At 44.2% G+C, this 57671-nt stretch carries 55 protein-coding genes and 2 tRNA genes (2 of these 57 cut by a window edge); 51 read left to right on the top strand and 6 right to left on the bottom strand.

Annotated features, from left to right (window positions below; translation table 11 throughout):
* The 6 genes from rfaE1 to V3V99_00775 all read left to right on the top strand — a co-directional run.
* A protein-coding gene (rfaE1, locus tag V3V99_00800) for a D-glycero-beta-D-manno-heptose-7-phosphate kinase (protein ID MEE9441193.1) crosses the window boundary here: on the top strand, positions 1–610 show its 3' portion. 380 nt of this gene lie to the left of the window's left edge; the window shows 610 of its 990 coding nt (coding positions 381–990); its start codon lies beyond the left edge, outside the window; its stop codon occupies positions 608–610.
* A 6-nt stretch (positions 611–616) separates the two neighbouring features.
* Positions 617–1099 carry a D-glycero-beta-D-manno-heptose 1-phosphate adenylyltransferase gene (gene rfaE2, locus V3V99_00795; GenBank protein ID MEE9441192.1) on the top strand — a complete coding sequence of 161 codons (483 nt, stop codon included), beginning with the start codon at positions 617–619 and terminating at the stop codon, positions 1097–1099.
* A gap of 134 nt (positions 1100–1233) precedes the next feature.
* Positions 1234–2775 carry a metallopeptidase TldD-related protein gene (locus tag V3V99_00790; protein MEE9441191.1) on the top strand — a complete coding sequence of 514 codons (1542 nt, stop codon included), beginning with the start codon at positions 1234–1236 and terminating at the stop codon, positions 2773–2775.
* Positions 2776–2810: 35 nt separating this feature from the next.
* A complete protein-coding gene (locus V3V99_00785; protein MEE9441190.1) occupies positions 2811–4139 on the top strand; it encodes a TldD/PmbA family protein in 1329 nt (442 codons plus the stop codon).
* Positions 4140–4274: 135 nt separating this feature from the next.
* Positions 4275–6188 carry a S9 family peptidase gene (locus V3V99_00780; protein MEE9441189.1) on the top strand — a complete coding sequence of 638 codons (1914 nt, stop codon included), beginning with the start codon at positions 4275–4277 and terminating at the stop codon, positions 6186–6188.
* Between the two features lie 38 nt (positions 6189–6226).
* Entirely contained in the window at positions 6227–7105 is an 879-nt protein-coding gene (locus tag V3V99_00775) for a YihY/virulence factor BrkB family protein (GenBank protein MEE9441188.1), read from the top strand.
* Positions 7106–7142: 37 nt separating this feature from the next.
* On the opposite strand, the gene V3V99_00770 is transcribed toward V3V99_00775, so the two are convergent.
* Positions 7143–7916 (bottom strand): TIGR01458 family HAD-type hydrolase, encoded by a 774-nt coding sequence (locus tag V3V99_00770; protein MEE9441187.1) that lies wholly within the window; start codon positions 7914–7916, stop codon positions 7143–7145.
* A 125-nt stretch (positions 7917–8041) separates the two neighbouring features.
* On the opposite strand from V3V99_00770, the gene V3V99_00765 reads away from it, so the two are divergent.
* Both V3V99_00765 and V3V99_00760 read left to right on the top strand, forming a co-directional pair.
* Positions 8042–8992: a Gfo/Idh/MocA family oxidoreductase gene (locus V3V99_00765; protein MEE9441186.1), complete on the top strand. Its 951-nt coding sequence runs from the start codon at positions 8042–8044 to the stop codon at positions 8990–8992.
* Between the two features lie 7 nt (positions 8993–8999).
* Entirely contained in the window at positions 9000–10487 is a 1488-nt protein-coding gene (locus V3V99_00760) for a hypothetical protein (GenBank protein MEE9441185.1), read from the top strand.
* Between the two features lie 192 nt (positions 10488–10679).
* On the opposite strand, the gene V3V99_00755 is transcribed toward V3V99_00760, so the two are convergent.
* Complete coding sequence (locus V3V99_00755; protein MEE9441184.1) at positions 10680–12368, bottom strand: radical SAM protein; 1689 nt, start codon at positions 12366–12368, stop codon at positions 10680–10682.
* Positions 12369–12734: 366 nt separating this feature from the next.
* On the opposite strand from V3V99_00755, the gene V3V99_00750 reads away from it, so the two are divergent.
* The 14 genes from V3V99_00750 (at position 12735) to nrdR (ending at position 25250) form a co-directional block, all read left to right on the top strand.
* Positions 12735–12808 (top strand) — tRNA-His (locus tag V3V99_00750).
* A gap of 24 nt (positions 12809–12832) precedes the next feature.
* Complete coding sequence (gene hisS, locus V3V99_00745) at positions 12833–14407, top strand: histidine--tRNA ligase (protein ID MEE9441183.1); 1575 nt, start codon at positions 12833–12835, stop codon at positions 14405–14407.
* 110 nt (positions 14408–14517) lie between these two features.
* Positions 14518–15639, top strand: a complete 1122-nt coding sequence (locus V3V99_00740) for a 4Fe-4S binding protein (protein MEE9441182.1) — start codon at positions 14518–14520, stop codon at positions 15637–15639.
* Positions 15640–15641: 2 nt separating this feature from the next.
* A complete protein-coding gene (locus V3V99_00735; protein ID MEE9441181.1) occupies positions 15642–16382 on the top strand; it encodes a class I SAM-dependent methyltransferase in 741 nt (246 codons plus the stop codon).
* 112 nt (positions 16383–16494) lie between these two features.
* Positions 16495–17214: a 5'-methylthioadenosine/adenosylhomocysteine nucleosidase gene (locus V3V99_00730; GenBank protein MEE9441180.1), complete on the top strand. Its 720-nt coding sequence runs from the start codon at positions 16495–16497 to the stop codon at positions 17212–17214.
* A 146-nt stretch (positions 17215–17360) separates the two neighbouring features.
* Complete coding sequence (locus V3V99_00725; GenBank protein MEE9441179.1) at positions 17361–19940, top strand: M6 family metalloprotease domain-containing protein; 2580 nt, start codon at positions 17361–17363, stop codon at positions 19938–19940.
* A 139-nt stretch (positions 19941–20079) separates the two neighbouring features.
* Positions 20080–21030 (top strand): branched-chain amino acid transaminase, encoded by a 951-nt coding sequence (locus V3V99_00720; GenBank protein ID MEE9441178.1) that lies wholly within the window; start codon positions 20080–20082, stop codon positions 21028–21030.
* A 2-nt stretch (positions 21031–21032) separates the two neighbouring features.
* The gene (gene rpiB, locus V3V99_00715) at positions 21033–21491 is read left to right on the top strand and encodes a ribose 5-phosphate isomerase B (protein MEE9441177.1); all 459 of its coding nucleotides are present in this window, start codon (positions 21033–21035) and stop codon (positions 21489–21491) included.
* 3 nt (positions 21492–21494) lie between these two features.
* Complete coding sequence (glyA, locus tag V3V99_00710) at positions 21495–22760, top strand: serine hydroxymethyltransferase (GenBank protein ID MEE9441176.1); 1266 nt, start codon at positions 21495–21497, stop codon at positions 22758–22760.
* A gap of 56 nt (positions 22761–22816) precedes the next feature.
* Positions 22817–23122, top strand: coding sequence for an MTH1187 family thiamine-binding protein (locus V3V99_00705; protein MEE9441175.1), 306 nt, complete (start codon positions 22817–22819; stop codon positions 23120–23122).
* Positions 23119–23562 carry a divalent-cation tolerance protein CutA gene (gene cutA, locus V3V99_00700; GenBank protein ID MEE9441174.1) on the top strand — a complete coding sequence of 148 codons (444 nt, stop codon included), beginning with the start codon at positions 23119–23121 and terminating at the stop codon, positions 23560–23562. The genes V3V99_00705 and cutA overlap by 4 nt, the downstream gene beginning before the upstream one ends.
* Entirely contained in the window at positions 23563–23982 is a 420-nt protein-coding gene (locus V3V99_00695; protein ID MEE9441173.1) for a PPC domain-containing DNA-binding protein, read from the top strand.
* On the top strand, positions 23970–24740 hold the full coding sequence (locus tag V3V99_00690) for an SAM-dependent chlorinase/fluorinase (GenBank protein ID MEE9441172.1): 771 nt from the start codon (positions 23970–23972) through the stop codon (positions 24738–24740). Before V3V99_00695 ends, V3V99_00690 begins: the two co-directional genes overlap by 13 nt.
* A 60-nt stretch (positions 24741–24800) precedes the next feature.
* Positions 24801–25250 carry a transcriptional regulator NrdR gene (gene nrdR / locus V3V99_00685; GenBank protein ID MEE9441171.1) on the top strand — a complete coding sequence of 150 codons (450 nt, stop codon included), beginning with the start codon at positions 24801–24803 and terminating at the stop codon, positions 25248–25250.
* A gap of 196 nt (positions 25251–25446) precedes the next feature.
* Here the strand turns inward: nrdR and V3V99_00680 are convergent, their stop codons facing one another.
* The 3 genes from V3V99_00680 to V3V99_00670 form a co-directional block, all read right to left on the bottom strand.
* On the bottom strand, positions 25447–25614 hold the full coding sequence (locus V3V99_00680) for a hypothetical protein (GenBank protein MEE9441170.1): 168 nt from the start codon (positions 25612–25614) through the stop codon (positions 25447–25449).
* 396 nt (positions 25615–26010) lie between these two features.
* Complete coding sequence (locus V3V99_00675; protein ID MEE9441169.1) at positions 26011–28668, bottom strand: M20/M25/M40 family metallo-hydrolase; 2658 nt, start codon at positions 28666–28668, stop codon at positions 26011–26013.
* Between the two features lie 266 nt (positions 28669–28934).
* Positions 28935–29669, bottom strand: coding sequence for a head GIN domain-containing protein (locus V3V99_00670; GenBank protein ID MEE9441168.1), 735 nt, complete (start codon positions 29667–29669; stop codon positions 28935–28937).
* A 165-nt stretch (positions 29670–29834) separates the two neighbouring features.
* Between V3V99_00670 and tatC the strand changes: the two genes are divergently transcribed.
* The 27 genes from tatC to fliJ all read left to right on the top strand — a co-directional run bounded on the left by tatC (position 29835) and on the right by fliJ (position 54857).
* Entirely contained in the window at positions 29835–30560 is a 726-nt protein-coding gene (gene tatC / locus V3V99_00665) for a twin-arginine translocase subunit TatC (GenBank protein MEE9441167.1), read from the top strand.
* Between the two features lie 134 nt (positions 30561–30694).
* Positions 30695–30766, top strand: a tRNA-Gly gene (locus V3V99_00660).
* 13 nt (positions 30767–30779) lie between these two features.
* Positions 30780–32072 (top strand): DUF512 domain-containing protein, encoded by a 1293-nt coding sequence (locus V3V99_00655; GenBank protein ID MEE9441166.1) that lies wholly within the window; start codon positions 30780–30782, stop codon positions 32070–32072.
* Positions 32072–33391, top strand: a complete 1320-nt coding sequence (der, locus tag V3V99_00650; protein ID MEE9441165.1) for a ribosome biogenesis GTPase Der — start codon at positions 32072–32074, stop codon at positions 33389–33391. The genes V3V99_00655 and der overlap by 1 nt, the downstream gene beginning before the upstream one ends.
* 119 nt (positions 33392–33510) lie before the next feature.
* On the top strand, positions 33511–35244 hold the full coding sequence (locus V3V99_00645) for a SpoIIE family protein phosphatase (GenBank protein MEE9441164.1): 1734 nt from the start codon (positions 33511–33513) through the stop codon (positions 35242–35244).
* A gap of 21 nt (positions 35245–35265) precedes the next feature.
* On the top strand, positions 35266–35625 hold the full coding sequence (locus tag V3V99_00640) for an STAS domain-containing protein (protein MEE9441163.1): 360 nt from the start codon (positions 35266–35268) through the stop codon (positions 35623–35625).
* An 18-nt stretch (positions 35626–35643) separates the two neighbouring features.
* Entirely contained in the window at positions 35644–37548 is a 1905-nt protein-coding gene (locus V3V99_00635) for a HEAT repeat domain-containing protein (protein MEE9441162.1), read from the top strand.
* A 4-nt stretch (positions 37549–37552) separates the two neighbouring features.
* Positions 37553–37948: a response regulator gene (locus V3V99_00630; protein ID MEE9441161.1), complete on the top strand. Its 396-nt coding sequence runs from the start codon at positions 37553–37555 to the stop codon at positions 37946–37948.
* A gap of 136 nt (positions 37949–38084) precedes the next feature.
* Entirely contained in the window at positions 38085–39086 is a 1002-nt protein-coding gene (locus V3V99_00625) for a protein-glutamate O-methyltransferase CheR (GenBank protein ID MEE9441160.1), read from the top strand.
* Between the two features lie 16 nt (positions 39087–39102).
* Positions 39103–39474: a response regulator gene (locus V3V99_00620; protein ID MEE9441159.1), complete on the top strand. Its 372-nt coding sequence runs from the start codon at positions 39103–39105 to the stop codon at positions 39472–39474.
* A 33-nt stretch (positions 39475–39507) separates the two neighbouring features.
* Positions 39508–39885 carry a response regulator gene (locus tag V3V99_00615; GenBank protein ID MEE9441158.1) on the top strand — a complete coding sequence of 126 codons (378 nt, stop codon included), beginning with the start codon at positions 39508–39510 and terminating at the stop codon, positions 39883–39885.
* A 10-nt stretch (positions 39886–39895) separates the two neighbouring features.
* Complete coding sequence (locus tag V3V99_00610; GenBank protein MEE9441157.1) at positions 39896–40522, top strand: protein phosphatase CheZ; 627 nt, start codon at positions 39896–39898, stop codon at positions 40520–40522.
* Positions 40523–40536: 14 nt separating this feature from the next.
* Positions 40537–42285, top strand: coding sequence for a chemotaxis protein CheA (locus tag V3V99_00605; protein ID MEE9441156.1), 1749 nt, complete (start codon positions 40537–40539; stop codon positions 42283–42285).
* A 28-nt stretch (positions 42286–42313) separates the two neighbouring features.
* Entirely contained in the window at positions 42314–43405 is a 1092-nt protein-coding gene (locus tag V3V99_00600) for a chemotaxis response regulator protein-glutamate methylesterase (GenBank protein MEE9441155.1), read from the top strand.
* A gap of 57 nt (positions 43406–43462) precedes the next feature.
* Positions 43463–44761: an ATP-binding protein gene (locus tag V3V99_00595; GenBank protein MEE9441154.1), complete on the top strand. Its 1299-nt coding sequence runs from the start codon at positions 43463–43465 to the stop codon at positions 44759–44761.
* A gap of 31 nt (positions 44762–44792) precedes the next feature.
* On the top strand, positions 44793–46151 hold the full coding sequence (locus V3V99_00590) for a sigma-54 dependent transcriptional regulator (protein MEE9441153.1): 1359 nt from the start codon (positions 44793–44795) through the stop codon (positions 46149–46151).
* Between the two features lie 151 nt (positions 46152–46302).
* Positions 46303–47196 carry a motility protein A gene (locus tag V3V99_00585; protein MEE9441152.1) on the top strand — a complete coding sequence of 298 codons (894 nt, stop codon included), beginning with the start codon at positions 46303–46305 and terminating at the stop codon, positions 47194–47196.
* Positions 47196–48017: a flagellar motor protein MotB gene (locus V3V99_00580; GenBank protein MEE9441151.1), complete on the top strand. Its 822-nt coding sequence runs from the start codon at positions 47196–47198 to the stop codon at positions 48015–48017. Before V3V99_00585 ends, V3V99_00580 begins: the two co-directional genes overlap by 1 nt.
* Positions 48018–48131: 114 nt before the next feature.
* Positions 48132–48545 (top strand): flagellar basal body rod protein FlgB, encoded by a 414-nt coding sequence (gene flgB / locus V3V99_00575; GenBank protein MEE9441150.1) that lies wholly within the window; start codon positions 48132–48134, stop codon positions 48543–48545.
* 14 nt (positions 48546–48559) lie between these two features.
* Positions 48560–49054 (top strand): flagellar basal body rod protein FlgC, encoded by a 495-nt coding sequence (flgC, locus tag V3V99_00570; GenBank protein MEE9441149.1) that lies wholly within the window; start codon positions 48560–48562, stop codon positions 49052–49054.
* A 30-nt stretch (positions 49055–49084) separates the two neighbouring features.
* The gene (locus V3V99_00565) at positions 49085–49423 is read left to right on the top strand and encodes a hypothetical protein (GenBank protein ID MEE9441148.1); all 339 of its coding nucleotides are present in this window, start codon (positions 49085–49087) and stop codon (positions 49421–49423) included.
* Positions 49420–49722 carry a flagellar hook-basal body complex protein FliE gene (fliE, locus tag V3V99_00560; protein ID MEE9441147.1) on the top strand — a complete coding sequence of 101 codons (303 nt, stop codon included), beginning with the start codon at positions 49420–49422 and terminating at the stop codon, positions 49720–49722. Before V3V99_00565 ends, fliE begins: the two co-directional genes overlap by 4 nt.
* A 45-nt stretch (positions 49723–49767) precedes the next feature.
* Positions 49768–51348 carry a flagellar basal-body MS-ring/collar protein FliF gene (fliF, locus tag V3V99_00555; GenBank protein ID MEE9441146.1) on the top strand — a complete coding sequence of 527 codons (1581 nt, stop codon included), beginning with the start codon at positions 49768–49770 and terminating at the stop codon, positions 51346–51348.
* A 7-nt stretch (positions 51349–51355) separates the two neighbouring features.
* Positions 51356–52372, top strand: a complete 1017-nt coding sequence (fliG, locus tag V3V99_00550; GenBank protein MEE9441145.1) for a flagellar motor switch protein FliG — start codon at positions 51356–51358, stop codon at positions 52370–52372.
* Positions 52365–53081, top strand: a complete 717-nt coding sequence (locus tag V3V99_00545; GenBank protein ID MEE9441144.1) for a FliH/SctL family protein — start codon at positions 52365–52367, stop codon at positions 53079–53081. Before fliG ends, V3V99_00545 begins: the two co-directional genes overlap by 8 nt.
* On the top strand, positions 53078–54427 hold the full coding sequence (locus V3V99_00540) for a FliI/YscN family ATPase (GenBank protein ID MEE9441143.1): 1350 nt from the start codon (positions 53078–53080) through the stop codon (positions 54425–54427). Before V3V99_00545 ends, V3V99_00540 begins: the two co-directional genes overlap by 4 nt.
* Positions 54414–54857, top strand: a complete 444-nt coding sequence (gene fliJ, locus V3V99_00535; protein MEE9441142.1) for a flagellar export protein FliJ — start codon at positions 54414–54416, stop codon at positions 54855–54857. Before V3V99_00540 ends, fliJ begins: the two co-directional genes overlap by 14 nt.
* Before the next feature lie 61 nt (positions 54858–54918).
* Here the strand turns inward: fliJ and V3V99_00530 are convergent, their stop codons facing one another.
* On the bottom strand, positions 54919–56193 hold the full coding sequence (locus V3V99_00530) for a T9SS type A sorting domain-containing protein (protein ID MEE9441141.1): 1275 nt from the start codon (positions 56191–56193) through the stop codon (positions 54919–54921).
* Positions 56194–56905: 712 nt separating this feature from the next.
* Between V3V99_00530 and flgF the strand changes: the two genes are divergently transcribed.
* On the top strand, positions 56906–57643 hold the full coding sequence (gene flgF / locus V3V99_00525; GenBank protein MEE9441140.1) for a flagellar basal-body rod protein FlgF: 738 nt from the start codon (positions 56906–56908) through the stop codon (positions 57641–57643).
* Positions 57644–57661: 18 nt separating this feature from the next.
* Positions 57662–57671 carry the 5' portion of a flagellar basal-body rod protein FlgG gene (flgG, locus tag V3V99_00520; protein ID MEE9441139.1) on the top strand. The gene runs 779 nt beyond the window's last position, so 10 of the gene's 789 nt are visible here — the first part of the coding sequence; it begins with the start codon at positions 57662–57664; its stop codon lies off the right edge, out of view.

The following is a 57671-nucleotide window of genomic DNA, read 5'->3' as shown; positions in this document are numbered from 1 at the left end:
GGATAAAGAGGTTCGGTCGGATATTTCGGAAGAAATGGAATCCCGGGTGATGTCGCTTCTTGACGCTCGAAAGGATGGATTGAAAGCGATCATTATTTCCGATTATGGCAAAGGTATGATAACCAAATCGCTCTTGAAAGAGTTAATAGATTTCAGTCTCAAAGAAGACATTTTTATCGCCGTCGACCCCAAGGATGGAAATTTTCCGCTTTACGGAAAAGTATCTTTGATAACTCCCAATCATCATGAGGCGGGACGCGCTTTTGGGCTTAAAATAACCGATGAGGAGTCATTAAAAACCGTCGGTGAAGGGTTGATGAAAAAACTCGATCCTCTCTCAATATTGGTCACTCTCGGCCTGAAGGGGATGGCTCTTTTTCAAAGGGGCAGTGACCTACAGATTATTCCTACAATGGCTAGAAAAGTATATGATGTTACCGGCGCCGGAGACACGGTAATCGCCTCTTTTGTTTCAGCAATCGCTGCCGGAGCTTCGTTGGAAGAGGCGACCGTTATTTCCAATCAGGCGGCCGGAGTTGTGGTTGGGGAAGTCGGGACGGCCTTTATCACAAAGAGTAAGCTGACGAACTCATTTGCGGAAAGTATATAGCTGTTCATGAGTGATATTATAGGCAAATTAGCGGCGCGAAAAAATATCGGAAAATTATGCACGCGTTTGCGAGCACGCAGACAAAAAATCGTATTCACCAACGGTGTATTTGATATTTTGCATATCGGTCATGTCCGTTATTTGCGGAAGGCAAAAGCACTCGGTGACGTTTTGATTATCGGGTTGAATACCGATAAATCGGTCAAAAAATTTAAGGGGTCAGGCAGGCCCTTAAATCGTCAATCGGATCGCGCCGGAGTGTTATCTGCTCTGGAATGTGTTGATTATATCGTTTATTTTTCCGAACCGACGCCGCTAAAACTAATTCAGCTAATTCGACCGGATTTCCTCGTCAAAGGAGCTGACTATAAAATTAAAGATATAGTGGGAGCGGATTTTGTAAAATCCAGTGGCGGGAAAGTTATACGGATAAAATTATCTGTCGGTCGCTCCACCACAAATCTTATAAAAAAGATAAAAAGTCTGTGACAAGAGATTTTTATTTCAGGCTTATGAAAGCGGAATATAGCTCACTTTGATTGTATAAACAGGAAAAAGGGCGCCCTCAAGGTTTTTCGTAAGTTTTTTGGAGAATTACCACAAAGAGAAGATCGGAGTTAGATATGACGGAAATTACACGCAGGAAGTTCCTTAAAACGGGGGCTAAAGGAGCCGTTTTAATCAGCGTACCATATTTCTTCAGGCTAAATCCAATGGCGGTGTTAGCAGCCCCGGAAGATGATTTGATGTCGGTATCCGATTATTTTCAGCATTTTGGCGTTAATGGAGCCATTATTAGGGAAGTTATGGAAACGGCTCTGTCGCGCGGTGGAAACTATTGTGACCTTTTCTTTCAACACAGTATTAATACTTACATCGGTTTGGAAGATGATGTTGTTAGCCGAGCTTCAACCTCGGTGGATTTTGGAGTTGGTATACGAGTGTTGAAAGATGATCAAACCGGTTATTCATTTACCGAGGAAATAACCCCCGAAGCGATGAAATTGGCGGCCCGAACCGCGGCCAATATTGCCTCCGGTCCCGCAGGTACGACGGCGACTCAGTTCTCGGCCAGAATACCGGCCGATTATTATCCGATTCGAACATCCTGGGAGTCGGTTGAGATTGACAAGCGTATTCCCTTGATACAAAAGGCGGGAGAATTGGCTCAATCCAAAGACTCTCGGATAGTTAAAACCAGGGCATATTTGAGCGACGGGGTATCTTATATGTTGTTGGCCACCTCGGAAGGTGTCGTTTCCTATGATTATCAGCCAATGATGAGGATAAGCATCTCATGCACTGCCGAACAAAACGGTAAACGTGAAAACGGCTCCCATAATCTCAGCGGGAGAAGGGGAATTGAATTTATCACCGATGATAAAATCGAGTATATGACCCAAAAAGCGGTGGATCAAACGGTCGGTCTATTCGATGCGGTTAAACCGGAAGCCGGGGAGATGCCGGTTGTTTTAGCGGCGGGGAGTTCCGGAATATTGTTGCACGAGGCGATTGGCCATGGGATGGAAGCCGATTTCAATCGCAAGGGAACTTCGATTTTTGCGGATAAGATGGGCAAAAAGGTCGCGGAGAATTTTGTATCAATAGTGGATGACGGTACAAATCAACATATGAGAGGTTCCATAAATATCGATGACGAAGGAAACGAGAGCCAAAAAACGGTTCTGGTAGAAAACGGTATCCTCAGAAGTTACCTTCATGATCAAATTAGCTCCAGGTATTATAAAGTTAAGCCGACCGGTAACGGTCGCCGCCAGTCGTTCCGCCATCAGCCCCTGCCCAGAATGAGAAATACTTATATGCTGCCGGGGCCTTATAAAAAAGAAGAAATTATTGCCAGCGTGAAAAAGGGCATTTTCGCCGAAACATTTGCCGGTGGACAGGTGAATATTGGACCCGGCGATTTCTCGTTTTACGTTAAAACCGGTTTTCTAATCGAGGAAGGCAAAGTTACCCGGCCGGTAAAAGATATTAATATCATAGGAAATGGGCCAGAAGTTCTGGGCCGGATATCAATGGTCGCCGATGATTTTAAATTTGCCGAAGGCGGCTGGACTTGCGGTAAATCCGGTCAGAGAGTACCTGTTTCAGTAGGATTGCCTTCCGTTTTAGTCTCATCAATCACAGTCGGCGGAGTAAATTAACCCAATGCGTTTAGATATAGAAAGGAATTTTAAATATGAGAATTACTTTGCTTGACGAGCTGGATCTGGCGCATTGGGTTACCGTTAACGCCAAAAGGGAAGGTGTCAAAGATGTTGCCGTCGATATTTCAAAATCTCGGGAGGTGAGCGTCAGTTTTCGCGACGGCAAGATGGATGAACTTAAAGAATCTACGCGGAAATCGATGACCCTCGGTATTTATGTCGATAACAAATATTCCAGCCATACTACCAACGATATGAGGCGTGATTCAGTGATTGAGTTTATTAAAAAGGCGGTAGCTATGACAAAATATCTCGGGGAAGATAAATATCGGCAATTACCCGACCCGAAATATTTCCAGGATATGGAATATCAGGACCTGCAAATTCGAGACGTGTCTTATGAGACTATTCAATCCAATCAAAGAGTTGAATTGGCACGGACTTTGGAAGAAGGAGGTCGTCAAAGAAGTGACAAAGTGATTTCCTGCACCGGAGAGTACGGTGATAATTTTACCGAATCTCTTAAGGTGACAACCAATGGATTTGTCGGTGAGAAAATCTCGACTTCGTTTTATGCTTATTGTGATGCGTCTATCAAAGATGATCAGGGTAATATTGTTGAGGGATCCGATAACACAAATATGCGGCATTTTGAGGATCTGGATAATTCTGGAAAAATCAGCCATACCGCGGTCGATCGAGCCCTGAGGAAAATCGGGCAAAAGAAAATCGCTTCCGGCGTTTATGATATGATTGTGATCAATCGCCGTGCGAGTCGGATATTGGGGACTGTCCTGAGGTCGCTGTCGGGTCGTTCGCTCCAGCAGAAAAATTCTTTTCTTATTGACATGTTGGATAATAAAATAGCATCGGATATTCTTACCATAGTTGATGACCCTTTTATACCCAGAGGCATCGGTTCGCGCCTGTATGACCGGGAAGGGATGGCGGCTCACAAAAGATCCATAATTGAGAATGGGGTATTAAAATCATATCTTATTGATTCATATTATGGCCGGAAACTGGGAATGGAGCCTACCGGGGGAGGGACATCTAATCTTATTCTAAATTATGGAGAAAAATCCCTGGATGAAATGGTAGCCGAAATGAAACGAGGCATTTTGGTAACCGGTTTTCTTGGGGGAAGTTCCAACGAAACAACGGGAGATTTTTCATACGGCGTCAACGGATTTTTGATTGAGGATGGAAAAGCTATTCAGCCAATCAATGAGATGAATATTTCGGGGAATTTCAAAGACCTGTTGAATCGATTAACGGAAATCGGGAATGATCCCCACCTCATTTCGTCTCAAAGATTTGCCAGCCTTAAATTCGAGGATGTTCAATTCAGCGGACTTTAGACAAGTGATAATAGATTCTTACTCGGAGGCGGATTAAGACCCGTCTCTTTTTATTTGATATGCATAACAAAGTCTCATATAATTAATTATGCAAAGCAAGCCAGAATCCGGAATTTATGTTAAAGGGAATGATTCATGCGAAAAGTATATATAATGATTTTTGTCCTTGCGATTTTAGGTATTTTCTTAGTGCTTAATGCCTGTGAGTCGGAAAAAATATCCCGGGAGATTCCTTTAGAAGTATTATTTAGTGTTAGTGAAATCGCAAATCCGCTGTTATCACCAAATGGGGATAAAGTCGCCTATTTGGGTTTAATCGGAAATTTATACAATATTTTTATTTTCGATATTGCCACATCAGAGAAAACGCAAATTACGCATGATGCTCAGCAAGGAATAAAAAGTCATATCTGGTCAGGGGATGGTTCCAGGGTTCTCTATTTGCGTGACGTTGAGAGTAAGGGTTATAACAAATTATTCGATTACGATTTGGCTACTGGGGAAGTCCGCGAGTTGACACCGATGGATGGAATCAATGTACAGATATTAAAAGTAAGTCAGGATTGCCCCAATTCGGTTATTATTAGTTTCGGAAGCATAAATGATTATGCACCGCATGTTTATAAGGTTGATTTGGTAAGCGGGAACTTCGAGCTTATAGCCGAAAACTCGGGCACAGTTTTAGGTTGGTTAATTGATCATGATTTGAATGCTCGCGGAAGTCTTGAGGCAGGTCAGGACGGCCAGTATAATTTCATGGTCACCGATACGGTGGCGGGTAAATGGCGAAAGATTATAACCTGGAATCCCGAGGATATGCTAACCAGCAGCCCGGTTGGATTTTCTGCCGACGGTCAATACGCTTTTATTCTCAATTCGCAGGAGGGGAACACGAGTCGTCTTCAACAAATAAACATAGCTTCAGGAAAGGTAGAGACCATCGCCGAGGATAATATCTTTAACGTTTTTGGCGCTATTTTTCATCCCCGGACCGGCAAAGTTCAGGGTGTTATATTTGAAAAAGAGCGTGAAGAAACGATAATCCTGGATGATGCTATCCGAGATGATATTGAAGCGATAAAAAATTTGCATCATGGGGATTTCTTTATCAGCAGTCGCGATAAAAACGATGAAAACTGGCTGATTGGATTCAAAACCGATAATGGTCCCGTGCCGTTTTATTTGTATAAGCGGAGCAATAAAAAGGCGATTCATTTCTTTAATAATAACACCAATATGGAAAATTATGAGTTCGCGTCAATGGAGTCAATTTCATTTTCCGCCCGTGACGGTTCGACGATATATGGATATATTACTTTTCCCGTTGGTCTGGAAAAAAAGAACCTGCCTTTAGTTGTTTGCGTTCATGAAGGACCCTGGAATCGCGACCGTTGGGTATATGATTCAGAAACCCAATGGCTGGCGAATCGGGGGTATATATGCCTGCAAATTAATTACCGGGGATCGACCGGCTTCGGTAAGAAATTTTATAATGCCGGCAATAAACAGTGGGGAATGGCCATGGTCGATGATCTGGTTGACGGTGTATTATGGGCTGTCGAGAAAGGCTATGCCGATCCAAATCGAGTCGCGATTTGGGGATGGCGATACGGGGGCCATGCGGCGCTGATGGCGGCCATTCGGTATCCTGATGTTTTTTCCTGCGTGGTCGATGTTTGCGGATATTTGAATTTGGAAACTCTCATCAAGGCGATCCCGGCATCGTACAGCAGCCAGATTTTAATGTTCCGCAATCGGGTCGGCGACCCAACATTTGAACTTGATATATTACAAAAGGCATCCCCGATTAATTATGCTGATAGTATTATCACACCGTTATTAATCGTACAAGGAGGCCGTGACAGGTTAGTATTACCGCGGGAGGCTGACTCAGTAATAGAATCTTTAGTCAGGCGCGGAATTGATAACGAGTATTTGCTATTTGATAATGAAGGACATGGTTTGTCGATGTCCTCTAATCGATTGCTCTTTTATCAGACCTCCGAAGAGTTCCTGAGAAAGCATCTTGGCTCACGTAAACAAAACTAGTTAGTATTTGGTGTATATACGGCAATTAATAGATAATTATGTGGTCGTTCAAAAAAATAAAAAATTGCTTAAGCTTCATATGGAATACAATAGAATATTATTCCAAAGGTATCTATAACCGAACGGGCGAACATCATATTTTTCTATTGGCCAGCGGGCTGTCGTTTTCGATTTTTATCTGTATCATACCGCTGGCGCTTATTGTTTTCGCCGTATTGGGTTCTCTATTCGAACAACCGTCAATCGTTAATGAAATCAATGGATTTATCGATCGGGTTATTCCTTACAAAGATTATGCCGAAGACGTCAAATTATTCGTCTTTGCCCGTCTCGAAGAATTTAAGATATACCGCGGTGTCGCGGGTATTATTGGTTCGGTTGGACTATTATTCGCATCTTCCGGGCTGTTCAGCAGCATGCGGACTATCCTGAATATGGTATTTCGGGCCCGTCGTTCTCAATCGGTGTTGATTGGCAAATTGCATGATTTGGGGCTGGTTATCCTCGTCCTGGTTTTCTTTTTATTATCCGTCATGATTATTCCCGCCTTTGGAATCGCCAAGAGATTCGCCGATAAAGTTGAGCTTCTCAGCAGTTTCCGCACTGATTTTATTGAGGGTGCCGTTCTTTTGGCTATTTCATTTGTCATTATTGCGGGAGCCTTTTACTTAATATATTTTCTGGTTCCGAATTTCAGATTAGGCAGTAAAATTATTTGTGTGGGGGCTCTTTCTGCGGCCTTGCTCTGGCATATCGCCGAACGGTTATTCGGTTACTATATTTCGAATTTCATTACTCTGAAGCTCATATATGGAACGTACGCTTTTTTGATAGTTTTGGCATTCTGGATATTCTACACTTCTTTGGTATTCATTTTGGGAGCGGAGATTGGACAACTGTATAGAGAAAGGCATTAGTCGTCGAAGTATCAAGAATTATAACGCAATTTGTGCCCTATATCAATTTGGATAATTGCGCGACCGAGTCAATAATCGCATCGGGAACGATTTTTGATTTACTAACTAAGTCTTCACGATATTTTCCTGTCTTCACTAATACGCCGCGAAGCCCTGCGTTTTGCGCGCCACCTACGTCGGATTCGATATCATCGCCGATCATGATCACTTCGGCGGGCGCCAAATTCATGTCTTCAACGGCAGCGGTGAAAAACTCCGGGCTGGGCTTGCCGATAACGATTGCCTTTTTACCCGAGGCGTATTCCAAACCGGTAATAAAGACGCCTATATCGATATGCAGCCCGTCCGGTTCCCGCCAATAACGTCCCTTGTGAAGCGCGATTAATTCGGCCCCTTCAATCAAAAATCGGAAAATCCGATTCATGATTTCATAATTCCATTTATCCCAGATGTCTCCAATGATGACATAATCCGGATTTGTATCGGTTTGAGCAAATTCAGAAAAATCATCTTTCAAATCGTCATTCAGGCATAGATAGCATTTAGGCTGCCCGATTTTTCTTAAATATCTGATAGCCGCCTGTGGGGCGGATATTATTTCTTCCTGTTTAATTGGCAAGCCCAAGGATGTTATTTTCCGGAAAAGCACCCCCCTGGATTTAGTCGTCGTATTAGTTGAAAAACGGCAGGGAATCTGTTTCTGGCGCAGATATTCTATTGCTTCGACGGCGCCGGGGATGATTTGATTGCCAATATATAAAACGCCGTCAAGATCAAACAGGACGCCTTTGATATCCTCAAATTTCCTCATAAAAATTATCTCTTAGTTGAGTCTAAATAGTTACGAACAAGTATAAAAAAACTGGAGCATATAGCCATCAATTTTATTATTATTGGGAATTAAAAATGCGTGGTAATCTTAAGTGGGAGTAAAAAATGGCCAGGAATTTTGCCATAATCGGAGTTGGCGGATTCGTCGCACCCCGACATTTGAAGGCAATAAAAGATACCGGAAATAATCTTGTCGCCGCCGTCGATCCCAGCGATTCGGTCGGTATCATTGATAAATATTTTGATAACGTCAGTTTTTTCGTTGAGTTTGAGCGTTTCGATCGCCACATAGAAAAACTGCGCCGGTTGGGGAAAGACATGCGGGTCAATTACGTCAGCATCTGTTCGCCCAATTATCTCCATGACGCGCATGTCCGTTTTGCCCTGAGAGTCAACGCCGACGCCATCTGTGAAAAACCGCTGGTTTTGAATCCCTGGAATATAGACGCTCTCTCGGAGCTTGAACAGGAAAGCGGCCGCCGGGTTTACACGGTCCTGCAATTGCGCCTGCATCCGTCGTTGATTGAATTGCGGGAAAAGTTGCTTAAGAAAGGCGGCGATAAAATTCATAATGTCGAACTGACCTATATAACCTCACGAGGACGCTGGTATGATGTTTCATGGAAAGGCCAGATTGAACGCTCGGGTGGAATCGCGACTAATATTGGCATTCATTTCTTTGACCTGTTGATATGGTTGTTTGGCGATGTTAAATATAATGAGGTTCACATTGCGGAAAAAACAAAATCGGCCGGTTATCTGGAACTGGAACGGGCCCGCATAAAATGGATGTTATCGACTGACCGCTCGGATCTGCCGGAAAACGCCGTTAAGAACGAACCGCCGACGTATCGCTCGATTACCATTGACGGCAATGAAATCGAGTTTTCGGGAGGGTTTACCGATTTGCATACGGCCGTGTATCAGGATATTCTTAATGGCGGCGGATTCGGCCTTGACGAGGTTCGTCCCTCGATAACTCTGGCGCATGATATCCGCGAGGCGGAATCTATCGGGCTGAATGAAAACACGCATCCACTCCTGAAGGTCAGATGACTTGACTATGAAGTCGGCCAATATGCATATGGTTATTGCTCTCATATTTATCTTAGGGACGATTATATGGGCGGCTGACGATCCTCAAAATCCTCGTGTAACTATAAGTTTGGGAAACGTCGAAGTTTCCTCAAACGATTCCGTCATTGTGTTGCCCGTTTATTTTTCCAATCCTTATGATACTGTTTCCGGCGTTGAGCTTCATGTGCGCATTGAAGAAAACCGTCATGTCGTTTTCGCCATAGATGATATCGGTGAAGACGGTTTGGTCGAAGCGATTGATACGTCGGGGACGCTGATATCCGGCTGGGAATGGGTCGGTGTGAATTCAGGAGAAGAAAATCAATACGATTTTATGCTGGCGACCATGGCCGATTGGCCGGACGGAACCGTGACACAGCCTCTCTATCCTCAGGAGAGGGGAGTGCTGGTCAAACTTGTTTTTCGACAGGATGATTTGTTTCCGTTTACGATGGATACCCATATAAAAGCGGTTATAGAAACCGAACGGACGGGGATTTCGGATTATTCGGGCAATTCTATCGGTGTCGTGACGACGATAGAAAAGCAATGCGAAAGGTACGTCGGCGATTCGTGCCTGTCCTGGAAAAAGGTTCGCGTCGGCAAACTTGACACGACGGTCGTGAAGTTTCGTCATGGTTCGATAAGTATTGTTGATGAGCTATTATCCACTAAATTGAATCCGGATTTTTTGGCTCTGGAAGGTGCCTATCTGGGTCAGACTCCTCCCGATTCTATTCCCGAGATTTTCGCTCCGGGAATCGTCTCCAAGCAAGGAAGTTATGAATATGGCCTGGCGATTTCGCCAGATGGCGATGAAATATTTTTTACGACTTCGAAACCAGGTGATGGATTGATGGTAACTCAGCAGATTGATAGTGTATGGACCAATCCGGTAATGGCCAATCTCAAGGGCGACGGCATCTGGGAATTTGAGGCTTTTTATACAGTCGATGGACAAAAATTGTATTTCTCATCGCATCCCGGTGACTGGAAATCAAGAATATGGGTTAGCGAAAAAATATCATCCGGATGGTCAAAGGCGAAAATTCTGGAATCGCCGGTAAATTCCGCCGATGTTTTTTGGGCGACTTTTACTGCCGACAGAACGATGTACTTTACCAATATTAATGAATCGATGATATACAGATCTAAGCTGGATGATGGTTATTATAAAGAGATTGAAAAAGTTAATATATCTTATGGGGCGCATCCGTTTATCGCACCCGATGAAAGCTTTGTGTTATTCAATGGCGAGGGAGATCTATTTATCAGTTATCGATTAGATGATAATACCTGGACGGAACCGCAAAAACTGAATGACAATATTAATACTGCATTTATGGAAACATGCCCGTCGCTTTCGCCTGATGGCCGGTATTTGTTTTTCAGCCGCTATGATGAACCGGAGAAGAAATCGAATATATATTGGGTGAAGGCCGATTTTATCGAGCGTTTCAGGCCTGGACAATAGATTATTAACATAGTCTGCCGAGGACCTCACAGCTTCGTTTCGGGAAAAAGAAAAAATCAGCAGGTAATTCTCAAAATCCTCATCCAATGGGTGGTGTAAGAATATATTGCCAGTCGGTTAAATAAGACATGAAACCCTTATGAGAATCTACCGGAATAAGTATTCCAGTAGGGCGGGATCCCGGCCTACTCGCTACCTGACGCTTTGATCGGATATTCGCAAAGCTCTGAGATTATCGGTTAGCAACCGCCACATAGTTTTTTCGGTGTTGGCGCGGATTGAGAGAAAACATCCTCTGCATTGATTGGATTTGGAGAATTTCTCCACGAGTTCTTTACGGCTGTTGTAGCGCGTGTCGATAAGCATGGCGCAGGGCGTCAGACGCCCGTCGGGATTTACCACCAACGACCGCCAGCCGGCCTGGCACCGGGGCATTTGCTTGCCGTTTTCAAAAAATTGGCAGTATTTATGAAGAACGCGCCGTGATGTCATTACCGATCGATAAGATTTACCCGGATTATAGATATCGTCAATAATCGCCCGGAGTTTGATAGTGTCTTCCGGATGTTTAAGGCAGAAAGACATTTCATTTGTTCGTAACGGAGTATAAACTGAAAAATTCAGTTTGGCTCCCCAGCTTTCGACCAGGTGGGCGATTTCCTTGATGTGAGGGTAATTTTTGCGCGTAATGCAGGTATTAATGGCAACATCGTTTTTCCCGTATGACAGCAATTTCGGAACCAGTTTGCTGACATGATTAAACAGGCCGGGAATACGACGGTTTTCATCATGACGCGTGTCGGGATAATCAAGCGAAATCGAATAATGCCTGATCCCGGCTTCATTAAGTTTATGATATTTTTCAACTGTCAGCAGATGAGCATTGGTGATTAGTACCAGGAATGGCGGTTTGTTGGGTCGGTGCAACGCCCGCACGATCTCCGGCAAGTCTTTTCGTATGAGGGGTTCGCCTCCGGCGATCTGAATCATGCTGGGGTCCAGCTCATCGCATATCCTACCGTATTCTGATGCCCCGACGGCATTGTCCACCTGGCTTGCTCCCTTATCGCAATGCTGGCAATTGGCGTTGCAATTGTGCGTTACTTCAACGGCAATGCAAAGCGGCCTTTTCAGTATAATATTTTTGAGAGAATGGGCCGCCATTCTAACTGCCAGCGAGGTCGGAATTTTTTCCGGAATTTTTTCATCCATGAGTGATATTTTATTTTTGACCATATGAGATAATAAGGAAAAAGGGCGCTTAATCCAACTAATTATAACCCTGTGATAGATGATAATTATCATACACGCAAATGACCCGAATATAATCCAGTCGGGAACCTGTATCGTAAAGCCAATTAAAGCGAGCAGGCAATATCGGGGAAAACGGCCGAGGGCCAGCGCCATCAGGTATTTCATTAGCGGATATTTGGACGCACAAACCATGAATTTGAATGGGAAAAAGGGCACAGGAGTTAAGCCAGCTAATGCCAGTGAGATAAAAGGGGCTTTATAAAACCAATAGTCTGCTCTCCGGTAAGTTTTACTCGATTTATATTTGGATGAATATGGCAGATTGAGGACCGGCATAAAAAATTTGTAGTCGAGATAGCCCGCTATCAGGGTGCCGATCACGGCCGCCGTCGATAAGTATAAAATATTTACCGTTTTGCCATACCAGATTAGAACCGGTTCGTGGGGAAAGATTGAAATGGCGCAATTGGAAGGAATAGAATATAAAAGAATAGTCCAGTAAGGATAAACATCGGGTTTGACTGAAATCATATATATCCCGACCGCGCCAATTGCCAGCAGGATTATGCCAAAAGCATATGTTGTTGGGGTCATTTGCGTAAATTTTTGTTCTGTTTCTAATCGCATCCCATCACCCAATAATTCGCCTGCCTATAGGCATTCACTTTAGCAGAAATGTTCTTTAAAGCACATACCAGGCAGCAGCCTGCCCCTGGGATGGATTCCCGCCTTTGCCGGAATGATAATTTTAATAAATCCTGAATATGATAAATTAATATTGCCGTGACAGGATAAGTTAAATACATAATTGTTGTCAAGGGCCAATTATATTAATCCTCTAATATGTTGCCTTAATTGCCATCAACTACGGAGAATTGCAGGGAAATTATCAAACGTCAGGAATTTCAGAATAATTTGAGTAATCAGGAGATACCCTCCCGCTAAATTCGCTTGACTTAGGGGCGATAAAAAGTAATATATAAGCCTTGTGATGCTGGGGTAGCTCAGGTGGTCAGAGCGCCTGACTGTGGATCAGGAGGCCGGCGGTTCGATCCCGCCCCCCAGTATTTTTTTATTTATATCAACGCACAATGAGTAAAAAAAAGAACAAACCAAAAAAGATAAAGCCGGAAGTCCTCAAGGGTTTCAAAGACTATCCGCCTTCCGAAGAGATTGCGCGACAAAAACTTGTGGCGGTGTTTCGGGAGGTGTTCGAATCTTTCGGATTTTCCCCGCTGCAAACTCCGGCTCTGGAACGGGTCGAAGTTCTCAAAGGTTCTGATTACGGGCAGGAAAATCTGGAGACGATTTTCAGCTTTGTCGGGCCGGAAAAAACCGACATGGCTCTGCGGTTTGAAATGACGGCTTCGCTGGCGCGGTATGTCGCCGGAAATCCGGATTTGCCGTTGCCGTTTCGTAGATATCAAATCGGTCCGGTCTGGCGCGTTGATAAACCGGGACCCGGACGGTTCCGTGAATTTACCCAGTTCGATATTGATTCGGTGGGGACGTCGAGCATGCTGGCCGATGCCGAGATCATGGCGGCGATTTGCAAATCGTTTGAGAAGCTCGGCCTGCCTAATTATAAAGTCAAATACTCCAATCGCAAAATATTAAATGGTATCTGGAAATATGTTGGTATTCCAGATGAAAAAGCCCAAGATGTATTTCGAGTACTTGATAAGCGTGAAAAGCAGGGAATGGAAGCGGTCAAACTCGAACTTGGCTCCGGGCGCACAGATAAATCAGGCGATAAAATTCAGGGATTAAATCTACCTGAATTTCAAATACGAATGATAATGTGGTTTTTACTTCTTAAACCAACAAAATCTACAGATGTATTAACAATGGCTGAGAGATTATTGAAATTTGCCCAATTTTCGAAAGATATGAAAGAGGTTGAAAGCGAATTTGGTTGGACAGAAGCCATTTCGCAAATGAAATTGGGCGAAATTTCCATGCAAGAAATTGAAGGGCGTCAACCTGAAGCAGGCATTAGGGAAGCGCAAGAGGGGATTGAAGAGTTAAGACTGATTGCATCCTATCTCAAAAATCTGGGTGTCCCGGAAGAAAAAGCTGAGGTTGATTTAACTATTGTTCGTGGACTCGGATATTATACCGGGCCGGTGTTTGAAACGGTTCTGGAAGATATTCCCGAGGTTGGGTCGGTCTTTGCGGGGGGACGTTATGACGGCTTGGTCGAGCGGTTTCTCGGGCGCAAGATTCCGGCAACGGGAGCATCGGCCGGAATTGACCGGCTTCTGGCAGCGCTGATGCTCAAGGGTGTTATTAAAACCGAGCCGACGATATCGGAAGTTTTGGTGACGGCGATGGATAAAGAACGAATGCCCGATTATCTCCAAATTCTTAACGAAATCAGAGGCGCGGGTATAAAGGCTGAGATATTTTTGGGGGAAACCAGGAATTTCACCAAGCAGGTCAAATACGCCGACCGGGTCGGTATTCCTGTAGCCGTTATTCTCGGTTCAGACGAATTTGAAAATAGTCAGGTGACGGTGAAAAATCTTGTGGCGGGCAGAGTCCAGGCCGAAGAGGTGGCCGACCGCGAAGAATGGCTCAAGGCGGAAAATATCCAGGTGACTATTCCGAGAGACAAGATGTTGGATTATCTAAAAAAACTACTGGGTGAAATTAAAAAATCATAGTTAACGTTCAATTTATATCTCTAAAAAAATATTTATTTGTTTTTTGACCTTAATCAATTCCCAAAAAACGTATGATTATTAATTTATGGATAAGATTATGAGGTGGTTTAATGGAAGCTGTACAACAAGAAACGACAACAATAAAAAGCGGCAATAAACGCAAGGATTTTTCGACCCGTAAATTTAGGTTCTGGGCGCAGATATTTTCTCTGGGGGTAAGTATCTGGATCGGCCTGGAGTTTTATTTGTTCGTCCGGTATTTGGAAGCCGGAAGAATTACGGCGATGGCCCCGACTCGCCCGCCGGGAGTGGAAGGTTATCTGCCGATTTCGGGTCTGATATCTCTCCGGGATTGGTTTATCACCGGAGTATTGAACAATATCCATCCGGCCTCGTTGGTTATACTTCTCACCATAATCCTGATTTCATTTGTATTCAAGAAAAGCTTTTGCAGTTGGGTTTGTCCGGTGGGGTTTATATCGGAAATGATCGGCAATATTGGCGATTACCTCGTTAATAGAAAATATTCGCCTTTCAAGTTTTTGAAAGGAAATAAGGATGATAAAAAAGAAACCCCTGTCCGGTTGAAGTTTCACCCTTTTCTTGATTATCCTTTGCGCTCGCTGAAATATCTGCTTCTGGCGTTTTTTGTTTATGCGGTCTTTTTCCAAATGTCGGCTTTGGATATCAGGCAATTTGTGGAATCGCCTTATAATAAAGTCGCCGATATTAAAATGATGAAGTTTTTCATCGACATTGACACTTTTGGTCTCTGGACAATAATAATTCTATTCGGTCTTTCGATATTTCTGAGGGGATTTTGGTGCCGGTATCTTTGCCCGTACGGAGCCTTGGTTGGCCTGTTCTCATTGGTCGGCTCGGCCAAAATCAGGCGCGATGAAAATGTCTGTATTTCCTGCGGGAAATGCGCGCAGGCCTGCCCGTCATTTATAAAAGTGGATACAGTCAGGCAGGTTATTTCGGATGAATGCTCAGGTTGCCTTGACTGTGTTGATGTCTGTCCGGCCATAAGATCGTTAAGCCTCGGTATGGCCGGATCGAAGAAAGGGATTTCGAAACGGGTATGGGCTTTTTCCCTCATTGTAATATTTTGGAGCATTTTGGCCGGTTTTAAATTGTTTGGGCCATGGCAAAACTCAATTTCCACTGAAGAATATATGTATCATACCGAAAGGATGGAAGGGGGAGAGTATAATCATCCCGGCAGGTGAAAATGACTGATTTTACGGATATCGCACCGTTCTATGATAAAATGACCGGGTACGCCGATCGATTGATCGGTGATTTCGGAACTATCAAACATCTCGTTAAGAAATTTAATTTTAAGAATGCGCTCGATGCCGGTTGCGGCACCGGCGTGCATAGCATTATCCTATCCAAAATCGGTGTCGATACAATCGGATTGGATTCATCGGAACAGATGCTCGAAATGGCCCGAGCCAACGCTCTGAAAGAAGGCGTCGAAATCCAATTTGAAAAAGAGTTTTTTGAATCAATGCCGAATGAATGGACTGATAAATTCGACTCAGTATTCTGCCTGGCAAATTCCTTGGTCGGTGTTGAAACCGGCGAGCGATTATCTCTGGCGATGAAATCTTTTAACCGGGTTTTATGTCCCGGTGGCACGGCCATATTACAATTGGTTAATTTTATCAAATACCGCAAGGAAAACAAACGGATTATCAAAGTATCGTCTGATGAAAATCTTACCTTTGTTCGGTTTTTTGATTTTGAAAAAGAAGTGACTCGCCTTAATGTCCTTGTAATCGAATATGATATGGGACAGGTCAAGCATAAATTTATTTCGCAACCGATCCTCCCGATAAATACCGAAGTAATTGCGGTCGCGGCGAAAATTGGCGGTTTTTCATCGATTGAATTTTTCTCCGACTTATCATTAACCGATCCATTTTCGAATGATGCCGACAATATGATCGTTGTCCTGACAAAATAGTCTTATCTTGGCTATATACTTTTTCCCGATTTAATCCGATAAAATTAATGATACAACTGGTCAAAAAGACATTATGATCCGTCTTGAGTTATAGAGCTGAAAGGCTGTTGTTATGATAGGATTAATGGGAGCTCTTGAGGAAGAGATTGATCTTTTCCGGAGTTACGCCGAGATTGAAAAAGAGTATAGATTTGCCGGTATGGATTTCTATCGCGGCACGATTGACGAGGAGCCGGTAGTCATTGTTCAATGTGGTGTCGGGAAAGTGAATGCCGCCATCTCAACTCAGATTCTCATAGATAGGTTTGACGTAGACAGCGTCTTATTAACCGGCCTGGCCGGTTCACTAGTACCGTATTTGCAACAGGGCGATATCGTGGCGGCCAATTATCTGGTCCAGCATGACGTTGATCTGACCGCCTTTGGTCGACGGCCGGGTGAGCTTCCTTCGGTGGGGCGTATGATTGAGACCGATCCGGGTATGCTAAAACGAATGAATGATGCCTATGATGCCGTATATGGAGAACAGCCTAACCGACCACAGTTGGTTGTTGGGACTATAATTTCCGGAGATAAATTCGTATCCGAAAAGAAAATGATTGCCTCGCTTCAAAGAGAATTCGGCGCCGTGGGGACGGAAATGGAAGGGGCAGCGGTAGCTCATGTGTGTCAGTTAAACACTGTTCCTTTTTTGGTGATTTGCACGATTTCAGATGATTCATCCAGTCATGCCACGGGGCAGTTTAAGGTATCACTTGAGAACGCGCCTATAAATGTTTTCGCGATGATAAGACATTTTATAGGCATCGAAAATCTACAGACGGTTGGCTGAGAAAAATGCCGCCCAAAAATATTCTAAATTTTATTTTTACTTTCGGAAACAATCCCGGCAATTTCGTGTTGACACAATCGAAACCAAAATTATATTAAGGTGTCATATAACAATGAATCAAGCACGCGCAATCTTCGGGAGTCAATATGTTTAAGAAATTGCTTGTTGCCCCCCTCACTGTGGCAACACTAATACTATTCTCCGCCCAAATATCAGCCGTACCGCCTTCACCGGAAGTTATTCAAAAACTTAAAGATGAAGGCAAATACGAACAATTTTTGAATACCATGGCTTCCGCCCACGCCAAGGGTGTTGACGCACCGACTGTCGGCAATGACGGCAAGTTACGTACTCCTTTGGCTTCACTATCAACAGTCAAAGCGTTAGTAATCCTGATTGACTTTGATGATAAGCCGTATACCGCCGGTTATACGGCGGGTACACCCCAGGATTTTCATGACTTGTTATTTTCGGAGGGAGTTATACCCACCGGTTCCATGCGGGAATACTATATTGAAAATTCTTACGGCGAAGTATATATGGAAGGCGATATTGCCGGGTGGTACCGGGCGCCCGAGTTTTCGGATTATTATGTGAATTTTTGTGACGGTTCGCATGGATTTGGCGACTATCCCAATAATGCCCAAAGACTGGTTGAGGACGCCATTGAACTGGCCGATCCCGATGTTGATTTTTCGCAATATGACAATGACGGCGACGGCTGGGTTGACGCCCTGTTTATCGTTCATTCCGGAACCGGTTATGAGAATACCGGAAACCACTGTGAAATACACTCTCATGCCTGGGTTATCAATCAGACATTAAGAGATGGTGTGCAAATCTGGGGGTATTCAATGGAGCCGGAAGAAAGTCCCATTAGCGGTGGGCTAATTCCTATTGGCGTCTATTGTCACGAATTGGGTCATGTTTTCGGACTGCCCGATTTATATGACTATGACTATTCATCACCTGGTGTTGGTCGTTGGTGCGTCATGGCCGGCGGAAGCTATAATGGCAATTCCCGAACACCTTCGCATTTTAGCGTCTGGTGCAAGGCTCAACTAGGATGGGTAAATCCCGTTATCGTCAATGATAACATGACCGACGTTGATATACCGATAGCTGCCTGGAATCCGGTATCATATAGACTCTGGGGTGGTGGCATGATTGGCTCCGAATATTTTCTTGTCGAGAATCGGCAAAAACAGGGATTTGATGCGGCTCTGCCCGGAAGTGGTATCTTAATCTGGCACATTGATGAAACGGTCACAACCGGCAATGATAATGAATGGCATAAATTGGTGGCGTTGGAGCAGGCTGACGGAAATTTTGATCTTGAGAATAATAATAATTCGGGAGATAGGTATGATCCTTATCCCAGTCCGGCGGGAGTAACTGAATTTGGCGTAGAAACGATCCCCAATTCTAACGATTATGACGATCAGGATACCCAGGTCGGGGTATGGAATATTTCTTCGTCCGACTCAATTATGGCAGCCAATTTTGATATCATGTGGAATCGGCCCAATCTCTTGTTTCTCCAGGCTAATTTCACTGACGGTGGCTATGGAGACGGAGACGGCGTAATGGAGCCGGGCGAAACAATATTGCTTTTTGTTGAGGTTGAAAATATCTGGGCTGATGCCGAAGGAGTTGATTTAACGGTTTCGGTCAATGATCCGGCGGTAATAATCAACACCCCCTTCGCGACTCTGGGTGATATCCCTCATGGCGCGACGGCAGGGAATGTCGGATTTCCCATTTCGTTTACGATACCGGAAAACTATCAGCCTCGAATTGATACTTTCTTTTTTGAGTTTACCGGAAATAGCGGCGAATATAATCAAATTACGCCAATGCAGAAGAATGTCGGTTCCAACGGAGTGCTGATTATCGATGATGATAACGACGATGATTATGATGAGTATTATATCGAGCACTTAACGGCCGAATTGCTGCCGCATATTAATCTTGATAAATCGACTACTCCCATAACTGGAACGGATTTGACCAAACATAATACCGTGATATGGCTTACCGGGGAGTATCAGACCAGTCCCTTATCATTAAGCGATATTTCCGCCTTAAAATATTTTATGGAAAACGGCGGCAGCCTATTTTTGACGGGACAGGGGATTGCCGCCCAGCTCGCTACTCTCGATAATGACTTCTTGAATAATTATCTGCGGGCAGAATACGTTTCAACCTCGATGATTCCACCGGTGATACCGAATATTGAGGGTCAGGTTCTCAACGAACTGGACACGCTGAATATTCAGGGATATATGGGCGCCAGTAATCAATCTAACCCGGATCATCTTAATGCAGTCAACGACGGCGTAGTCGAGGCCAATTATGTTATCACTGAGCAAGCGGCGGCTGTTTCATATTCCGGCGATTATAAATTGGTATTTTTTGGTTTCGGCTTTGAAGCCATCGGCGAGGATGAAACTCGTTTCGCCAAACGCTCTGATGTGTTTTTAAAAGTTCTGGAATTCCTGGGCGAGATTAATAATTATGTTCCGGGGGATGCCAATGGAGACGGCGATGCTAATGTCGGTGATGCCGTTTATATAATTAATTACGCATTTAAGAGCGGTCCGACACCCATACCGATTGAGGCCGGTGATGCCAATGGAGATTGTGGCACCAATGTCGGCGATGCCGTTTATTTGATAAGTTATATCTTTAAGGGCGGCCCGGATCCGTTACCAGGGTGCAATTAGTCTAATTAAGGCGGATGATTGGTCCGCCTTTTTTTATCCTTCCAATTCAATTTCCTTTTGTTCTTGAAAACGATAGCTGTATTTGTTATAATCGCTTACGCAATGACTTAGTGGAACATTATAATCCGGGAGATAGTATATGCCTTTCAATAAAGTAGATAAAATCTGGATGAACGGAAAATTGGTCGATTGGGATGATGCCAAAATTCATATTTTGTCCCATGTTGTCCATTATGGTTCGTCGATTTTTGAGGGAGAGCGGGTCTATGAGACTTCTAAAGGACCGGCCTGTTTCCGTATGTATGATCATACCGATCGGTTATTTAATTCCGCCAAAATCTATCGAATGGAAATCCCCTATACCAAAGACGAAATTAATAAGGCACGAATTGACCTCATTAACGTCAATAATCTCAAATCTTGTTACGTCCGGCCGTTGGTTTATCGCGGATATGAAAACCTGGGTGTTGATCCCGGTTCATGCCCGGTTGATGTCGCCATCGCCGTCTGGCCCTGGGGCAAATATCTCGGGGAAGAGGCTCTCGAAAAAGGCGTTTCCGTTTGCGTCTCATCCTGGACTCGCCCGGCCGGGAACACCTTTCCCATGATGGCAAAATCGGGAGCTAATTATGCCAATTCTCAGCTCATCAAGCAGGAAGCCATGATGCGAGGATACGCCGAGGGCGTAGCTTTGGACGTAAACGGCATGGTTTCCGAAGGCTCGGCTCAGAATATATTTCTTTACTGGCGAGATATTTTATATACGCCGTCATTATGCAATTCGATATTGCCCGGTATAACTCGAGACACAGTCATTACGCTGGCAAAAGATATGGGTATCAAAGTTGTCGAAACTTCGATTCCCCGCGAAATGCTTTATATAGCCGATGAGGTTTTCTTTACCGGTTCCGCCGTTGAGGTCACTCCGATTTCCAAAATAGACGATATCGAAATCGGTTCCGGGCGCGCCGGTAAATTGACGAAGGCTTTGCAAAAGAAATATTTCGATATTGTCGAGGGCAGGATCGAAGATAAATATAATTGGCTGACCTATGTCAATCAGCCGGAATCAATTAGATCTCAGGTGTGACTATGAAATTAGCAATCGGGTCAGACCATGCGGGCTTTGAATTAAAGGAAAAGGTTAAAAGGATACTTGAAGAGTGGGGTCATGAAATAATCGACTTTGGCACCGACTCAATAGATTCAGTTGACTATTCCGACTTTGCTATTAAAGTAGCCCGGGCTGTGGCGTCAAATGAAGTTGAACGCGGCATAGCTATTTGCTGGACGGGGAATGGCGTTACTATAGCATCCAATAAAATAGACGGCATACGCGCAGCAATGGGATTAAGCCCCGATATGGCTATGCTGTCGCGGTCACATAATAATTCCAACGTGTTGACACTCGCCTCAAAGTATGTGTCAAAAAATGAATTACGAGAAATACTTAAAATTTGGCTTGAAACAGAATTTGAGGGCGGCCGGCATGCTCGACGGTTGTCGAAAATTCCAAACTCGGGTATGACGGAAAACCAAACGGAGAAATAATTAATGTCTCATATAAAACAAACTGACCCGGAACTTTATGAGGCGCTGACGTCAGAGGCCAAAAGACAGGCTTTTAAGCTGGAACTGATCGCCAGTGAAAATTTTGTTTCCGAGGCGGTTCTTGAAGCCGCCGGCGGTGTGATGACCAATAAATACGCCGAAGGTTACCCTGGGAAAAGATATTATGGCGGATGCGAGCATGTCGATGTGGCTGAAAACCTGGCCCGCGACCGGGCTAAAGAATTGTTCGGCGCGGAGCATGTCAACGTTCAGCCTCATTCCGGCTCTCAGGCAAATATGGCCGTTTATTTTTCCGTCTTGAATCCGGGCGATACCGTCATGGGGCTGGATCTTTCCCATGGAGGACACCTAACTCACGGTCATCCGATTAATTTTACTGGTCGATTTTATAACATCGTTCCATATCAGGTTGATCCCGAAACCGAAGTTATTGACTACGACGCGTTGAAAAAGCAGGTTGAGGAAGTAAAACCCAGGATAATTGTTGCGGGTGCGTCAGCTTATCCTCGAACGCTTGATTTTGAGAAATTCCGCGAAGCCGCCGATTCCGTCGGTGCTTACCTGATGGTTGATATCGCTCATATCGCCGGTTTGATTGTTGCCGGGTTGCATCCTTCGCCGGTTCCGTCTGCCGATTTTGTCACGACCACGACTCATAAGACCCTCCGAGGTCCGCGGGGCGGGATGATTATGTGCAAAGCGAAATACGCCGAAGAATTGGATAAAACGGTCATGCCGGGCATTCAGGGCGGACCTTTGATGCATATTATTGCCGCCAAAGCGGTCGCTTTCAAAGAAGCGATGACCGATGATTTCAAATCTTATCAAAAGCAGATAGTTGCCAATGCCGCTCAGTTGGCTCAATCTTTGATTGATAAAGGTATCAAACTGGTATCCGGCGGAACCGATACCCATTTAATGCTAATGTCGTTTATTGGTCAGAAACGGGGCGACGGCAAAAAGATTACCGGCAAAATGGTTGAGAGGGCGCTGGATAAGGCCAATATCACGGCCAATAAAAATATGGTGCCGTTTGATCCGGCCAAGCCGTTTGTGACTTCGGGAATCCGGCTGGGGACTCCGGCCGTGACAACGCGAGGAATGAAAGAACCCGAGATGGATCAGATAGCCGGGTTTATCGCCCGAGTTGTTGAAAATCTCGGAGAAAAAGAAGTATATGCCGTGGTGGCCGAAGAAGTCCGGCAATTTTGCGCGAAATTTCCGCTATATGTTGAAAGACAGCAATAACGGATTGGAGATTGCTGCGTATCTATGGGGAGTCGCATAAAAAGGAGAATTGAGAAATGATCGCGCAGTTTACCATATTTCCGGTCGGAGCCAGGGAATCTTTATCAAAAGATGTTGCGAAAATACTTGACATTATCGATAAATCTGGCCTTACTTACCGCTTCACTTCGATGTCAACTCAGGTCGAAGGAAGCTGGGACGAGGTGATAGCTCTAATTAAGAAATGCCGTGACAGCATGCGGAGAGCGCATAATCGGGTTTATCTCTCGATTACGATTGATGACCGCAAAGGCGCCCGTAAAAGGCTGGACGGAAAAATTGAAAGTGTTGAGAACGTCTTAAATAGAAAGCTGCAAAAATGAGCGAATACCGCATTGGTTATATTACCGCGCCGGGGGAAGTCGCCGAGCAGATTGCTCAAACTCTGGTTAAAGAAGAGTTGGCGGCCTGCGTTAACATTATCGATCAAATGCTGTCACTTTACCGCTGGGAAGGCCAGGTCGAAAAGGCGCATGAATCTTTGCTGATCGTGAAATTCATGTCCGAAAAGACCGACGAGCTAATCCAGCGAGTTCGTGAAATTCATCCATACGAGGTTCCCGAGTTTATTGCCTATGATATAACCACCGGAAATCCAGACTATCTCGATTGGCTGGCCGGAAAAGAAATCAATGTCGACGATCTTGAAATAGATGATGAAGATCTCGATCTTGATGAGGACGAAGAGGGCGAAGACGTATCGGGCGACGAAGATAAGTCAGTTGCTAAAGAGGAGGAAGTCGAGGAAGAAGAAGATAAATAAATGAAATTTCGCAAAGTCACCGGTGGTTTTCTTGTCCGTCTCGACAAGGGTGAAGAGGTAATCGAAAGTCTTCAGGCTTTTATTGCCAAACAGAAAATCCCCGCCGGTGTTTTGCAGGGCATTGGAGCCGTCAGAAATATTCAAATCGGATATTTCGATACCCGCCGTAATAAGTATCAAACCAAACAAATTAATAAAACGATCGAAGTCGTCAGCCTGATCGGCAATATCAGTTATATTAACAAAAGGCCATTCGTGCACGCCCATATTACCGTAGCTGATTCCAATTACAAACTCACCGGAGGGCATTTTTTCAAAGGCGAGGTCGCGGTTACGCTCGAAGTTTTTATCCGCGTATTAAATAAAAAGCTCAATCGTAAAAAAGATCCAAAGACGGGGTTCAATTTTTGGGATCTGTAATTACTCTCACGACCGATTTTGGAAGTTGTGACGGCTATCAGGGCGTTCTTGAAGGCGTTATATACGGCATTAATCCGAATGCCAGGGTTGTCACGATCAGCCATGAAATTCCTCCGCAGGATATTGCCGGGGGATGGTATCTGATCAAAACTCATCACCGGTATTTTCCTCCGGGAACGGTGCACGTCGCGGTTGTCGATCCGGGCGTAGGGAGCAAACGGAAAATCATTGCTGTAACCACATGCAAATATAAATTTATCGCTCCCGATAACGGGTTGCTGTCGTTTATTCCAAATAAGGAAATTATTTCTATTCATTCGGTAACCAATCGCAAATATGCCCTCGCGGAAATATCGCCGGTGTTTCATGGACGAGATATTATGGCCCCGGCGGCGGCTTATCTGTCTTTAGGGATTAATCCGTCATGCCTTGGTCGTGCCAGTAAGACCATATCAGAATTGCCGAATATTAAGCCCATCCGGAAGAAAAATAAAATCTTTGGGCGGGTTATCTGGGTTGACCGGTTTGGGAATATGATTACCAATATCGAATCGACGCGGAATTTGGATAAGAAAAGTGTCAGCGTTAACGGGGAAGAGGTCGGTCCAATCCAAAAATGTTTTTCGGATGTCAAATCGGGGAAACTTGTGGCCTATATCGGTTCGGGCGGGCATCTCGAGATCGCCGTACGCAACGGCTCGGCGTTTGATTATTTTTCCCTCAAAAAAATATCCGATTTTGAGATTGTGGTTGCGTAATCTATTTTTATCATATACAATTGGATTCGCGAATATTATTGATAAGGTGACGAAAACCGCATGAAATGCCCCTTTTGCAGCCATGAAGAAAACAAGGTCGTCGATTCGCGGCCGGTGCAGGACGGCCGGGCGGTGCGCCGCCGCCGGGAATGCCTCAAATGCTCCGAGCGGTTTACGACTTATGAATATATCGAAGCGGTAACGCTGACTGTCGTCAAGACCGACGATACCCGCGAAGCGTTCGACCGCAATAAAATCATTCACGGCATCAAACTCGCTTGCAACAAACGGCCGGTAAGCTCCAAGAAAATCGAGGAGATAGTGGCCGAGATTGAAACGTCGCTTCAGGAATTGTCACGTAACGAAGTAACCTCAAAATATGTCGGTGAGATGATAATGGACAAGCTCAAAGAGGTTGACGAGATCGCTTATGTCCGTTTCGCGTCGGTCTATCGTAAATTCGCCGACACCACCGAATTTCTCGAAGAGATTAAAAAGCTTTTGAAATAAATATCGGTGGCTGGTTTGCGGGGACGGACTCCAATCACCGGAATTGGCGAAGTTATCCACATTATTTTTTACGAAAAATCCTTGCAGTATCATACCTCTATTTTAGTTACAGCAAATTGGGTTCGTTTTGTCCTTTTTCAGGCAAGGGCCTGTTTTTGGCTGTCGGGGATATCATCCCTTTTTGGTGTCGGGGATATCATCCCTTTTTGGCTGTCGGGGATATCATCCCTTTTTGGCTGTCGCGTAGATGACCCGGATTTTTGGCCAAAGATTTGATGACCGGCATGTGTCCACATTTGCTGGAAAAATGGGTTTGTTTCCTCAGATTAACGTTTTGGGTCATATCAACTCGGTGGTGATTCATAACACACCCCGCCCTTCGGGCACCCCTCTCAAGAGGGGAAAAATTAACGAAGGCCTGTTTTTCTGTGGGTGCCGGGTTTCCCGGCCCGCAAAAAACATAGTCAATATATCCGCGCGAGCGCAGAAACCGCGCCCCTGCGGGCAATTGCTTAATTGTAATATGTTTCATCTACATATAAGGATGAATTCCGGAATAATGGGGATTATGTGGAATAAATGTTGATGCGTCGAGTGGGAAGACACCCGAGGGATTTAGTTCCTTCGGATGGGCCACCGGTCCTCGAAGAAATCAAAAAGCTCTTGAAGTAGCTGAAATTATTCCGGAATGTGGGTGCCGAAATCTCTGGGTATTTTTATATAGCCAAGTCCTTCATGGGTTTGCGGGTCAGATATTGATTTATAGGCAATCCTCGCAAGGAATATTGCCGCCTTTGAAAACGTGATTGATTAAATATACGGCATCACCGACATTACAAGCGCCATCGCAATTTACATTGCATGATTGAATTGGATCGGGCGCCGGGCCATTTTTGAAAATGTGATTTATTATATAGACGGCATCCCCGATATTTATACTTTCGTCAGAATTGGCATCACCGCAGAAGTAATCAAAATTGATATTCAAAGTGAATTGACATTCACCGGTCAAACCTTCCAAATCTTCAACAACTGCTGTAAAATTAATGGGAGCTGAAACGGTTGGTATTCCGGCGAGCAATCCATCTGATGATAAGCTTAAACCGGTACCGGCAAGATCACCATTTTTGTCCGCCCAGATAAATGGTTCAGCGCATCCCACAGCTTCCATCTCATGAATATAGGCAGAGTCAAGCGTGGCTTCGGGCAATGAGTCCGTTATTATTTTCGGAGAATAAGAATAGCAGGTTACGGTAACTGCATCTACTGCCGCCTCAACCCACGAAAATAATCCATAGTCTGAAGCCACAAATCGGATGCCTATTGGCTCTGTTGGAGTCAGTTTATCATTAACCCGGAGCGTATATGCAAGCCATTCGCCGTCTGCGCCTTCAATCGGGCCAAGGGTTTTTACAAGATACAGTCGTTCACCATGGATAAGGGATATTTTAAAAATATCATCTTGATTTATTTTGCTGGAAGACCAGTTTCTATACCATACGGCATAATCAATAACAACATCACCGGATGTGGCATCGAATAGAGGTGAATCGAGAATTGTATATCCGTCATCTACATCATTCTCAAATTGATTTTGATAGGTAGAGGTATCAGCCTCCGTTAGATAGCACTTTCCCGAACCATCGAAATCGTGATCTTGATTAAGATATGGTTGGCGATTAGTTGTCCATCGTTCCCAATGTCCATGACTGGCATTACCTGATACTGTCCAACCCATATCGGTATTAAAATTATCTTGTAACATAATATTTACATCAGTGTACACCAATGATTCGTGGAATTCGTCTGATGAAGGGAAATAAATTACTCCGCCGGAATATTCTTCGGCGCTTATATTATACTTCAGTCGGCTCCGGCAATCAGGAGCGGGCATGGAAAATCCAAAGTTTCCCCCGCCTTCATCGATCAATGGCTCAGAATAGAACTCTCCATCGTCAATTTGATAATGGATTAGAGCCGTGCCCGGAACCAGTTGCCCGCCGGAGTATTCTTCAATTTGCACTCTTATCGGATATTCCTCCCCCGGAAGCATAACTGATGGGATAGTATCGAGGTAATAGAATATCAGATCGGGAAGGGGCACGACTGTATTATTGAGAACATATGCGGTAGCAAGAATGGCTTTCGTAATTCTCGTCATGTAATCATAATTGAGATAGGTCGTGCTATCATGAGGTGAATGATAAATGTCAGATTTAAGATATTCATAAATCCCGATGCCGTCAAAGCCGTATTGGTCAAAAGAAATAAGATCCGTATTACCGGTTCCTGCTGAAATATGGCAGGCCAAACCAATTGATTCATAGGATACTGCTAAATCAGACAACACCTGGGCGAAAGCCTCACTATTGGAGGTTGGAAATAAAACTTTTAAATCAGTTTCGTTTAGATAATGGCCAATCATATCCAAATTAAAGACGCAGACAATCCTATCACTTCTTTCTGCCGCCTCCCGGGCATAATGCATGGATCCCCAAAGACCATGTTCTTCGGCATCAAAAAGGATAAATATAATTGTCATTTTTGTGTCGATATCCGCCAGAGCTCGGGCGATTTCCAATACCGCAACCAGTCCGGATCCATTATCGTCGGCTCCGGGAGAATCTTCCGGATATGTATCATAATGAGCCCCGATTATGATTTGATCATGGGGGTAATCGGTTCCCGTCTTATAAGCGATTATATTCCGGCACTTGAGAAAACTACCGTCTATTAACGCTGTTAACGTATCATTCACCACCGAATCGCAGCCAAAAGACGTCAATTTACTGGCTATCCCGGCTTGTGCCTGTCGCCAGTTGCGGGTGTTACAATATCTGCCGTTATATGATTGAAAAAACTCGGAATATGAAATCAGTGAATCTTTGCTGATTTTGCTGATTAATTCATCGATAAACGGATCGCTTACAGCAGATTTTGCAATTAACAGCGATGCATCCTTGTAAATCACCGGTAAACTACCGTCCGGGATTGTTATCATTCTTCCATTTTTCCACAAATCTGTTTGGCTGGCTGAGCCAACGTCGTAAAGCCGATTATTACCTTCCTCGTAAATCAGAGAATAAGAATCCGGTTTTACCTCATCACCATAAATATCCAGAGCCAGGCCGTCACGATTGACATCGTTTTTTATAATTTCAAATTCCAGATTGAAAGACGCGAAATATTCTTCTACTTGCTGATCGGCAAGCACAAGATAGCCGCCTTTAACCCGCCAAAGTACATCTGCGCCTGAGCCTGAAAGAATGTCCGCATGCTGTTTGCATTCTACATAAACCTTATATAAGTCAGTCTGGGGCGGGGTGTTGGCTCCTAAGCATCTTGAATGCTCAGCGATTTGTGAAAAAATAATTAATGAACCTGTAACAATTAAAAGGATTCTCAACGCTCTGATCATATATTCCCCGCTTTCTGAAGGCGGTGCAATATTCTTTTGGAAAACTCAAGGTGTAGATATATTATACCAATAATAAGTTACAGTGCGACCATCGAATTGTCAAGCTTTAAATTTCCTTTCACAATGAACAGTTGAGAAGAGCAGAATTCGTCGCATACTTTTGCCAATTGTGGATGAGCGTTTCCGGCAGGAGTCTCGGAATTGGAAATTCCTCGACTTCTGCCTTACTGGTAACAATGAATTGCTTTGGTTGATTCCGAGCTGATTTAATTAGAATCGATTAAATGCCCGGTGCCAGTGAAGGTAAGGTTGATCGATGGTTGGCCTTTGTAATAGATTGTTCCTGAACCGCTAAGAATTCCGTCGAGATAATCATTGGTATAGATTTCAATGTTTCCCTCTCCGCCAAGACTAATGTTGGTGGTATCCGTGATTAAATTGAAGGCGACTAAATTTCCATCTCCTGGGTGATTATAAAAATGATTGACCGCAGAGCCACTCAATATAATATTTCCCGTTCCGGAAAGTAATGAATTCAAACGGGTGACATCGGCGTTGAGTGTAATATTGCCCATGCCAATCAAATCGATGTCCAAAACATCAACCTGAAAATTGTTGGTTCCCGCGATATTTCCCATGCCGGTCAAGATCACATTTTCCAAATCTGTCATCATTAAATTAACGGTCAAATTGTTGTTTGAAAAAGTCGTGTTGGGCGAGGAACTGATGACAAGGATGCCATTAGTGACGGAAGTGATAATATATTGGTGGAAATTGTCGTCAGCCGAAATCGAAACCGCCTGTTGTGAGCCGCTGGCGATGTTGACATTGCCGGTGGCAACAAGAATAACCGAATGAAAATCGGGCAGTGTTCTTTCGATAGATGTAATATTCCCGGAGCCGGTAATCTTTACCGAATTGGCAGGGTTATCATCATCGGAACATGAAGTAAACAAAGCCAGCGAAATAAAGCAGAGCATGAAAGATAGAACGGTTTTCATTTATAATCTCCCTTTTATATGGACATTTTAATATACTTGATTTGCGCATTATTGTTTCAAGATAATGGATAAATCAAGCACAATTCCAGAAATTAATTCATTTAGTTTTGGCGTCAATTGCTTTGTTGACTTTTGGTGAATAATCCGTTTTTATTAGGCCTGATTATGATTGATAAGCCGCCTGAAAAAGAAATGTCGTTTCTCGATCATCTCGAGGAATTACGCCGCAGAATCCTCCGCTCGATCGCGGCGATATTTATCGGGGCGATCGCGGCCTATTTTTTTTCGGAATGGCTGGTCAACGTCGTCTCGGCGCCGCTTGAGGAAGTGGGCGTTTATTTCAAGGCTCCGGCCGAAGCGTTTTTGACGCATATAAAAATTTCCCTGTTTGCCGGAGCAATAATCTCATCGCCGTTTATCTTGTATCAAATCTGGATGTTTATCGGACCGGGGCTTCTCAAAAGCGAAGTTAAAATTGTCATTCCAATTGTAATTTCATCAACCATTTTTTTCCTATTGGGCGGGTCGTTTTGCTTTTTCTTTGTTATTCCACTGGCGGTCAAATTCCTGCTGGAATTCGGCACGGATAATATGAAGCCGATGATCATGATCGGCAATTATATATCATTCGCCGGAGCGCTGGTATTAGCTTTTGGAATCGTTTTTGAGCTTCCGGTGGCATCGTTTATATTAGGCCGGATTGGGGTTATCGATCATAAGATGCTTGGTAAGGGGAGACGTTACGCGATAGTCGGGATATTTATCCTGGCGGCTGTTATAACTCCTCCCGATCTGATTAGCCAGCTTCTCCTGGCGGGGCCGCTCTATTTGTTATATGAAATTTCGATTATGGTTGTATGGCTGACCGGACGAGATCGTAATCGCGAATAATCGACTCTTGCCGCTTGACAGAAATTGTATCGATAGTTAGATTCTTTTCAGGATTTTTCGCACATAATGCCGGATGATCGGCGCAGGTGAAGATACCTGCACCGCACCTTTTTACTGGCTGATAAGAAAACCAAGCGGGTGTAATTCAGTGGTAGAATGTCAGCTTCCCAAGCTGGACGTCGTGGGTTCGAACCCCATCACCCGCTTTTTTTTATTGTTATGAAAGTAGTCGCGATAACAAAATCTTCACCATTTTATGGTGAAATCACACCGGGAGCCGACCTGGTTGCCGTCAATGGGCATCCTGTATCCGATGAGATCGATTTTCATTTTTACAATACAGAAGATAAATTACGCCTTGATTTTTTCATCGATGGAAAGAAGAAAATAATAAAAATCGACGATGCCTATGCCTGTGGTGATTTGGGTTTGGAATTTGAAAAGACGAAAATCAAAATTTGCAATAACAATTGCATTTTCTGTTTCGTTCATCAACAGCCCAAAGGGATGCGCCGGAGTTTATACATCAAGGATGATGATTACCGGTTTTCGTTTACGCACGGCAATTTTATATCTCTATCGGGGATGACCGAGGCCGATTTTGCTCGAATTATAGAGCAACGTCTGTCGCCGTTGTATATCTCTGTTCATTCTACCGATGATAAACTACGACGCTGCATTTTCCAAAATGAAAAATTGCCCAGGATTATTCCGGCTTTAAAGAAATTGACAAGTAATGGCATTACCGTACATACTCAAACAGTAATATGCACCGGTATTAATGACGGTGAACATCTTGAAAGGACAATAGAAGATTTAGCTTTATTATATCCCGGAGTGTCGTCGCTGGCGGTTGTGCCGGTAGGATTAACAAAATATAGAAAACGCCTCCCGGATTTGCGCTCATATTCAGGAAAAGAAGCTGACCAAATCGTAAAATTCATTCATAAAACTCAAAAGCGATTTCAGAAATTAATTAAAACAAGATTCGTTTATGCCGCCGATGAATTTTACTTGTTGGCCGGCAGGAAATTTCCTCCACTTTCAGAGTATGAGGATATGCCCCAGTTTGAGAACGGCATCGGGATGGCTCGTCAGTTTATTACTGGTTTCAATCGAAGAAAGAGATGGTTGCCCGGGGAACATTCTGCTAAGTTGCGGATAGGAATTGTAACCGGTCGGTCGGCTGAACGGTTTATGAAGTCGGCTGTCATGCCAGCTATTGATAGAATTAGAAACTTAAAAACATCATTGTATGTTGTCGATAATGAATTCTGGGGAGATACCGTTACCGTAACGGGATTATTGACGGGGGGTGATATTCTGAAACGGATTAGGAATAATAAACAGGATGTACTCCTGTTGCCGCCGAATTGCCTCAACACGGATGATCTCTTTCTTGACAATTTGACTCTCGATGAGTTTACTAAAATGGTCGGATGTCCGGTTTTGACCGGTTCGTATGATCTGGTGAAATTAATTCGCCGGGCTTTTGAGATGAGGAACAGTTGATGCCATTGCCCATCGTTGCCATAATTGGCCGTCCTAACGTCGGTAAATCATCGATGTTCAATCGGATGATTAAACAACGGCTGGCCGTTGTCGACAGCGCTTCGGGTGTAACCCGCGACAGGAATTTCGCGCCCTGCGATTGGAACGGCCGGGAATTTTATCTGGTCGACACGGGCGGAATGGTGCCCGGGACCGATGACCAGATGGAGCAGTTAATTTTGGAGCAGGCTCAGATTGGTCTTGATGAAGCAGATATCGTTATTTTTATGGTCGATTGCCAAACCGGAATAACGGAGCTCGATTCACAAATCGCCCGGCAATTATTGCGGGCCCAAAAGCCTATCATTATTTCACCCAATAAAGCAGATAACGAACAGCTCGAAATTGACGCCAGTGAATTTTACAGTCTCGGCTTTGAGCGGCAATTTTGCGTTTCCGCGGCTAACGGTCGGGGCGTCGGGGATCTTCTGGATGAGATTGTTCGGTTATTGCCCGAGACTGGCGATGAGGTTCCGGAAGACAGCAGTATCCGCATCGCGGTAGTCGGGCGACCCAACGTTGGAAAATCATCTTTTGTCAATTGCCTTTTGGGTGAGGAACGACATATAGTCTCCGAACAACCGGGGACGACTCGTGATTCGATAGATTCGGTAATTTCGGTAAATAACATAACCTATACTCTGGTAGATACGGCCGGATTGCGTAAAAAAAGCCGGGTCAAAGAGAATATAGAATACTATACGACTCTACGAACGATTCGCGCCGTCCAGCGTTGTCACGTGGCTTTGATTCTTCTTGATGCCAACGAAGGATTGAATGTCCAGGAATTAAAAATTATAGATGAAGTCGCCGAAGCCGGGCGGGGGATGGTTTTGACGGTTAATAAATGGGATATATTTGACAAGGACGAAAACTCCGCCGCGATTTACGCTCGGCAGTTGGCCGAAGCGATGCCGACTTTTAGTTATATCCCTTCGATTTTTATATCGGCAAAAACCGGTCAGCGGGTCGTGAAAACTTTAAGTTTGATCGATCGCGTTTACTATGAATACAATAAACGCATCGATACGTCCACGCTGAATAAATTTCTCGAAGGCGCTGTCAAACGTCAACCGCCCCCAGCTACCAAAGGTAAGTGGATAAAGTTCTATTATATTTCACAGCCGGATACGGGTCCGCCAACTTTTGTCGTCTTTTCAAATTATCCTCAATTTATTCAGGATCCATATCGCAGATACTTAACTAATCGCCTGCGCGAGCAATTTGGATTTGAAGGCATACCTCTGAAATTCAAATTCAAAAAGCGTTCCGATAAATAATCCGGATTTTATCGCAGGGGCGGCGTAAGGCTTTGTCTCTTATCCATTTTTAATTAATAATATTTTCTTCCGGCCGATACACCGAAAAATGGAATAAATATATCAATTGGAAGCCGAATTTGGAATATCAGGATACTATATATGATCTCGAGGAAAAGATATATGAGCTCGAGAATAAATTAGAAACCAATAATCAGGAAATTCATGATTTAGCAAATATTGCCGCGGTTATTACTTCGATACTCGATCAGGAATCAGTATTAACGGTGGCGATGGAAATCGCCATCCGACAAGTAGCCGGTGAAGTCGGAGCGGTCATAATATTAGAAGACGGGCGGATGTCAGTCAAAGTAGCCTGGGGGATAGACGCTGATATTATCGAGGGGTATAAATATAAAGAAAATATGGATGTCGTCCGCTATTGCCTTAATCAAAAACAGGCGTTCTATGATAATGATTGCCGAAAGAGTTTCTCCAATGATTTTCCCGCCAACAATCTTATAATATCGCCTCTTGGTTCCAAGACTATCTCCGGCACGATGATAATATTTAATAAAGAATCAGGTGGGGAATTTAATGATCATGATCTTGAAGCGATGGAGATGATTTGTCGTTTCACTTCGGTTTCAATGGAAAATTCTGCCCTTCTTCAGGAGTCTCTTGAGAAACAGAAAATTGAACAGGAACTGGATTTAGCTCAACAAGTCCAGACTACGTTACTCCCTGAAAGTGTAACCATGAAAGGCATTGATGTTGCCTCGACCTATATTCCGGCGCGAAAGGTTGGGGGAGATTATTACGAGATCATGCCAATCGGCAAAAACAAAATGCTGTTCATGCTCGGGGATGTCGCCAATAAGGGAATTCCGGCCGCCCTGGTAATGACCTCGGTTCACGCGATAATTCACGCTAATATTGGCTCCGGGAAGAACATTCAGGTTACCCATCTTATGGCTCAGCTAAACGATATTCTGTGTAACGATATTATCAAAGATAGAAGTATGTTTTTAACCATGTTCATGGGGTATATAGATCTCGATTCGGGAGTCATGGAATACTGTAATGGCGGTCATCCGCCGGCGTTTTATTACCGGGCGTCAAATAGAAATACTTTGCGCTTAAAGTCAAAAGCAACTTTAGTTGGTCAATTCGCGGGATTACCTTTCCGCTCGTCCAAAATTAAAATTGGGCCGGGCGACCGGATTTTTATCTATTCGGATGGCATAAATGAAGCGGAAGATAAAGGCGGTTTGCTATATGGCCTGGATCGACTTGAGGAGTTTTTCAAAGCCGGTATAGCTTTCGATACCAAGCGATTTAATCAGGTTGTCAAAGAAGAGATAGACCGCTATCGGATCGGCTCTCGCAAAGAGTCAACCGATGATTTTACAACGCTTGTGATTGATATCAATCAGCCGGAAGAGCAAAAAAAGGAATATGATTTCAAATATGTCTCAAGTCTGACGCAATTGGAAAAGCTATATAACGATCTCGACACAGCAACCGGAGAGAACAATCTGAGTGCCAAAATCGCTAATTTAATCAAAGTAGTTATTTCCGAGGCGTTTACAAACGCAGTAATCCATGCCCATAAAAACGATGAATCGAAGAAAATACATGTTTCCCTGACGCTAAATAAATCAAGCATTATTGCCGATATTTTGGACGAAGGTACATGCAGGGGATTAGAGGAGTTAAAAAACCATAATTTGAATATTGATCCTCTGGCAGAAAGTGGTCGGGGGCTCGGATTAATAAAGGAATTAGCAGATGAAGTCGAATTTTCACGGAGGCCTCAAGGGGGTCTTAGGGTGAGAATTTTACTTAAGCCGGACCAGGAAAATATACAATAAGATATACAAAAGGAGGATGGGATGGAAATTATTACCAGTATCAAAGATCAAGTCAACGTGTTATCAATGCGTGGCAAACTTGATTTGGCCAATGCCGCCAAATTAAAAGAAACTGTGAAAACTATTCTTGATGAAAAACGGAATATGATACATCTGGATATGAAGGATGTCGATTTCATCAACAGCTCCGGATTAGGTGCACTGGTTTCACTGATGAAGGAAATTCGAGTTCAGAAGGGCCGCCTGACTCTTTCCAATTTGGCGCCCTATGTAAATGAGATTTTTGAGATCACTCAACTGTCACATGTATTCGAGATTTTTCCAACTTCTGAAGAGGCGATCACCAGCTATCAGACCGCCTGCTCAACCGGAACCGAATAATAAAACGAGGGGATAATTATGCCGAAGATTGAAGTTTCGGTAGAAGACCTATTAAATCAATTATCCAGTCCTGATTTTTTTGAACGGGAAGAAGCCGTTAAACAGCTCGGTCAGATGAGCGAGGACTCGGCTATTGCCGGTTTGGTACTGGGTCTGGAAGACGAGGACCGCGGTATCAGGGAACTGGCCGCGGATCATTTGGTCAAAATTGGCGGGAGCACTTGCTCTCAATTACTCGCGAGCTTTATGGGGCATGACGAGATTTCGGTAAGAAATCTGGCCGCGGAAATTCTTATTCGAATCGGGCGAAGCGCGGTCCCGGCGCTCTCACAAGCTTTGGATAATGAAGATCACAATCTCAGGAAATTTTCTCTTGATGTACTGGGATTAATTAAAGACCATTCCGTTGCGGGAAAAGTTCATTTAATGCTGGATGATCCTAATGAAAATGTGGCCTGTTCAGCCGCGGAAACGCTGGGGTACATTGGTAATCAGCATTCTGTTCGTCCCCTTCTCAACGCTTTTGAAAAATATGATTTTTTGCGAGCGCAGGCCGCTGAGGCCCTGGGTAATATCGGACATGAATCCGCGTTTGAGGGTTTGCGAGTTCATCTGGATGACAAAGATCCGGTTGTTTTATATTCCATTATTGAAGCTATGGGGAAAATGGGCTTAGAAGCCGGCATTGAGGATTTGAAGCGGTTTATTAATAGTGACATGCAGATGATTACGGATGCTGCGATAGCCGCCATTATACGAATAGCCCAAGCCAACGGCCGATCAATATATAGCGAATTTCGTGACGATGTCGTAAAGAAATTCCTTGTCGATAGTTTGAGGTCTGATGATGAGTCGGATGTGCAATTCGCCCTCCAGGAGTTGAGACATTGGAATGAGCCGGATATAGTAAAAGAATTGATAGTTTTGCTTATTAAATCCGAAGGACATCTGGTGGGTGATATAACCAATGTTTTAAAGGCTGTTGGGACTCCGGCAGTCATGGCCATAAGTGAGAAATTGCATGAATCCACCGACAAAGAAAAGTTGAAAATTCTCGATGTTATCGGGATTTCGGAAGATATTCGCCTGGTCGAAGACATAGAAAAGCTGGCCGATTCGCCTAATTCTGAGATTCGAGAGAAGGTGGCCGTAGCTCTGGGGCGATGCAACGCTCAAAATTCCTGGGAAATAATCGAACATCTGATGTCTGATTCGGTCGGTCATGTCCGCGCTGCGGCCATCAAATCTATCGGATGGCTCGGTATTCCCGAGGGACGGGAAGATTTATTGATTAAGGGATTGGATGATGACTATCCCGATGTCAGAGAAGCGGCGATGGGAGCAATGATTTTATTGGGCGGATCCAAAGTTATTGAAACGTTTACCAATGATTTAAATCATGAAAGTGCCGAACGTCAGCGTCTGGCTGCAATCGCTCTGGGTATGATAGGCGAGGAAGAAACCGTAAATCCGCTTATTACCACTGTTTCTCATAGTGACCCGGCCGTTCGCCGGTCCGCCATTGAAGCTCTGGCTCGTGTAGGGGATATGGAAATCGCGGGCGCTATTCGAGCCGGACTCAACGATGAAAACTCATTGGTTCGAAAGGCGGCCGTGACGGCTCTGGTTAAACTTCTTGGTTCGAAGGCTATTGAAGATATTAAACATCTGCTGAATGATAATGATTTATGGGTCAGATACCATACGATTGATGCAATTGGGGGGATGAGAATTCCAGATCATTCCGAACTGCTTTTACAGTATCTGGACGATGAGCAAGACATCATACGAATTGCCGCAGTGAAGGCATTAGCGACTCTGGGAGATAAATCAATTCTTGAAAAATTGAAACAAATTTCCTGTGAAGGTAACGAGGATCTTGCGGCGGCCGTCAGGGAAGCTACTGACGCTTTAACGGGATAGGCAAATGAATAAATATAGAATTCTGGTCGTGGATGATGAGCTGCTAATTAGAGATTTGCTTTATGATTTCTTTAGTTCTCAGGATTGGGATATCATGGTTGCCGAAGGCGGCTATAAGGCCATTGAGTTTTTAAAAAATCAGGATTTTGATATCGTTTTAACGGATCTAAAAATGCCTGATATGGATGGTATGGCTTTGGCCGGACGCATAAGAGAATTATACCAGGGATTGCCGGTCGTCATAATGACGGGTTACCCCTCGCTGGATTCCGCAATTGAAGCGCTTCGGTATAAGATAGATGATTACATAATAAAACCGTTTAATGTCAATCAACTCTTTAAGACTATAAAGCGAGTAGTCGAGGAAACAAATAGTAAGATACAGGCGGGGGAAGCCTAACATTTGATCAGCTGAAAAATGACGACCAATAAGGCGTGTAATATATAAACGCATGTATCCTTATCATAGGGGAAGCCTTAATAGAGAAGATTAGACCACATGATTCATCGTCGATTAGGGCACAAGGGAAAGAGTAATGGTTAACAATGAATTAGATCTGGAATTGACCGAAGAAGAATTCGAATTGTTCCGCGATTTCATTCATGAACAGGCCGGAATATTTTTCGCGGACAATAAAATGTATCTGGTTAAAAATAGGCTTTGTAAGCGGATTAATGAGCTGGGTATTAGGAATTATAAGGATTATTTTTATCGAGTCAAATACGACGTCACCATGAGAGAATTCAATTATTTGATGGATTTGGTGACCACGAACGAGACTAGTTTTTTCCGAAATCCGCCTCAATTGAAATCCTTTTCTGAAGAGGCTTTGCAGGTGGTAATTAAAAATAAGGTGGAGAATAATAAACCCAAATCGATCAAAATATGGTCGGCCGGATGTTCGACCGGTGAAGAACCGTATACCCTGGCTATGATACTACTGGAGCATCTGGGAACCGCTTTGGGGTGGAATATTGAAATTGTGGCGACCGATATTTCCGAGCGGGTTTTAACGACCGCTCGACGAGGGCTTTATAATGAAATCGCACTCCGGACGACACCCAAAGACTTGATAAAGAAGTATTTCAGCCATGACGGACAAAAGTATGCAATCAATCCGGCAGTCAAGAATCTGGTAAGATTTGGATTCCTTAATTTACATGATTCGCGGAAATTATCGATGTATTCCAATATGGATTTCATTTTCTGTCGAAACGTTATGATCTACTTTTCGGATGAAGTGAAAAAGCAATTGGTTCGCGGATTTTATAATTCTCTCGCTCCGGGAGGGTATTTCTATATCGGTCATAGCGAGTCCCTGCACGGAATATCAAGAGCTTTTAAACTGGTTTATTTCAAAAATGCCCTGGTTTACAATAAAGAAGAAAGCCGCGGCGGGGTCGATACGGCTGCGCGAGATATTCAGGGTAAAAAACTGGCAATAACAACGGGGGCCGGCTCAGGAGCGGGAAAAGCAATAGAACTGTTGAAGAAAATTAAACCCATGTCGAATAATAGAGTAGGAAATACAGGCTAAATATAGAGGTATGATTATGGAACACACAGTGTTAGTTGTGGATGATTCTCGGACAATTGTGAAATTCGTCTCGTTCTCGCTGAAAAACCGGGGATTTAATGTTCTGACGGCCAGCGACGGAATGGATGCCATTGAAAAAATATCCACGCACGCGACACCGGTGGATCTGATAATAACCGATTTGAACATGCCTAATGTTGACGGCTATGAATTGATCTCGACTTTACGCAAAAATAGCAAATACCAGGAGATTCCGATTATCATTCTGTCTTCGGAGGAAGATGAAGAGGATAAACAAAAAGGAATAGACGCCGGGGCATCTTCCTACCTGGTTAAGCCATTTAAATCCACAGTGTTATTGAGAGAAATATCGAAATATTTGGAATAAACGATAATTGTGAAAACATAAAAGGAGGCCGCTTTGGCTGATTTAAAAATTCTCGCAGTCGATGATTCTCCGACAATGCGTCGGATAATTGTTAACTCTTTGAAAAAAGCGGGTTACAGCGACATTACCGAAGCCTGCGATGGCAAAGACGCCCTTGCAAAAATGAAAGTCAATAATTTCGATTTCGTAATTACCGATTGGAATATGCCGGAGATGGACGGGATGACTTTTGTTACCAATATTCGTGGTTCTTCGGACTATAAAGAAGTCCCTATCCTGATGGTAACGACCAGGTCGGTTAAGGATGATATAGTCGACGCCATTAAGGCCGGCGTTAACAGTTATATTGTGAAACCGTTTACGCCGGACATTCTTAAAGAAAAAATCGAACAAGTTATGGCTAACGTTTAAGGAGAATATCATGGCGAAAAAAGAATCTACAAAGATAGAAAAAAATCAGTTCACGGAAAGGTTACGCGCAGAACTGAAAAAACTGACGGGTTCCATAAATGAAATTATGCATAATATGAAAATGATGCAGAACCCGATTATGGAATCCCGCGAGAGATTACCCAAGGCTAATGAACAACTCGGGAAAATATCCGCCCAAACCGAAAAAGCGACTCATACGATGCTGGATATGGTTGAACAAATTTTGGAACACCAGGAAAAGATCATGCAATTCACAGGTGATGTCACCGGGTTTTTTAAAAAGTCGCGTTCCAAATACAAAAATGTTCATCTTGATCATTTGGCCCGCATTAAAGAGATGGCATCAATTTCACAGAATAACGCTTTTCTTATAATGGATGCTTTACAGTTCCAGGATATTACCTCTCAGCAAATGCGGCACGCTTCAACTTTATTGGAAGATATTGAAAATCGCCTGCAATATCTTTTGGCGGCTTTTGAAGGAAAAGAAGTATCCGACATTGAAAAACAACATGCCCTTACCGGGCAGGCTTATGATCCCGAAGCCGATTTATTTAACGGGAAAAATCAAGGTGAGGTAGATAGTATCGTTTCCACGGTCGCCGTCAAAGATTAACAAGGGGAGTAAACATGTCGACGACTGACGTCGAAATGATTGGACTTGATGAAATGCAGGAAATCATTGTTGATTTTCTGGTAGAAGCTGATGAATTAGTAAATTCGCTCGACAATAATCTCGTCAAGCTTGAGGAAACGCCTGAAGATCCGGATCTCTTAAATGAGATTTTCCGTGCGGCTCATACGATAAAAGGAACTTCGGGGTTTCTCAGTCTTGATGATATAACATCGCTGACTCATAAGATGGAAGATGTGCTGAACAAGATGAGGAAAGGCACATTGAAAGTCAACGGCAACATTATGGATGTGTTGCTTGAGTCGGTCGATAATTTGAAAATACTCCTTCAGGATGTTTCTGACCATAAAAAAGTGGACCGGGATTTAAGCGGTATCATTTCAAAGTTGGTCGCGATAAATGAAGGCCAGGAAATCGAATCGGTTAATGAGGAAAAGACACCACCCAAAGATGAAATTTCCGTTCAAAAGGGATCCGAAAACAAACCTGCGGCGCCGGTGCAACAGTCCGCGAAAAAGCAAAATAATGTAGCTGGCGGCAACCATCAAGAAAAAGAAACTATCAGGGTTGAAGTCAATCGCCTTGATACATTAATGAATCTTATGGGGGAGTTGGTCCTGAGCCGAAATAGCCTTCTGCAAACGACCAACAATTTGGGGCGTGAGCATGAAGACTTAGCGGGGATGGATGACTTGAATCGGGCGGGCTCTCAAATCAATTTCGTAACCACCGAAATACAATTGGCGGTTATGAAGATGAGAATGTTACCGATCGAAAAAGTCTTTACAAAATTCCCCAGAATGGTTCGAGACCTATCTCGCGAGGCCAAAAAGAAAATCAAACTTGAAATGTTCGGAGAAGAAACGGAACTCGATAAATCGGTTATTGAGTCGATTGGCGATCCGTTGGTGCATTTAATCCGAAATTCGTGCGATCATGGAATCGAGATCCCCGAAGACAGAATCGCAAACGGCAAACCGGAAGAAGGTACGATTCGACTGGGTGCGTCTCAGGAGGGTTCCAATATCGTAATCTCAATTGAGGATGACGGCAAGGGTTTAGATATTGAAGCCATAAAAAGTAAGGCTATTGAGCGCGGATTGACAACTCCGGAAGAAGTGGAACGTCTAACCAGTCGGGAAATCTATAGCTTTATTTTTCAACCCGGTTTTTCTACCGCCAAGAAAGTTACCGATGTTTCAGGGCGTGGCGTAGGGATGGACGTTGTCAGGACCAATATTGAAAAGCTCAAGGGTATAATCGATATTGAATCCGAGGTTGGAAAAGGTACAACAATCAGCATTAAGCTTCCATTAACGCTTGCCATTCTACAAGGCTTATTAATCATTAGTGAAGATGAAACCTATATCGTACCCCTGGCGTCGGTGCTGGAAACTCTGCGAGTTTCCCTGGATGAAATAGAATCAGTTAACCGCAGGAGGGTCATTACCCTTCGCGACGGATTATTACCTATCGTTAATCTTAATCATGTACTTAGGGGCAGGGCTAACACTGCCGATAAAAGCGAAAATCCGTATGTTGTTGTTGTGGGACTTGCTGATAGACGATTGGGATTGATTGTTGATGAGCTTCTGGGACAAGAGGAAGTTGTAATTAAATCAATGGGTCACATGCTGGGTAAAGCCAAGGGTTTGGCAGGAGCTACTATCCTGGGCGACGGCCGAGTCAGACTCATTGTTGATTTAATTGGGCTTTTCAAACTTGCCAATGAATATAACAAATAAAGACTGATATCAGATGATTCAAAAAAATATAATTCGCGTACTGGTTGTTGATGATTCCGCGTTTATGCGCAAAGCCATCAGCATGATGATCAGTGATGATCCTGAAATTGAGGTTGTCGGAACAGCAACAAACGGAGAAGAAGGCGTTGAAAAGGTTCTTGAACTCGCTCCCGATTTGGTGACAATGGATATAGAAATGCCTCGCATGGACGGTTTGACGGCGTTGCGCAAAATAATGAAGGAAAAACCGACTCCGGTAATGATGGTTTCTTCATTAACATCCGAAGGCGCTCAGGCCACCCTGGAAGCGTTGGATCTTGGCGCGGTCGATTTTATACCCAAACAGTTATCATACGTTTCGCTTGATATTGTTAAAATCAAACAGGAATTAATTGCGAAGATTAAGCATATAAAAAACCGCAAGAATCTTCTTATGGCTCAATACCGCACGCGTTGTGTATCGGGAATTAGTGCGGCTGTCAAGAGAAAACGCCAAGTGGCAAAGCCGTTGCTCGGCGTAGCGATGCCTCTTTCATCGAAAGCCGGGAAGAAAAATATTCGTGTCGTGGCCGTCGGGGTTTCGACCGGGGGACCTCCGGCGCTTCAAAGAGTCATTCCTCAATTACCCAAGAATTTTCCCGTACCGATTTTGATTGTCCAGCATATGCCGCCAATGTTTACCAAAACCCTCGCCAACCGACTCAATGGTTTATCTGCGCTGCAGGTTAAAGAAGCTGAAGGCGGCGAATCTTTACAAGGCGGTATGGTGTATATCGCTCCCGGGGATAAGCATATGATCGTTAATCGCAGCGGCGCCCGGCATGCCATAAAATTATCCAATGAACCGGCAGATACTTTATACAAACCGTCGGTGGATATCATGATGAATTCGGTTGAGGACAATTATCGGGGTACAGCCATGGGAGTTATTATGACCGGTATGGGCCACGACGGACTTATGGCGGCAAAGCGTGTTAAAAAATCGGGCGGAATTATGATCGCTCAGGATGAAAATACCTGCATAGTTTATGGTATGCCCCGAGCCGTCATCGAAGCCGGTATCGTCGATCGTATTAGTCCTATCGAACGGATAGCAGCCGATATAGTATCGTATTTCTAATCGAACCTGATCAGCTTTAATTACAATAACTTTTTTGTTGATTTCTCTTGTTATATATTGCTTGTTTTTATCACCATGGAAGGTGAGAAGTACAGCAAACAGGGTGTTCAATCGAGTGATGAACTAACTCAATTCAGCGAGTCGTTCGAAACATTCAATAAAATCATTAATAATTTACAGAGGCAGTACCTTACCCTCGAAAAAGAATATAGCGGCCAAAGCCGTGAACTCGAAGACATTAACCACCGTCTAAGAGCGACCATTGCTGAGAATCAATCGGTTACGACTTTTTTGAATTCTATTCTTAGCTCCTTGACTTCCGGAGTTTTGGTTGTGGATAAATCCGGAATGATATCGCATTTTAATCCGGCTGCCGAGAAGATCGTCGGAATTCCGGCCAGCGCCGCACTTGGAAAAAAATATGATGAAGTGATTTCATGTTCCACGGGAGCGCGGTATTCCGCTCTTGATACGGTTTCAACCGGGGTTGAATTCGAGGCCGAGGAAAAAGTACTACTGAGTAACGACGGCAAAGAAATTCCGGTTTCCGTATCAACGTCACTGCTTGATGACGGCAATGACGACACTTATGGAGCGGTTGAAATATTTTTCGATATGACCAAAATCAAAAGGCTGGAAGCGGAAGTAAACCGGGTCAAAACCCTGGCCGCTTTGGGTGAGATGGCCGCGACGGTGGCGCATGAAGTCCGTAATCCGTTAGGTGGAATAGGCGGATTCGCGGCTTTACTAAAAAGAGAACTGGGCGACGATAGCGTTAAAGTAAATCTGGTAAATAAAATAATCTCGGGTGTGGATACTCTGAATAAAACCGTTATTGCTCTTTTGGATTACACTCGCCGGGATCAATTAAATATGCGGGAAGTATCTCTTAGCGCTCTTATCGAAGATAGCGTTGAATATGAACGAGCCCAGGAGGATTTAAAAGAGATTTCTATCGAGATTGATATTGAGAATGAAAAACGAAGCCTGACTGTTGCCTGCGATCCGCATTTGATGAGACAAGTGTTTTTGAATCTTTATCGAAATAGCCGGGAGGCAATGAACGGAACCGGCAGGATAACAATCAGAGCTGGCAGAGAAAATAGTATAAATGCCGACTCGAACGATGAAAACAAGGTGTGGATCGAGGTAGAGGATACCGGCCCGGGAATTCCCGCCGACTTGTGTGATAAAATATTCCGACCCTTTTTTACGACTAAATCCAGCCAGAATGGGTCAGGATTGGGATTGGCATCGGTTTGGAAAACGGTTCAGGCGCATGGGGGCGATATAAGCGTTAAATCGGAAGAGGGGAAAGGATCGAATTTTAGAATTATCCTGCCCGCCTCCGATTAATTAATTTTCGGTCTTGTAAAGGACGGATAAAATGAAATTGAGCATTCTGGTAGTGGATGATGATAAACTCGTAAACGAGTTTATCGGTGAGACTCTTCGGCGCGTTCGACACGATGTTACCGCGGCATATTCCGGAGAAGAAGCCAAAACAATATTGGAATCGCAATCGTTTGATCTGGTAATAAGCGATATCAAGATGCATAAAACGTCCGGGATGGATTTGTTGAAAATAATTATAGAAAAATACCCGGATACGGTCGTGATTTTGATGACTGCTTATGGCACCGTTCAAAACGCCGTTGAAGCCATGAAAATCGGCGCTTTTGACTATCTTGTGAAACCTTTCTCTCCCGATGAAGTGGAGATGGTCGTCAGCAAAGCGCATGAATTTATGTCGATGCGTTCGGAAAATATGCTTCTCAGGGCGGAAGTGAATGAAAAATACCGAACCCTGGTGGGCGCGTCGAAAAAAATGACAGAAATTTTTCAAATGATACAGAATGTCGCCCCGAGCCGCTCGACGATTTTAGTAAGCGGTGAATCGGGCACTGGCAAGGAATTAATCGCGCGAGCTATTCATCTTTATTCTGACCGCGCTGAAAGGCAATTTATAAAACTGAACTGCGCCGCTCTTCCCGACGGACTGATGGAGTCAGAATTATTTGGTCATGAAAAAGGCGCTTTTACCGGAGCCGACAAGCAAACCCGGGGAAGGTTCGAGCTGGCCGACGGAGGGACGTTGCTTCTCGATGAAATTTCCGAAATTCCGAATAAACTCCAGGGTAAATTGTTGCGAGTGCTTCAAGAGCGGGAATTTGAGCGGGTTGGTTCGGGAACTTCTATGCAGGTTGACGTTCGGATTATAGCGACAACTAATCGCAATTTGAAAAAAGAGATAGCCGACGGGAATTTTCGGGAAGATTTATATTATCGTCTGAACGTAATACCGATTGACGTGCCCCCGCTAAACCAGCGGATGGAGGATGTCCCGCTTCTGGTGGAACATTTCCTGAGTAAGTATAGCGAGGAAACCGGTAAAGAAAAGAAATCCCTCGATGAATCCGCGATGAGGCTGTTTATGAAATATCATTGGCCCGGAAATGTTCGCGAAATGGAGAATTTTATCGAGCGAGCCGTAGTCATATCACAGGAAAAATCTCTTTCGGCCAAAGATTTCCCATCATCGTTGGTTTTAGGCAAAATTGAAGATAAGGGCGGCAATTTTAGAGTGGGGATGACGGTTCACGAAGCCGAAAAATTACTTATTCTAAAAACACTTGAAGAACAGGATGGCAATCGAACTCGCGCCGCTGAAATTTTGGGTATCAATCCCCGAACCCTGCGCAACAAACTCCATGAATACGGCATGGCCGATACTTCTTCAGACTAAATTCAAACTTAGTGTGTATTACAAAATGATAGTAACTCCATAGCCGCCTCGACCGGGGCGGCTTTTCTTTACGGATTTAGAGGTGTTAAAATCGGGAGTTTTGCCGATATCCTGAATGATTACTCGATTCGTATCGAATTAGAAAAAAGTTATGGCAAGAAAAAAATTCTACATCGACTTAGCTACATTCGGCGGGCTGGCGATTGGCATTGGCGCTATTCTTATGGCGTTTTTTATGGAGGGCGGCCGGCTTCAGGCCATAACCCGGACTGCCCCGATGTTATTAGTCATCGGCGGGACTTTCGGCGCGGCGATGATTACCACATCGTTTAGCACTGTTAATAAATTGCCAACTCTTTTGAAAATAGTGTTTTTTCGAAAAAACCCCGATTCCCGGAAAACCATAGATATGATAACAAGGATGGCCGAAAGGGCTCGACGGGAAGGCGTCCTGGGACTTGAACGGGATTTGCCTGATATTGAGGACGGATTTTTCAAAAAGGCCATTCAGTTAGTTATCGACGGGACTGAGGCGACAACTCTGCGCCAGATTTTACAGACCGAAGTTAGTTACATGTTCGAGCGCCATCGTGTCGGAATTGGTCTTTTTAAGGCTTTAGGCGGATTTTCGCCGACGATGGGCATTATCGGGACCGTCCTGGGATTGATTCATACTTTATCTAATACTTCCGACGCAGGTAAGATGGCCGTCGCAATAGCGGGAGCGTTTATCGCGACACTGTGGGGTATTGCCATGGCTAATATCATTTATCTCCCGATTGGTGATAAACTGCGATTTCGGCATGATGAAGAATCGGCCAATATGGAGCTTATCATCGAAGGGGTCATAGCGATTCAATCGGGCGATAATCCTCGAATTATTCGGACTCGGTTAATGTCGTTTATCAAACCTGAATTGCGCACCGAACAATCGTTTGAAGAAACTCGCAAGGCGGTGCAGCAACGTGCCAAAACGGATGATGAACTGGTACAGATGCGTCTCCGACGTAAAAAATTCGAATCCTTACTGCGAGTTGATGAGTAATGTTTATTCATCGCCGCAAATCAGATATTCCAGAGGATAATTCTGATCGCTGGTTACTCACCTATGCCGATCTCATAACTTTGCTCCTGGCATTCTTTATCGTCATGTATTCCATGTCACGTATTGACGCCAAGAAGTTTGGCAAAGTTTCGCAGGCGTTGCATGGCATCCTGAAGGGCGGTCCGTCGATCTTGAGGTCTCCCGATGTTGATAATTCCAATACCGGGCATGGCCTTCTCAAGGTCGGCAGCTTGAAAATGCTGCAGACCAAAATAAATGGCGAACTGGATAAGATTGGCCGCCGGGGAGATATTGTTACTGAAATCAATGAACGGGGTCTGACTATTCACATTATGGAATCGGCCATGTTTGATGAAGCCGAAGCGGAACTCAAACCGCGGGCGCGTGAGCTGTTGGATTTGGTCGCGGCAGATATTCTGGGAATGCCTAATCATGTCAGGGTGGAGGGGCATACCGACAGCAGCCCCATCCGAACTTCATTATTCCCGTCTAACTGGGAACTATCTGCCACCCGTGCTACTCAGGTCGTGAGATATCTGATTGAAAAGCATAGTTACCCGGCCGAGAAAATTTCGGCTGCCGGTTTTGCCTCATATCGTCCTTTCGTGCCAAATACTACTCTTGAGAATAAAGCCAAAAATCGCCGGGTTGACATCGTGGTGCAGACAATGGAGCTGTCTATCGCTGAGCCTTCATCGGAGCTTGATCAGTTTACCAAAGAACAATTGGAGGTCATGAGCGAAATCTCAACGGAAATAGATTCCTCTCCGGGCTGGAATAATTTTCCCGAAAATCAATAATCCAGCCCAATAAGAACTCCCCTCGAAAAATCACAACTTCTTATTATCCAATACGATACAGTATATGTCTCCGCGTTGGCATCGGCCTTGCTTTTAGGCTTGTCGGAGAAAACTATGGCTGATTTTATAAAAGCGACAATTTGGCAGAAAACCGGAGTCGATAAACTTTCCAAGTTTCTCGATTTGGCGTCTCAGCGGCATAAGTTGATAACCGCTAATCTCGCCAACACGACTACACCCGGGTACGCTGCCAAAGATATCGATTTTAAGGCGGAGATGAAAAAAGCCCTCGGTAGCGGTCCCGTATTAGCGATGAAGGCTACCAATCCGGGCCATATACCCAATTCGGGACCAAACAACAAGGTCAAGATTTTGAAGCATGGTCCGGAATCCGATGATGATTTGAACGGCGTCGATATTGATCGCGAAGTCACTAATCTGGCGGTCAATCAGATGCGTTATTCAATCGGCTCCAGGATATTGCAAAGAAAAGTACAGTTTTTGAAGAAAGCCATTAGAGGCAGTTAATAGAGGACGTGAATATGGATGGTATATTTTCTGCAATAGAGATTTCGGGAAAAGGCATGTCGGTACAGCGGCGCAAGATGAATGTCGTTTCCGAAAATATCGCCAACGCCGAAACGACTCAGACTGAAAGCGGCGGGCCCTACCGGCGCAAAAGATTGGAAATTAGCGCCGAATCTGAAAAGATACCGTTCAAAACAATCTTACAGAAAAGCCAGAATAGCCTGATTCGAACTCACAATTCTCATCTTGAGGCGGCTCCGATAACGAGTAAATTTTATGGCAGTGTTGACATGGCCAGCGCCAGGGAAGTGAGCGAGGGACAGGATTCATATAAACTGGTTTATGATCCCGGACATCCCGATTCGGATGAGGAAGGTTATGTCAAGATGCCCGATATTGAAATCATAAACGAGATGGTCGATATGATCGCTGCGAATCGTTCTTATGAAGCCAATGCCATGGCCGTATCGGCGTCAAAGGAGATGGCCAAAGACGCATTGGATATCTAAAATCACTTGAAGTAGAGAGGGAAACAGAAAGTGAAGATTAATACTGTTCCGGTCGAGGCATATCGCCAGGCCGGAAGTCAATCAGCGAAAAAAGACCAAGCCGGTTCACAGGAGAAGTTTGATCTTAAAAAGGCTCAGGAAGCCGAGAAGATTGTTCTAACCGGCCAAAAGTCAGGAGAAACCGGGGCGATTCGCGTTGAAAGTTCGCCTTCGGTTCTCAGTAATATACTGACCGCGGATGAAAACGCGGCGTTGGTTAAGAGTTTTGCCCGTTTTGGGGATTCGGCCGAATCCAATCAAATTTACGGGCGCAACGCTTGCACGCATGGAAGCAGCATCACCGGTCTGAAAGTGGATTTGACGGGATGAGCAAGATAGGTTTAATTACACGGCCGATTCTTCCGGAATTTCCCGGTAAAGATCAAATTAAGGTTAATAAGCCTGATGGAGAAGGTTTTGGCGATTTTTTATCCAAAGCCATTCAAAGTGTCAATGACATGCAATTGGAAGCCGGAGAGGCCCAGGACAAATTGATCCGGGGAGAGGCGGCTGAGTTGCATCAGGTGATGATTGCCGCGGAGAAGGCGGGAATATCTTTTGATCTTTTATTGGAAATCAGGAAGAAACTGTTGGAAGCTTATCAGGAAATTGTGCGGATGCCGATGTAAACATACGGTATCTGAATCTGATATTCATTTCAAATAGGATTTGATATGGAATATCTTAAACAGGTTATTGGACACCTGGCCGATATCGTTAAACAAATGACATTGGGTCAGGTCGTAATGCTCGTGGCTGTCGTCGTGGGTTTCATCTTTGGTATTGTCACCGTTGCCGGGTGGGTCGGCTCGGTAACATATCAACCGTTATATACTAATCTTGAGGCGGCCGAGGCCGCCGAGATTACTCGGTATTTGGCCGATAACGGTGTTTCGTATAAAATCACCGCCGGAGGAACCGCGATTGAAGTTCCCGAAACGGATTTGCATGAAGCCCGATTATCCCTGGCCTCGCAAGGGTTGCCCAATTCCGGAAATGTCGGATACTCGATTTTTGACGAAACCAATCTGGGAATGACCGAATTTTTGCAGCAATTGAATTTTCGGCGGGCTCTTGAGGGTGAATTGGCAAAAACCATATCATCATTGCGCGAGGTCCAGACGGCGCGAATACATATTGTTATCCCGGAGGAAAAATTATTTTCCGATCAGCAGCGGGAGGCGACCGCATCGGTCGTTTTGAAACTGAGACATTCGGGTGGGCTTAGCAAAAAGCAGGTCAACGGGATTACTCATCTGGTGGCAGCGTCAGTTGAAGGTCTGAAGGCCAATAACATTACGATTATTGACTATGACGGCAATATGATCTCATCCGGTAGCGGTGATAATGAAGTGGCGGCAATGACTTCCAATCAATTGGAAATGACCCGGTCGGTTGAAAACGATTTGGAGCGAAAAGCGCAGACAATGCTTGACGGTGTCCTCGGTCCCGGAAAAGCGATCGTTCGCATAACGGCCGAATTGAATTTCCAGCAATATGCGCGGACCTCAGAAAATTATGACCCCAATATGGCGGCAGTCAGGTCGGAACAAAAAACGGAAAATACAGGTAAGGCAACCCAGAAGGCGGCTGAGGACGCTGAAAACAGCGAAGAAAATAATTCCGAAGTTACGGTTACTAATTACGAAGTTTCCAAGACGATTGAATCAGTTAGTAACGCCGTGGGCAATATTAGCCGCCTATCAATTGCCGTTTTACTTGATGGCTCATATCAGATGATTGAAGATGCTGACGGCGTTGAGGAATTGGTCTATGAACCTCGTCCTCAGGAAGAGATTGACCGTTTGTCGGCAATTGTCAAAAATGCTGTCGGTTTCACATCGGAAAGAAATGACCAGATTGAAATTGTCAATATCGCTTTTGATAAGACGTACATGACTGAGCAGCAAAAATCTCTCGACGAACAATACACGCGGGAGTTTTATTATGATATAGGCAAGAAAGTATTTATAGTTCTGGCCGCTTTGTTAGCTCTCCTTTATCTTCGCAAGAAAATTAAAAAGCTCTTTGAAAGCATTGGAAAGATTATACCCTCCGCTCCGGTCCGTTTTGGAGAATCAAAATCCGGAGTTGTTTCAGACAGCGCAAAAACGGAAGAAGAGCTTATGGAAATTGAAGAAATAGAAATTAAGAAACGGCAACCCAAACTCATCGACAGGATGCAAAAAGTGGCTAAAGATAAGCCTGATGAGATTGCCAAAGTCATAAAAACTCTAATGGTTGATGTTGATTAGGTGAGATATGCCTCCAACTTATGAAGATTTAACAGCGAGTCAAAAGGCCGCCATCGCGCTGGTTGCTTTTGGAACGGAAGTATCTTCTTTAGTCCTGAAATCATTAAATGAACAGGACCTGGAAAGAATTACGGTTGAGATAGCCAATCTGCGCGAAGTCCCGCCCGATGTGGAAGAGCAGGTTATAAAAGAATGCCATGATATCTTTATGGCCCGCCAGTATGTATCTCAAGGCGGCATTGATTTTGCCAAAGATATTCTGGAAAAAGCTGTCGGTGGGAGACGGGCCCTTGATATTCTCAATCGTCTGGAATCATCTTTGAGAACCTCAGGTTTTAACCTGCTGAAAAATATTGATCCCCAGCAATTGGTGAACTTTATCCGCAATGAGCATCCCCAGACGATATCATTAATATTAACTCAGCTGGTTCCCCAGCAGGCGGCCGGTGTAATGTCCGAATTGCCTCCCGAATTACAGGCTGAAGTAGCTCTGCGAGTCGCAAATATGGAAAAGATATCTCCCGGTGTTCTTAAGGAGGTGGAGATAACTTTACAGGGGCATTTCGCTGACAGCGCCGGGCGTGATTTGTCGGTATCAGGCGGCGCCAAAACGATTGCCGAGATATTGAACCTGATTGAAACCGCATCGGAAAAAAATATTTTGCAGGCGATTGAAGCCGAGGATGCCGATTTGGCGGCGGAAATTAAAAACATGATGTTCGTCTTTGATGATCTTATTCTGCTTGATGATCGTGGTATCCAAAGACTTCTTAAAGAAGTCGAGACTAAAGACCTGGCGATATCTCTCAAAGCCGCATCCGAAGAAGTGAAGAACAAGATTTTCGCCAATGTATCCGAACGTGTGGCTGTGTTGATCAAGGAAGAAATGGAATTTATGGGTCCGATGCGTTTGACAGACGTTGAAACGGCGCAGCAGAGAATTGTTGAATCGGTACGCCGACTTGAGGAAGAAGGCCAATTGGTTATTGCCGGTCGCGGTGGAAAGGAAGATATCATTGTCTAAGGTTTTATCCATTCCGCTAACCGACGCCAGAGTGCTGATTGGAGAATATTCAATTGACCGTGAGGCCGAAGAAAAGGCCGAAATGTTACTGCAAAAGAAATATCCGGGATTGATGGTCATGACTTCAGCCGAAGGAAAAAAACAGGTTCCTTTGCAGGATATTATTCAACTTGATGATAAATTCCGGCAGGAAGTTAAAGGAGCTTATAGCAAGGGTTATGAAGAAGGACAAAAGTCTGGCCATGAACGAGGTCAACATGAGGGTCTGGAAGAAGCCCGTCAAATTGTCGCGTCGCTGAGCGGTGTTTTATCCGATATCACTAATCAGCGACATCAGATATTGGCCGATGCCAAAAACAAAATCCTTGAATTAATATTGAAAATTTCCCAAAAACTGACTTTTGCTGCGGCAGAATTCGATCCTCAAATCACAATGTCAATTATTTCAGGAACGATTGAGCAATTGCTCGATAAAAGGAATATCAAGGTTAAAGTCCATCCAGGTCACTTGGCCGAACTGGAACAACATATCGATAAATTTATGGGTAGCAATACGGCCATCAAAGAATTTAACATTGAGCCTGATCCGCGTATTAGGGTAGGCGGTTGCTTTATAGAAACTCCATCCGGAGATATCGATGCCCGACTCGAATCGATGTACGATGTGATTAAACAAGCCTTGATCGATGGTGAGGATTCTCCAGAGTGAAAATTGAGTACGATTATTACGGTAGTAAGATTGATTCTTTGCGCCTGATAAAGCAATTTGGTACTGTAAGCCGCGTCGCTGGACTGGTAGTTGAATCAAAGGGCCCCGCGGTTCCGGTGGGATCTTTGTGCCGCATTGAATCGGCCAATTCGGAATTGTCGGTTCCGGCCGAAGTTGTCGGATTTAAGGAACATACTATTTTTCTTATGCCGCTGGGAAGTATCCAGGGCATCACTCCCGGTTCCATTGTGACCAGTACCGGCGAACAATTGGGTGTGCCGGTCGGCGATCAGCTTTTGGGGCGCATATTGGATGGTTTAGGAAATCCTATAGATGATAAGGGTCCGATTATAAGTTCGTATAACAGGTTATTATATTCACAGCCTCCGGCAAGTTTGAAAAGAACACGAATCACAGAACCTCTTTATACCGGAATCAGGGCTATCGATACTATGGTCACCTGTGGCAAGGGCCAGAGATTGGGCATATTTTCCGGCTCCGGTGTCGGTAAATCGATCATGATGGGGATGATCGCGCGAGGTACCAGCGCCGATGTAACCGTAATTGGGTTAGTGGGCGAGCGCAGCCGGGAAGTAAAAGAATTTATTGAAAATGATCTGGGACCGGAGGGATTGCAACGAGCGGTAGTCGTCGCGGTTACATCAGATGAACCGGCCTTAATCCGCCTCAAAGGTATATTAACGGCGACTACAATCGCGGAATATTTCAGAGATCAGGGGAAAGATGTTATGCTGTTAGTCGATTCATTGACCCGGGTAGCGATGGCTCAAAGAGAAGTCGGTTTATCAATCGGTGAACCTCCGGCGACCAAAGGTTATCCTCCCTCAGTATTCGCGATACTGCCCAAAATCCTGGAGCGTTCAGGGCCGGGGACTATAGGTTCGATTACCGGTTTATATACTGTACTGGTAGAAGGTGATGATTTTAATGAACCGATTTCAGACGCGGTCAGGTCGGTAATCGACGGTCATATAGTTTTATCTCGGCCACTGGCATCCCGTAATCATTATCCGGCCGTGGATGTTCTTGACTCGGTTAGTCGTTTGATGCCACAGGTCGCGAACGAAGAGCATAAAAAATCGGCGGGACGAATCAAGGAACTCCTGGCGACCTATCGCGATGCCGAGGATTTGATAAATATCGGCGCCTACGTAAAAGGTTCTTCCCAAAAAATCGATGACTCGATTTACTGTAATGACAGAATAAATGACTTCATGAAACAGGGGATACATGAACAGGCTGATCCGGGCGAGGCTATTGAAACCTTGCCGTCATTGATTGAAATACCGGAAAATGAAAGCGAAAAGGCCGTTGAAAAGGTTTAAGTATAGATTCGAAAAAGTTCTCTCATTTAAAAAACATCTCGAAAAACAAAAGCAACGGGAACTGGCCGAGGTGGTTGATTTTGAGCAAAAACAAAAACTGAAAATACTTGAAGTTCTGGACGATAGAGCCAATTACCAAAAACGGGAGAAGAAATTACTAACCGGGAAATTAGACGCCAATCTACTAACACGATACTCCAGATATTACATGAAATTGAAACAAATGGAAATTGGCGGACGAGAATTATTGGCCAATATAAGAGAAGAATTGGGGAAGAGACGAAAGGTTTTGATTGAGGCGACGAAGCAAAGAAAGATCTATGAAAAGTTGAGAGAGCGTCATCTGGATAAGTACACAGTCGAAATGAATTTATTGACGCAAAAAGAAAATGACGATATCGGTCAGACGATGTTTTTAAGAAATAAATAATCCTCTCTACATTAATAAAAAAAGCCCCGGCCTCGGTCGGGGTTTTTTATTTGAGCTCGCATTACTTAACGAGTAGCATTTTTCGAATTAGAGTTTTGTCATCCGCTTTAAGCCGGTAAAAATAAATTCCGGAGGAAATGGCATGACCCTGGTCATTTTTCCCGTCAAAGACGATTTCCTGTTCCCCGGCCGGCATAATTCCGGAATGCAAAATTCTAATCCTTTGCCCCAGTATATTGAAAACTTCAAGATAGACTTTTGATTGTTGGGGTAATCCAAATCGGAAGGTAGTGGTTGGGTTAAATGGATTAGGATAATTTTGGGCCAGGTATAAAGTGCCGGGAAGGGCGGTAGTTGATTCATTATTAATATCCGTTGTCATATCGATAATAATTGACCCCGTCGAGAAAGCCGGATAGGCTTTGACATAATCATAAATAGGGCCGAGGTGAACCAGCATTTCCAGATCGGATGCCATCATGGTGTCAAGAACGACAAAGGGAGTCGTCCCGGTCGTAACACACGAAAAATATATTTTTGCCAGAGGGCCCGTACCCGGGGGAAGAAGCTGAGTGTCAAAGAAGTCTATACTCAATAATGCCTGTTTGAGATTATTATCAATGAGAGTACTCAGGTTGGCGGCATTCTGTGACCGCGTGTCGGCGATTGAAATCGAATCGATAAAGAGATTGTCCGAGGTGTACGTAAATGGCAAAACTATTTTACTAAGACCGATTTCGGTTAACCCATATACGGTAACCTCAAAATTCTCGCCGGCTCGCGTTTCCACATTGTCGAACCAAATAGAATCATTCAGCGCGGGAGCAAAAGTGTTGTTAATGTGGCCCCGGTTGAAATTGGGGGTGAACCATTCATTGGTGTATAGAACAAAAGTCAGTTCGGTATTTACGGTCGTTGTGTCGAAATAAATCATCCGCTGCGGATAACCGTCTGGAATAGTGACGAATAATCGGGCCAGGAGCCCACGCCCGGAATCGATGTAAGTATCATCCAGGGTAAATTCAAGAGCTCCGATATGAACCTGGGCAAGCGCCGAATCAATAATACCCAGCGTCGTTAATCTACCTTCAGCCCTGCTTCCCGCGAATGACACCGAATCGACAATTAGATCGGGGTAGAAATAGGCGAGAGGTGCGTCTATTCCCGTTATTTTCTCGGCGTTGGAAAAATAAACGCCCAAAATGACTTTTTGCCCCGAATGAGCCGAAATAGTATCAATCCAAAGCGTATCAGTCTCACTGACCGGATTGATTGCGCCGGCGGGGGAGATCAAGAGTCCTAATAGCGCGGAAATGAATAGCGCGCTCTTTAACATATTTCTGCCAATCTCATACACCTAATTGCTTTCTTCAGCAAAAATTATGCTATAATTAACGACTAAGAAGGCTTCCATCCCTGTAATGTAGAAGAACTACGTAATTAGGCCTACATAAAGAAGTTAGATTTACCCGAACAAATATAACACATTTTTTCTCGTTTTCAAGCAAATATTGCGCTTCTCAGTTGTCGAGTTTTATGCAATAAATTGCGTAAAGAGAATTTTCTGTCACCAAATTGAAAAAAGCGTTTAACTTGTTTTGATTTATGACGATAACATTTTTATGAAACTGACCCTTAAGACTCGACGGACCGCAATGCCTAAAAAAACCGAAAGATGCGCTTTCCTAAAATGTTGTTATCTCGCTGATGCCCTCGAATGTTATGGATATAAATCCGATTGTGTACTTTACCAAAAGTCCAATAACAGGTTTTGCAGTCGCCTGATGTTCGATAAGGCCGTTGACAAAATGATCGATAAAACCAAGGCCAAATATAGTTTGCCCCCTTCTCTCAAATCCGATTTATCCAAAGCTTAAGGAAAAATCTTCAATCCCACTCGGGAGATTTTTTCCGAAATTCCAATTCCATAATATATCCCCATTCTTATAAATAATTGTAAGTCACAGTACAATAATTGGTTAGAGGCATTGCTCGGTTGACGCTTTTGCGGCACAGTCCTTGCCTATGATGGAATTGGAGGAATATCTATGATTAAGGGTATATATAAAGCCGCGTCCGGTATGGTTCCCAGAATGAAGAAGCAGGAAATTACCGCCAACAATATCGCCAATGCTTCAACGCCCGGATATAAAAAAGACTCGACTTTTATAAAGGAACTCGATACCGCAACCAAATCGATATTGCCGAGAAAATCAGACTGGCAAACTCCAATGATTGACCAAATATACACTGATTACTCGCAAGGGACTTTCAATAAAACCGGAAATCCGCTCGATGTCGCTATTGAGGGCGAAGGATTTTTTGTTCTGGAAAGCATCGACGGAGGAGATCGCCAGTATTCCCGTAACGGAAGCTTCTCTGTGGACATCGAGGGTTTTTTAATTAGCAGCAGCGGTTTTCGCGTGATGGGAGAGGGTGGCCCGATTGAGGCTGCTGGCGGCATGGTTGAGATTAATGAATCCGGTCAGTTGATGATAGATGGAAATATCACCGATCGCCTGCAGATAGTGAACTTTGAAGATAAAAGCATTCTGGGAAAAGTCGGTAGTTCCGGATTTATGGCTCCCGAGGATGCCGGACCGTTGCCGGCTGAAGGATTCTCAGTTCGGCAGGGATTTCTGGAAAACTCCAATATTAACGTTATCAAGGAAATGGTGGGGATGATAATTACCCTTCGTAATTTTGAAACCGGGGCGCGGATGATTCAATCCCAGGATGAGAGTCTAAAGACGCTATTTACTCAAGTAGGCAAAACACGAATGTAACAAATAAAGGAATTTATCATGATTAAGG

The organism is Candidatus Zixiibacteriota bacterium (assembly GCA_036480375.1).
Classification (GTDB): domain Bacteria; phylum Zixibacteria; class MSB-5A5; order GN15; family JAAZOE01; genus JAZGGI01.
The sequence above is the reverse complement of the archived record's forward strand: the minus strand, read 5'-3'. Positions and strand labels throughout refer to the sequence as shown.

Coding starts and splice junctions, on each gene's coding strand:
- V3V99_00630 (MEE9441161.1), top strand. CDS start 37,553: ATGAATAAATATAGAATTCTGGTCGTGGATGATGAGCTGCTAATTAGA.
- V3V99_00765 (MEE9441186.1), top strand. CDS start 8,042: ATGGCCAGGAATTTTGCCATAATCGGAGTTGGCGGATTCGTCGCACCC.
- fliG (MEE9441145.1), top strand. CDS start 51,356: ATGCCTCCAACTTATGAAGATTTAACAGCGAGTCAAAAGGCCGCCATC.
- V3V99_00585 (MEE9441152.1), top strand. CDS start 46,303: ATGGCAAGAAAAAAATTCTACATCGACTTAGCTACATTCGGCGGGCTG.
- V3V99_00620 (MEE9441159.1), top strand. CDS start 39,103: ATGGAACACACAGTGTTAGTTGTGGATGATTCTCGGACAATTGTGAAA.
- V3V99_00735 (MEE9441181.1), top strand. CDS start 15,642: ATGACTGATTTTACGGATATCGCACCGTTCTATGATAAAATGACCGGG.
- flgC (MEE9441149.1), top strand. CDS start 48,560: ATGGATGGTATATTTTCTGCAATAGAGATTTCGGGAAAAGGCATGTCG.
- flgB (MEE9441150.1), top strand. CDS start 48,132: ATGGCTGATTTTATAAAAGCGACAATTTGGCAGAAAACCGGAGTCGAT.
- V3V99_00655 (MEE9441166.1), top strand. CDS start 30,780: ATGAAAGTAGTCGCGATAACAAAATCTTCACCATTTTATGGTGAAATC.
- V3V99_00610 (MEE9441157.1), top strand. CDS start 39,896: ATGGCGAAAAAAGAATCTACAAAGATAGAAAAAAATCAGTTCACGGAA.
- V3V99_00705 (MEE9441175.1), top strand. CDS start 22,817: ATGATCGCGCAGTTTACCATATTTCCGGTCGGAGCCAGGGAATCTTTA.
- V3V99_00680 (MEE9441170.1), bottom strand. CDS start 25,614: ATGAATCACCACCGAGTTGATATGACCCAAAACGTTAATCTGAGGAAA.
- V3V99_00790 (MEE9441191.1), top strand. CDS start 1,234: ATGACGGAAATTACACGCAGGAAGTTCCTTAAAACGGGGGCTAAAGGA.
- V3V99_00730 (MEE9441180.1), top strand. CDS start 16,495: ATGATAGGATTAATGGGAGCTCTTGAGGAAGAGATTGATCTTTTCCGG.
- V3V99_00740 (MEE9441182.1), top strand. CDS start 14,518: ATGGAAGCTGTACAACAAGAAACGACAACAATAAAAAGCGGCAATAAA.
- V3V99_00590 (MEE9441153.1), top strand. CDS start 44,793: ATGAAATTGAGCATTCTGGTAGTGGATGATGATAAACTCGTAAACGAG.
- fliE (MEE9441147.1), top strand. CDS start 49,420: ATGAGCAAGATAGGTTTAATTACACGGCCGATTCTTCCGGAATTTCCC.
- V3V99_00780 (MEE9441189.1), top strand. CDS start 4,275: ATGCGAAAAGTATATATAATGATTTTTGTCCTTGCGATTTTAGGTATT.
- V3V99_00760 (MEE9441185.1), top strand. CDS start 9,000: ATGAAGTCGGCCAATATGCATATGGTTATTGCTCTCATATTTATCTTA.
- V3V99_00605 (MEE9441156.1), top strand. CDS start 40,537: ATGTCGACGACTGACGTCGAAATGATTGGACTTGATGAAATGCAGGAA.
- glyA (MEE9441176.1), top strand. CDS start 21,495: ATGTCTCATATAAAACAAACTGACCCGGAACTTTATGAGGCGCTGACG.
- V3V99_00775 (MEE9441188.1), top strand. CDS start 6,227: ATGTGGTCGTTCAAAAAAATAAAAAATTGCTTAAGCTTCATATGGAAT.
- V3V99_00670 (MEE9441168.1), bottom strand. CDS start 29,669: ATGAAAACCGTTCTATCTTTCATGCTCTGCTTTATTTCGCTGGCTTTG.
- cutA (MEE9441174.1), top strand. CDS start 23,119: ATGAGCGAATACCGCATTGGTTATATTACCGCGCCGGGGGAAGTCGCC.
- V3V99_00625 (MEE9441160.1), top strand. CDS start 38,085: ATGGTTAACAATGAATTAGATCTGGAATTGACCGAAGAAGAATTCGAA.
- V3V99_00640 (MEE9441163.1), top strand. CDS start 35,266: ATGGAAATTATTACCAGTATCAAAGATCAAGTCAACGTGTTATCAATG.
- der (MEE9441165.1), top strand. CDS start 32,072: ATGCCATTGCCCATCGTTGCCATAATTGGCCGTCCTAACGTCGGTAAA.
- V3V99_00635 (MEE9441162.1), top strand. CDS start 35,644: ATGCCGAAGATTGAAGTTTCGGTAGAAGACCTATTAAATCAATTATCC.
- rpiB (MEE9441177.1), top strand. CDS start 21,033: ATGAAATTAGCAATCGGGTCAGACCATGCGGGCTTTGAATTAAAGGAA.
- V3V99_00695 (MEE9441173.1), top strand. CDS start 23,563: ATGAAATTTCGCAAAGTCACCGGTGGTTTTCTTGTCCGTCTCGACAAG.
- V3V99_00720 (MEE9441178.1), top strand. CDS start 20,080: ATGCCTTTCAATAAAGTAGATAAAATCTGGATGAACGGAAAATTGGTC.
- V3V99_00755 (MEE9441184.1), bottom strand. CDS start 12,368: ATGCGATTAGAAACAGAACAAAAATTTACGCAAATGACCCCAACAACA.
- fliF (MEE9441146.1), top strand. CDS start 49,768: ATGGAATATCTTAAACAGGTTATTGGACACCTGGCCGATATCGTTAAA.
- V3V99_00770 (MEE9441187.1), bottom strand. CDS start 7,916: ATGAGGAAATTTGAGGATATCAAAGGCGTCCTGTTTGATCTTGACGGC.
- V3V99_00785 (MEE9441190.1), top strand. CDS start 2,811: ATGAGAATTACTTTGCTTGACGAGCTGGATCTGGCGCATTGGGTTACC.
- V3V99_00530 (MEE9441141.1), bottom strand. CDS start 56,193: ATGTTAAAGAGCGCGCTATTCATTTCCGCGCTATTAGGACTCTTGATC.
- V3V99_00675 (MEE9441169.1), bottom strand. CDS start 28,668: ATGATCAGAGCGTTGAGAATCCTTTTAATTGTTACAGGTTCATTAATT.
- hisS (MEE9441183.1), top strand. CDS start 12,833: ATGAGTAAAAAAAAGAACAAACCAAAAAAGATAAAGCCGGAAGTCCTC.
- flgF (MEE9441140.1), top strand. CDS start 56,906: ATGATTAAGGGTATATATAAAGCCGCGTCCGGTATGGTTCCCAGAATG.
- nrdR (MEE9441171.1), top strand. CDS start 24,801: ATGAAATGCCCCTTTTGCAGCCATGAAGAAAACAAGGTCGTCGATTCG.
- V3V99_00580 (MEE9441151.1), top strand. CDS start 47,196: ATGTTTATTCATCGCCGCAAATCAGATATTCCAGAGGATAATTCTGAT.
- rfaE2 (MEE9441192.1), top strand. CDS start 617: ATGAGTGATATTATAGGCAAATTAGCGGCGCGAAAAAATATCGGAAAA.
- V3V99_00725 (MEE9441179.1), top strand. CDS start 17,361: ATGTTTAAGAAATTGCTTGTTGCCCCCCTCACTGTGGCAACACTAATA.
- tatC (MEE9441167.1), top strand. CDS start 29,835: ATGATTGATAAGCCGCCTGAAAAAGAAATGTCGTTTCTCGATCATCTC.